Source organism: Halobacillus litoralis (assembly GCF_009856445.1).
GTDB lineage: Bacteria > Bacillota > Bacilli > Bacillales > Halobacillaceae > Halobacillus > Halobacillus litoralis.
Genome location: NZ_WMFA01000002.1, coordinates 569,198 through 625,914, shown reverse-complemented (window position 1 = coordinate 625,914; position 56,717 = coordinate 569,198). Strand labels below are relative to the sequence as shown.

The 56,717-nt window shown below is 44.0% G+C and carries 62 protein-coding genes (2 of these 62 running past the window's edge); 16 read left to right on the top strand and 46 right to left on the bottom strand.

What is annotated here, in order from left to right:
• The 13 genes from spoVE to GLW00_RS08360 all read right to left on the bottom strand — a co-directional run.
• Positions 1–901, bottom strand: the 5' portion of a protein-coding gene (gene spoVE, locus GLW00_RS08420) for a stage V sporulation protein E (protein ID WP_160913043.1). The gene continues 194 nt to the left of window position 1, outside the view; only the first 901 of its 1,095 coding nucleotides appear in the window; it begins with the start codon at positions 899–901; its stop codon lies off the left edge, out of view.
• 64 nt (positions 902–965) lie between these two features.
• Positions 966–2,309, bottom strand: a complete 1,344-nt coding sequence (gene murD / locus GLW00_RS08415; protein WP_160913041.1) for a UDP-N-acetylmuramoyl-L-alanine--D-glutamate ligase — start codon at positions 2,307–2,309, stop codon at positions 966–968.
• On the bottom strand, positions 2,306–3,292 hold the full coding sequence (gene mraY, locus GLW00_RS08410) for a phospho-N-acetylmuramoyl-pentapeptide-transferase (protein WP_160913039.1): 987 nt from the start codon (positions 3,290–3,292) through the stop codon (positions 2,306–2,308). The genes murD and mraY overlap by 4 nt, the downstream gene beginning before the upstream one ends.
• A gap of 39 nt (positions 3,293–3,331) precedes the next feature.
• Positions 3,332–4,690, bottom strand: a complete 1,359-nt coding sequence (locus GLW00_RS08405) for a UDP-N-acetylmuramoyl-tripeptide--D-alanyl-D-alanine ligase (protein WP_160913037.1) — start codon at positions 4,688–4,690, stop codon at positions 3,332–3,334.
• Entirely contained in the window at positions 4,687–6,162 is a 1,476-nt protein-coding gene (locus GLW00_RS08400; RefSeq protein WP_160913036.1) for a UDP-N-acetylmuramoyl-L-alanyl-D-glutamate--2,6-diaminopimelate ligase, read from the bottom strand. Before GLW00_RS08400 ends, GLW00_RS08405 begins: the two co-directional genes overlap by 4 nt.
• Before the next feature lie 48 nt (positions 6,163–6,210).
• A complete protein-coding gene (locus GLW00_RS08395) occupies positions 6,211–8,133 on the bottom strand; it encodes a stage V sporulation protein D (RefSeq protein WP_160913034.1) in 1,923 nt (640 codons plus the stop codon).
• An 87-nt stretch (positions 8,134–8,220) separates the two neighbouring features.
• Entirely contained in the window at positions 8,221–10,359 is a 2,139-nt protein-coding gene (locus tag GLW00_RS08390) for a penicillin-binding protein (RefSeq protein WP_160913032.1), read from the bottom strand.
• 17 nt (positions 10,360–10,376) lie between these two features.
• Entirely contained in the window at positions 10,377–10,748 is a 372-nt protein-coding gene (gene ftsL / locus GLW00_RS08385) for a cell division protein FtsL (protein ID WP_146818696.1), read from the bottom strand.
• Complete coding sequence (gene rsmH, locus GLW00_RS08380) at positions 10,745–11,725, bottom strand: 16S rRNA (cytosine(1402)-N(4))-methyltransferase RsmH (protein ID WP_160913030.1); 981 nt, start codon at positions 11,723–11,725, stop codon at positions 10,745–10,747. The genes ftsL and rsmH overlap by 4 nt, the downstream gene beginning before the upstream one ends.
• A gap of 21 nt (positions 11,726–11,746) precedes the next feature.
• Positions 11,747–12,178 carry a division/cell wall cluster transcriptional repressor MraZ gene (gene mraZ / locus GLW00_RS08375; protein ID WP_089652804.1) on the bottom strand — a complete coding sequence of 144 codons (432 nt, stop codon included), beginning with the start codon at positions 12,176–12,178 and terminating at the stop codon, positions 11,747–11,749.
• A gap of 162 nt (positions 12,179–12,340) precedes the next feature.
• Positions 12,341–13,966: a bacillithiol biosynthesis cysteine-adding enzyme BshC gene (gene bshC, locus GLW00_RS08370; RefSeq protein ID WP_160913028.1), complete on the bottom strand. Its 1,626-nt coding sequence runs from the start codon at positions 13,964–13,966 to the stop codon at positions 12,341–12,343.
• Between the two features lie 794 nt (positions 13,967–14,760).
• The gene (locus GLW00_RS08365; RefSeq protein ID WP_160913026.1) at positions 14,761–15,144 is read right to left on the bottom strand and encodes a DUF3397 domain-containing protein; all 384 of its coding nucleotides are present in this window, start codon (positions 15,142–15,144) and stop codon (positions 14,761–14,763) included.
• Positions 15,141–16,022 carry a ketopantoate reductase family protein gene (locus GLW00_RS08360; RefSeq protein ID WP_160913024.1) on the bottom strand — a complete coding sequence of 294 codons (882 nt, stop codon included), beginning with the start codon at positions 16,020–16,022 and terminating at the stop codon, positions 15,141–15,143. The genes GLW00_RS08365 and GLW00_RS08360 overlap by 4 nt, the downstream gene beginning before the upstream one ends.
• A gap of 159 nt (positions 16,023–16,181) precedes the next feature.
• Between GLW00_RS08360 and GLW00_RS08355 the strand changes: the two genes are divergently transcribed.
• Positions 16,182–16,667: an N-acetyltransferase gene (locus GLW00_RS08355; RefSeq protein WP_160913022.1), complete on the top strand. Its 486-nt coding sequence runs from the start codon at positions 16,182–16,184 to the stop codon at positions 16,665–16,667.
• Positions 16,668–16,750: 83 nt separating this feature from the next.
• On the opposite strand, the gene GLW00_RS08350 is transcribed toward GLW00_RS08355, so the two are convergent.
• From GLW00_RS08350 to GLW00_RS08335, 4 genes are all read right to left on the bottom strand, one after another.
• A complete protein-coding gene (locus GLW00_RS08350; RefSeq protein WP_146818688.1) occupies positions 16,751–17,233 on the bottom strand; it encodes an RsfA family transcriptional regulator in 483 nt (160 codons plus the stop codon).
• A gap of 64 nt (positions 17,234–17,297) precedes the next feature.
• Positions 17,298–18,053, bottom strand: coding sequence for an enoyl-CoA hydratase/isomerase family protein (locus GLW00_RS08345; protein ID WP_160913020.1), 756 nt, complete (start codon positions 18,051–18,053; stop codon positions 17,298–17,300).
• A 671-nt stretch (positions 18,054–18,724) separates the two neighbouring features.
• Positions 18,725–18,898: a 50S ribosomal protein L32 gene (gene rpmF / locus GLW00_RS08340; protein WP_035505553.1), complete on the bottom strand. Its 174-nt coding sequence runs from the start codon at positions 18,896–18,898 to the stop codon at positions 18,725–18,727.
• 47 nt (positions 18,899–18,945) lie between these two features.
• Entirely contained in the window at positions 18,946–19,467 is a 522-nt protein-coding gene (locus GLW00_RS08335; protein WP_160913018.1) for a YceD family protein, read from the bottom strand.
• Positions 19,468–19,672: 205 nt separating this feature from the next.
• Here GLW00_RS08335 and GLW00_RS08330 point away from each other — a divergent pair, with 205 nt between their 5' ends.
• Positions 19,673–20,887, top strand: coding sequence for a nucleotidyltransferase (locus GLW00_RS08330; RefSeq protein WP_160913017.1), 1,215 nt, complete (start codon positions 19,673–19,675; stop codon positions 20,885–20,887).
• A 155-nt stretch (positions 20,888–21,042) separates the two neighbouring features.
• Here GLW00_RS08330 and GLW00_RS08325 read toward each other — a convergent pair whose 3' ends face one another.
• Both GLW00_RS08325 and GLW00_RS08320 read right to left on the bottom strand, forming a co-directional pair.
• Positions 21,043–22,074 carry a SepM family pheromone-processing serine protease gene (locus GLW00_RS08325; protein WP_160913015.1) on the bottom strand — a complete coding sequence of 344 codons (1,032 nt, stop codon included), beginning with the start codon at positions 22,072–22,074 and terminating at the stop codon, positions 21,043–21,045.
• The gene (locus tag GLW00_RS08320; RefSeq protein ID WP_160913013.1) at positions 22,071–22,868 is read right to left on the bottom strand and encodes a patatin-like phospholipase family protein; all 798 of its coding nucleotides are present in this window, start codon (positions 22,866–22,868) and stop codon (positions 22,071–22,073) included. Before GLW00_RS08320 ends, GLW00_RS08325 begins: the two co-directional genes overlap by 4 nt.
• A 178-nt stretch (positions 22,869–23,046) precedes the next feature.
• Here GLW00_RS08320 and spoVV point away from each other — a divergent pair, with 178 nt between their 5' ends.
• The gene (spoVV, locus tag GLW00_RS08315; RefSeq protein WP_160913011.1) at positions 23,047–24,228 is read left to right on the top strand and encodes a dipicolinic acid transporter SpoVV; all 1,182 of its coding nucleotides are present in this window, start codon (positions 23,047–23,049) and stop codon (positions 24,226–24,228) included.
• A 25-nt stretch (positions 24,229–24,253) separates the two neighbouring features.
• Here spoVV and coaD read toward each other — a convergent pair whose 3' ends face one another.
• The 3 genes from coaD to GLW00_RS08300 form a co-directional block, all read right to left on the bottom strand.
• Positions 24,254–24,730 carry a pantetheine-phosphate adenylyltransferase gene (gene coaD, locus GLW00_RS08310; RefSeq protein ID WP_160913009.1) on the bottom strand — a complete coding sequence of 159 codons (477 nt, stop codon included), beginning with the start codon at positions 24,728–24,730 and terminating at the stop codon, positions 24,254–24,256.
• A 12-nt stretch (positions 24,731–24,742) separates the two neighbouring features.
• Complete coding sequence (gene rsmD / locus GLW00_RS08305) at positions 24,743–25,291, bottom strand: 16S rRNA (guanine(966)-N(2))-methyltransferase RsmD (protein ID WP_237417479.1); 549 nt, start codon at positions 25,289–25,291, stop codon at positions 24,743–24,745.
• A gap of 552 nt (positions 25,292–25,843) precedes the next feature.
• On the bottom strand, positions 25,844–27,190 hold the full coding sequence (locus GLW00_RS08300) for a hypothetical protein (RefSeq protein ID WP_160913007.1): 1,347 nt from the start codon (positions 27,188–27,190) through the stop codon (positions 25,844–25,846).
• Positions 27,191–27,506: 316 nt separating this feature from the next.
• On the opposite strand from GLW00_RS08300, the gene GLW00_RS08295 reads away from it, so the two are divergent.
• A complete protein-coding gene (locus tag GLW00_RS08295; RefSeq protein WP_160913005.1) occupies positions 27,507–27,896 on the top strand; it encodes a DUF7147 family protein in 390 nt (129 codons plus the stop codon).
• A gap of 71 nt (positions 27,897–27,967) precedes the next feature.
• Here the strand turns inward: GLW00_RS08295 and GLW00_RS08290 are convergent, their stop codons facing one another.
• Complete coding sequence (locus GLW00_RS08290) at positions 27,968–28,246, bottom strand: YlbG family protein (RefSeq protein WP_202412414.1); 279 nt, start codon at positions 28,244–28,246, stop codon at positions 27,968–27,970.
• 87 nt (positions 28,247–28,333) lie between these two features.
• Between GLW00_RS08290 and GLW00_RS08285 the strand changes: the two genes are divergently transcribed.
• The gene (locus tag GLW00_RS08285) at positions 28,334–28,663 is read left to right on the top strand and encodes a hypothetical protein (RefSeq protein ID WP_160913003.1); all 330 of its coding nucleotides are present in this window, start codon (positions 28,334–28,336) and stop codon (positions 28,661–28,663) included.
• On the opposite strand, the gene GLW00_RS08280 is transcribed toward GLW00_RS08285, so the two are convergent.
• The 4 genes from GLW00_RS08280 to GLW00_RS08265 all read right to left on the bottom strand — a co-directional run bounded on the left by GLW00_RS08280 (position 28,660) and on the right by GLW00_RS08265 (position 31,186).
• A complete protein-coding gene (locus GLW00_RS08280) occupies positions 28,660–29,103 on the bottom strand; it encodes a YlbF/YmcA family competence regulator (RefSeq protein ID WP_160913002.1) in 444 nt (147 codons plus the stop codon). The genes GLW00_RS08285 and GLW00_RS08280 overlap by 4 nt on opposite strands.
• An 82-nt stretch (positions 29,104–29,185) precedes the next feature.
• Positions 29,186–29,551, bottom strand: coding sequence for a spore coat protein YlbD (gene ylbD, locus GLW00_RS08275; protein WP_160913001.1), 366 nt, complete (start codon positions 29,549–29,551; stop codon positions 29,186–29,188).
• A gap of 59 nt (positions 29,552–29,610) precedes the next feature.
• A complete protein-coding gene (locus GLW00_RS08270) occupies positions 29,611–30,627 on the bottom strand; it encodes a CAP domain-containing protein (RefSeq protein WP_160913000.1) in 1,017 nt (338 codons plus the stop codon).
• Between the two features lie 130 nt (positions 30,628–30,757).
• Positions 30,758–31,186, bottom strand: coding sequence for a CBS domain-containing protein (locus GLW00_RS08265; protein ID WP_160912999.1), 429 nt, complete (start codon positions 31,184–31,186; stop codon positions 30,758–30,760).
• Between the two features lie 208 nt (positions 31,187–31,394).
• Between GLW00_RS08265 and GLW00_RS08260 the strand changes: the two genes are divergently transcribed.
• Complete coding sequence (locus tag GLW00_RS08260) at positions 31,395–31,874, top strand: YugN family protein (RefSeq protein ID WP_160912998.1); 480 nt, start codon at positions 31,395–31,397, stop codon at positions 31,872–31,874.
• Positions 31,875–31,998: 124 nt separating this feature from the next.
• Positions 31,999–33,057 carry a sporulation integral membrane protein YtvI gene (gene ytvI / locus GLW00_RS08255; RefSeq protein ID WP_160912996.1) on the top strand — a complete coding sequence of 353 codons (1,059 nt, stop codon included), beginning with the start codon at positions 31,999–32,001 and terminating at the stop codon, positions 33,055–33,057.
• 34 nt (positions 33,058–33,091) lie between these two features.
• On the opposite strand, the gene GLW00_RS08250 is transcribed toward ytvI, so the two are convergent.
• The 8 genes from GLW00_RS08250 to cyoE form a co-directional block, all read right to left on the bottom strand.
• On the bottom strand, positions 33,092–33,631 hold the full coding sequence (locus tag GLW00_RS08250) for a GNAT family N-acetyltransferase (RefSeq protein WP_160912994.1): 540 nt from the start codon (positions 33,629–33,631) through the stop codon (positions 33,092–33,094).
• 121 nt (positions 33,632–33,752) lie between these two features.
• A complete protein-coding gene (locus tag GLW00_RS08245) occupies positions 33,753–34,208 on the bottom strand; it encodes a DUF420 domain-containing protein (protein WP_160912992.1) in 456 nt (151 codons plus the stop codon).
• A 29-nt stretch (positions 34,209–34,237) separates the two neighbouring features.
• Positions 34,238–35,137, bottom strand: coding sequence for a cytochrome c oxidase assembly factor CtaG (gene ctaG, locus GLW00_RS08240; protein ID WP_160912990.1), 900 nt, complete (start codon positions 35,135–35,137; stop codon positions 34,238–34,240).
• A gap of 171 nt (positions 35,138–35,308) precedes the next feature.
• Complete coding sequence (gene ctaF, locus GLW00_RS08235; protein WP_160912988.1) at positions 35,309–35,635, bottom strand: cytochrome c oxidase subunit IVB; 327 nt, start codon at positions 35,633–35,635, stop codon at positions 35,309–35,311.
• A 3-nt stretch (positions 35,636–35,638) separates the two neighbouring features.
• On the bottom strand, positions 35,639–36,262 hold the full coding sequence (locus GLW00_RS08230) for a cytochrome (ubi)quinol oxidase subunit III (RefSeq protein ID WP_160912986.1): 624 nt from the start codon (positions 36,260–36,262) through the stop codon (positions 35,639–35,641).
• The gene (gene ctaD, locus GLW00_RS08225; protein ID WP_160912984.1) at positions 36,262–38,133 is read right to left on the bottom strand and encodes a cytochrome c oxidase subunit I; all 1,872 of its coding nucleotides are present in this window, start codon (positions 38,131–38,133) and stop codon (positions 36,262–36,264) included. Before ctaD ends, GLW00_RS08230 begins: the two co-directional genes overlap by 1 nt.
• A 36-nt stretch (positions 38,134–38,169) precedes the next feature.
• Entirely contained in the window at positions 38,170–39,225 is a 1,056-nt protein-coding gene (coxB, locus tag GLW00_RS08220) for a cytochrome c oxidase subunit II (RefSeq protein ID WP_160912982.1), read from the bottom strand.
• Positions 39,226–39,297: 72 nt separating this feature from the next.
• Entirely contained in the window at positions 39,298–40,233 is a 936-nt protein-coding gene (gene cyoE, locus GLW00_RS08215; RefSeq protein ID WP_160912980.1) for a heme o synthase, read from the bottom strand.
• Positions 40,234–40,650: 417 nt separating this feature from the next.
• On the opposite strand from cyoE, the gene GLW00_RS08210 reads away from it, so the two are divergent.
• On the top strand, positions 40,651–41,571 hold the full coding sequence (locus GLW00_RS08210) for a COX15/CtaA family protein (RefSeq protein WP_160912978.1): 921 nt from the start codon (positions 40,651–40,653) through the stop codon (positions 41,569–41,571).
• A 116-nt stretch (positions 41,572–41,687) separates the two neighbouring features.
• Here GLW00_RS08210 and pyc read toward each other — a convergent pair whose 3' ends face one another.
• The 3 genes from pyc to glsA all read right to left on the bottom strand — a co-directional run bounded on the left by pyc (position 41,688) and on the right by glsA (position 46,631).
• Positions 41,688–45,131, bottom strand: a complete 3,444-nt coding sequence (gene pyc / locus GLW00_RS08205; protein ID WP_160912976.1) for a pyruvate carboxylase — start codon at positions 45,129–45,131, stop codon at positions 41,688–41,690.
• Positions 45,132–45,338: 207 nt separating this feature from the next.
• Positions 45,339–45,620, bottom strand: a complete 282-nt coding sequence (locus tag GLW00_RS08200; RefSeq protein ID WP_075036512.1) for an Fpa/YlaN family protein — start codon at positions 45,618–45,620, stop codon at positions 45,339–45,341.
• Between the two features lie 81 nt (positions 45,621–45,701).
• On the bottom strand, positions 45,702–46,631 hold the full coding sequence (gene glsA / locus GLW00_RS08195; RefSeq protein ID WP_160912974.1) for a glutaminase A: 930 nt from the start codon (positions 46,629–46,631) through the stop codon (positions 45,702–45,704).
• A 90-nt stretch (positions 46,632–46,721) separates the two neighbouring features.
• Here glsA and GLW00_RS08190 point away from each other — a divergent pair, with 90 nt between their 5' ends.
• Both GLW00_RS08190 and GLW00_RS08185 read left to right on the top strand, forming a co-directional pair.
• Complete coding sequence (locus GLW00_RS08190) at positions 46,722–47,216, top strand: hypothetical protein (RefSeq protein WP_160912972.1); 495 nt, start codon at positions 46,722–46,724, stop codon at positions 47,214–47,216.
• A gap of 84 nt (positions 47,217–47,300) precedes the next feature.
• The gene (locus GLW00_RS08185; protein ID WP_160912970.1) at positions 47,301–47,879 is read left to right on the top strand and encodes a YhcN/YlaJ family sporulation lipoprotein; all 579 of its coding nucleotides are present in this window, start codon (positions 47,301–47,303) and stop codon (positions 47,877–47,879) included.
• Between the two features lie 33 nt (positions 47,880–47,912).
• Here GLW00_RS08185 and GLW00_RS08180 read toward each other — a convergent pair whose 3' ends face one another.
• Entirely contained in the window at positions 47,913–48,206 is a 294-nt protein-coding gene (locus GLW00_RS08180; RefSeq protein WP_335808455.1) for a YbyB family protein, read from the bottom strand.
• 128 nt (positions 48,207–48,334) lie between these two features.
• Here GLW00_RS08180 and GLW00_RS08175 point away from each other — a divergent pair, with 128 nt between their 5' ends.
• Complete coding sequence (locus GLW00_RS08175) at positions 48,335–48,538, top strand: YlaI family protein (RefSeq protein ID WP_160912966.1); 204 nt, start codon at positions 48,335–48,337, stop codon at positions 48,536–48,538.
• A gap of 435 nt (positions 48,539–48,973) precedes the next feature.
• Here GLW00_RS08175 and GLW00_RS08170 read toward each other — a convergent pair whose 3' ends face one another.
• Positions 48,974–49,354 carry a YlaH-like family protein gene (locus tag GLW00_RS08170; protein ID WP_160912964.1) on the bottom strand — a complete coding sequence of 127 codons (381 nt, stop codon included), beginning with the start codon at positions 49,352–49,354 and terminating at the stop codon, positions 48,974–48,976.
• Between the two features lie 121 nt (positions 49,355–49,475).
• Between GLW00_RS08170 and GLW00_RS08165 the strand changes: the two genes are divergently transcribed.
• Positions 49,476–49,664: a hypothetical protein gene (locus GLW00_RS08165; RefSeq protein ID WP_335808454.1), complete on the top strand. Its 189-nt coding sequence runs from the start codon at positions 49,476–49,478 to the stop codon at positions 49,662–49,664.
• A gap of 38 nt (positions 49,665–49,702) precedes the next feature.
• On the opposite strand, the gene GLW00_RS08160 is transcribed toward GLW00_RS08165, so the two are convergent.
• Together GLW00_RS08160 and GLW00_RS08155 are read right to left on the bottom strand one after the other, a co-directional pair.
• Positions 49,703–50,512, bottom strand: a complete 810-nt coding sequence (locus GLW00_RS08160; RefSeq protein ID WP_160912960.1) for an inositol monophosphatase family protein — start codon at positions 50,510–50,512, stop codon at positions 49,703–49,705.
• A 279-nt stretch (positions 50,513–50,791) separates the two neighbouring features.
• Complete coding sequence (locus GLW00_RS08155; protein WP_160912958.1) at positions 50,792–50,980, bottom strand: YkzI domain-containing protein; 189 nt, start codon at positions 50,978–50,980, stop codon at positions 50,792–50,794.
• Between the two features lie 178 nt (positions 50,981–51,158).
• Between GLW00_RS08155 and GLW00_RS08150 the strand changes: the two genes are divergently transcribed.
• Positions 51,159–51,797, top strand: coding sequence for a YktB family protein (locus tag GLW00_RS08150; RefSeq protein ID WP_160912956.1), 639 nt, complete (start codon positions 51,159–51,161; stop codon positions 51,795–51,797).
• Positions 51,798–51,836: 39 nt separating this feature from the next.
• Here GLW00_RS08150 and GLW00_RS08145 read toward each other — a convergent pair whose 3' ends face one another.
• Both GLW00_RS08145 and GLW00_RS08140 read right to left on the bottom strand, forming a co-directional pair.
• Positions 51,837–52,109, bottom strand: coding sequence for a UPF0223 family protein (locus GLW00_RS08145; RefSeq protein WP_160912955.1), 273 nt, complete (start codon positions 52,107–52,109; stop codon positions 51,837–51,839).
• Positions 52,110–52,120: 11 nt separating this feature from the next.
• Entirely contained in the window at positions 52,121–53,080 is a 960-nt protein-coding gene (locus tag GLW00_RS08140; protein ID WP_160912953.1) for an NAD(P)H-dependent flavin oxidoreductase, read from the bottom strand.
• 125 nt (positions 53,081–53,205) lie between these two features.
• On the opposite strand from GLW00_RS08140, the gene GLW00_RS08135 reads away from it, so the two are divergent.
• Positions 53,206–54,675, top strand: coding sequence for an aminotransferase class I/II-fold pyridoxal phosphate-dependent enzyme (locus GLW00_RS08135; protein WP_160912951.1), 1,470 nt, complete (start codon positions 53,206–53,208; stop codon positions 54,673–54,675).
• 26 nt (positions 54,676–54,701) lie between these two features.
• Complete coding sequence (locus tag GLW00_RS08130; protein ID WP_160912949.1) at positions 54,702–54,908, top strand: hypothetical protein; 207 nt, start codon at positions 54,702–54,704, stop codon at positions 54,906–54,908.
• Positions 54,909–54,973: 65 nt separating this feature from the next.
• Here the strand turns inward: GLW00_RS08130 and GLW00_RS08125 are convergent, their stop codons facing one another.
• A complete protein-coding gene (locus GLW00_RS08125) occupies positions 54,974–55,087 on the bottom strand; it encodes a GapA-binding peptide SR1P (protein ID WP_089652758.1) in 114 nt (37 codons plus the stop codon).
• A gap of 191 nt (positions 55,088–55,278) precedes the next feature.
• Positions 55,279–56,139 carry a polysaccharide deacetylase family protein gene (locus GLW00_RS08120; protein ID WP_160912947.1) on the bottom strand — a complete coding sequence of 287 codons (861 nt, stop codon included), beginning with the start codon at positions 56,137–56,139 and terminating at the stop codon, positions 55,279–55,281.
• Positions 56,140–56,277: 138 nt separating this feature from the next.
• On the opposite strand from GLW00_RS08120, the gene GLW00_RS08115 reads away from it, so the two are divergent.
• A protein-coding gene (locus GLW00_RS08115) for an FUSC family protein (RefSeq protein WP_160912945.1) crosses the window boundary here: on the top strand, positions 56,278–56,717 show its 5' end (the start). Its footprint extends 637 nt past the window's final position; 440 of the gene's 1,077 nt are visible here — the first part of the coding sequence; its start codon is at positions 56,278–56,280; the stop codon falls past the right edge of the window.

Below are 56,717 nucleotides of genomic sequence, written 5' to 3'. Positions count from 1 at the left end.
AAAGGTCCGGAGCAAGAAGGCTTGCCCTGATCCCCCGCCATAAAAGGATAAAGAAAAGACCAAGGACGAGTAAGCCTCCAAGGAACCCCAGTTCTTCAGCAAGAACTGCAAAAATAAAGTCCGTCTGAGGTTCAGGCAGGTAGAAAAACTTCTGCATACTGTTTCCGAGTCCTAACCCCATTAGACCGCCGGGACCGATGGCATATAAAGACTGTATGATCTGAAACCCTGCCCCTAAAGGGTCTTCCCATGGATGCAGGAATGCGGTGATCCTTTTAATACGGTAAGGAGCAGAAGCGATCAATCCGACCATTCCTGCTGCTCCTGCGCCCGCTATCCACATGAAATGATTGATCCTTGCCCCTGCTGTAAACAACATGACAAGGCATGTCCCGACCATGACAACACCTGTCCCTAAGTCAGGCTGAAGCATGATGAGTGCGAACGGGACCAAAATCAAGGCGAGAGCTGGCAGGAAACCTTGTTGGAAAGAGTTCATGAGTTTCTGACGTTCGGATAAAAAGCGCGCAAGGAAAAGGATCAAACCAAGTTTCATGAATTCTGATGGCTGGATGCTGAACATCCCCACCCCGATCCAACTTCGCGCCCCGCCGCGGACCATACCCACTCCTGGAATGAGTACGAGTATGAGAAATACAAGACACACGATCATAATGATCTTTGAATGTCCATGCCATACATAGTAAGGAATTCTTGATAATACAACCATGGCAATCAAACCGGCAGCAGCAAAAAGAATCTGCCTCTTTGCGTAAAACCAAGGATCGTCAAACTTATATTCGGACCAGATGCTCGATGAGCTGTAAACCATCACCACCCCGATGATTAAAATTCCGAGTATGGCAGCCACCAACCATAAATCCGGCTTTTTTTCTTCCATAAAAAAAGCCCTACCTCCCATCTAAGTGGAAAACAGGGCTTAAGCTTGTCGCACAAAGCCCTTATTAGAGCTTATGCACAGCTTGGATAAACATGTTGCCTCTTTCTTCAAAAGTACGATACTGATCCCAGCTCGCACAAGCAGGTGAAAGCAGGATGACATCGTCCTCTGCTGAGTATTGATACGCCTGCTCGACAGCTTCCTGCATCGTTTCAACTCTCGTAAATTCCTCAATACCAGCTTTCTTAGCCGTTTCGATTAATTGGTCAGCCGTTTCTCCAAACACGACCATGGCTTTGATCCCTTTCATGTGTGGAATCAAAGATTCGAAGCTTGTCCCCCTGTCAAGGCCGCCCGCAAGCAGGATGACAGGATTCTCAAATGATTTTAAGGCATAAGAGGTCGCTAGAATATTCGTCGCTTTCGAATCATTGTAAAACAAACGATCATTTTTTTTCGTTACAAACTGCAGGCGGTGTTCCACACCCGCAAAGGTTGTCAATACCTTGACAATCGCTTCGTTGCGTATTCCATTCACTTTGACTGCTGCCACGGCAGCGAGGATGTTCTGCAGGTTTTGTTCCCCTACTAAAACGATATCCTGTTTTTTCATTATCGGTTCATCTTCAAAGTAAATGAAAGTATCATCAGCCCAGGCACCTTCCCCTTCATTTCTAATAGAGAAAGGTACACGTTTCGCTTTCACATCGGGTAAGAAACCAGCGATACGTTCATCATCCGCATTGTAAACCAACGTGTCTTCAGCCGTTTGATTCGCAGTTATCTTCGCCTTTGCCTGATGATAATTTTCTAACGTATGGTGATAATCCAGATGTGCTTCATAAAGGTTGAGCCACACAGCAATTTCAGGATGAAATTTTTCAGTCCCAAGTAATTGGAACGATGAAAGTTCGGTGACCATCGTTTCATCCGTCTCTGTACTTCTGGCCACTTCACAAGAAACATGACCGATATTGCCTGCAAGCGAAACCTTTTGTTGATCTGCCTGAATCATTTCGTAGATCAATGTTGTGGTCGTCGTCTTCCCATTGGAACCGGTAACGGCTACAAAAGGACCCTCATGGAGGAAGCTTGCCAACTCAACTTCGGTAACCACCGGGATCTTCCGCTTCTCCGCTTCCGCGATGATCGGATTCTCATAAGGGATACCAGGATTCTTGACGAGGTAATCCACGTCGTCCAATACGGACAGCGGGTGCCCCCCTGTGATGACTTCGGCTCCTTTTTCGATTAGCGTACGCACGGCCGGGTCATTTTCGTCAGCCTTTAAATCATTGATTCGCACTTGGATGCTGCTATCCAGGAATAACTCAGCTGCTGCTGTACCACTTTTCGCAAGCCCGAGGACCAGGACCTGCTGATAGGGAAAGTTTTTTAATATTTTCATCCGAACATCACCTCTATATAAATGCCGATTACTGCAAAGACAAGTCCAACCGCCCAGAACGTCGTCACGACACGCCATTCTGACCAGCCCTTCAATTCATAATGGTGATGAAGCGGACTCATTTTGAACACACGTTTCCCTGTCGTTTTAAAAGAGATGACCTGAATGATGACAGACAGGGTCTCAAGAACGAACACACCGCCGATAATGACAAGAATGAGTTCAAGTTTCGTTAAGATGGCGATGATCGCAATCGCTCCTCCTAAAGCAAGCGATCCAGTATCTCCCATAAATACTTTTGCAGGATGAGCATTAAAGACAAGGAAACCAAGCAATGCTCCGACTATAGCAAGTGAGAAGATGGTGATTTCAACATTCATCTGACCTGCCCACGCCAAAATTGCGAAAGCACCAAAGGCGATCGCCGCCGTCCCAGCGAGCAGTCCATCAAGACCATCTGTCAGGTTCACAGCATTCGAAGCACCTACGAGCATAAACAGGATCAGTAAAGCGTAACCCCAGCCAAGATCTACTTCAAAAGTTGTGCCGGGAATACTAATATACGTCGGGAAGTCCGAGTTTCTAAGAATGAAATAAACAACCAGAGCAATGACGATCTGTCCGAGCATTTTCTGCTTCGATGTAAGACCCAGGTTCCTTTTCATCGCCACTTTTATATAATCATCCAGGAACCCAAGCAGCCCATACCCGACTAAAACAAATAACACAAGGAACATTTGTGTGTTCCCCGTGTCCGGGGTAAACCAAAAGGATGCAAGAATGGTAGTGATGACCACAGCTAATATGATCATCACCCCTCCCATCGTGGGGGTTCCCGATTTTTTCTGGTGGGACTCTGGACCCTCATCCCTAATAGCCTGACCGAACTTCAACCTTCTCAAAAAAGGGATGATCATCGGCGAGATCACAACAGTGATTGCGAATGAAATAGCCATAGTGATTAGTAGTATGTATTCGTTCATGTTTAGTTCTCCTCCTTTTCCATCATCATCGCCTATCGATCAATCCACGAGATTCTCTAGTAATTCTTCCAGCTTCATTCCTCTGGAAGCTTTGATGAGTACGACTGTGTCCGCGGTTAACTCTTGACGGACGTGATGACTTAAAGTTTGTTTGTTTGTAAAATGTTGCGTTTGAATGGAAGGGTGGTTTCTATTGACGGCATCGGTTATAGCCTTGGAATCCTGACCAATCGTATAGACCGCATGGATCTTCTCATCGATGGCATCGGCTACGCTTCTATGAAGCGTTTCTGATTGTTCCCCTAACTCGAACATATCACCTAATATTAACACTTTCCTGCTTTTAGATGTCAATTGACTGACAACTTCAATAATAGCTTTCATGGAAGTCGGAGAAGCATTGTACGCATCATTGATGATCAAGGATCCTTTATGTCCCTCATGTTTTTCAAAACGCATGGCAGACATTTGCAACTGCCGGAACCCCTGCTGGATCTCTTCCGGAGATAACCCTAAGCGTTCCGCAAGAGCGATGACATATGTAGCATTTTTCACATTATGTTTCCCAGCCATAGGCAATTCATAAGACTGCCCACCGACTTTAAACGTACTGTTTTCATCTGTCAATTGAAGAACCTCAGCCTGATAGTCAAGCTGGGCATCAAAACCGCAGGTAACCGTCCATTTTTCAGATCTTTGTTCCTGCAGTAAAGGCTCATCTCCATCGAGAATTAAGGCACCTTCTTTGGAAAGACCTTCTGTAATCTCGAGCTTCGCCCCTGCAATTCCTTCTCTGGAACCAAGATTCTCAATATGAGACTCACCGATGTTCGTTATGATGGCATATCCAGGTTCAGCAAGTTTGGATAAAACGGAAATTTCCCCTGCACGATCCATTCCCATTTCCAGAACGACAGCTTCTGTTTCTGGATCCATGGCAAGGATCGTGAGAGGAAGACCGATATGATTATTGAAGTTACCAGCGGTCTTATGTGTTTTGTATTTGACTTGAAGGACAGATGCAGCCAGATCTTTCGTTGTAGTCTTTCCATTCGAACCGGTAACACCTACCACAACAGGATCTATCTTTTTCAAATAATAAGAGGCCAGTTGCTGGAGAGCCTTTGTTGTGTCTTCCACGAAAAAGACCGGGAAGTCTGTAGGTGTCAGCTTCGGCAAAGGTTGATCCTCCTGCCAAAGTGTGGCAACTGCTCCTTGTTTGATGGCATCTCCAAGAAAATGGTGCGCATCGAAATTCTCTCCCACAATCGGTACGAACAAGCTTTGTTTCGCCGTTTTGCGGCTGTCTGTCATTACAGATGCAAGCTGAATCTGATCCGATGCTGCTCCTTGTTTTTTTGGAAAAAGTTTTGCGAGTTCATTGACTTGTAAAATCATGATGGATGCTCCTTCATTTCTCTTAATATTATACGGGCTACCTCGCAATCATCGAAATGATGACGGATGCCTTTGATTTCCTGGTACGTTTCATGGCCTTTACCTGCAATTAAAACAACATCTCCCGTTTTCGCATGATGCAGCGCATATTTTATGGCCTCTTTTCGATCATCGATCTGTTTATAACGCCCTTTCACATGGGCGGTCATATCACGGAAGATCTGTTTAGGATCCTCTGTACGGGGATTATCGTTGGTGAAAATAACCCGATCCGCATAATCGACACTTACTTTTGCCATCTCAGGACGCTTGCTGCGGTCACGGTCCCCTCCACACCCAACAACAACGGTGATGGTTCCTTTACATAGGTCCCTAAGCGTCTGCAACACGTTCTTCAAGGAATCTGGAGTATGGGCATAGTCTACGACAACACCGAACCCCTGCCCTTCTCTAACAGGTTCGAACCTCCCTCTGACACCTTTGGTCTCTTGAAAGGAATGCTGAATGGTTTCTAGGGGGACCCCTGATAGAATCGCGGCACTCGCTGCAGCTAACATATTATAAATACTGAACAGCCCCATCAGTGGACTCTTAATGGAGACCGATCCGATGGGAGTGGTCATAATGAAGGCAGTACCCGTTTCTGTCATCGTGTACTCCTCTGCTTTTACATCCGCCTGTTCGTAAATACCATAAGTTAACAATCCTTGTGAGGTAGAGCGGATAAATTTCCTTGCCTGAGGAGAGTCGTTATTGATGACAGCAAATTTCTCACGTTCCTTATTATACCCATTCCCTAATTGCGCGAACAATAGGGACTTTGCACGAAGATAATCATCGAAATTTTCATGATAATCCAGATGATCCTGCGTTAAATTCGTAAACACGGCAATATCAAAATCACAGCCGTACACCCTCCCTTGATCAAGGGCGTGGGAAGACACTTCCATGATTGCATGATCAACGTCTGCCACATGCATTTTATGAAAATAACGCTGCAAGGTAAGTGCGTCCGGTGTCGTGTTTTTCACCGGGAACGTTTCTCCAGCAATATTCACCTGAATCGTTCCGATGATCCCCGTTTTCTTTTTATGCTGCTGAAAGATTTCTTCAAGTAAATAAGTAATGGTCGTCTTGCCATTCGTGCCGGTCACTCCGATGACATGGAGAGACTCTGAAGGGCAGCCGTAAAAAGCAGCGGACGCCATAGCAAGGGCTCTTGACGTATCGTTTACAAGCACAATCGGAACAGGGACATCCACCTCTTCTTCAGCAATGACAGCCACGGCCCCGCGTTGCACTGCACCTTTCGCAAACCGGTGTCCATCCACATCCACCCCGCGGAGACAGACAAACACATCTCCCTGCTCTGTCGTCCTTGAATCCATAGAGAGGCCTTTGATGTGGAGGTCTGCCACTGATTTCGTCACTTTATAAAAAGGAATGTACCGCAAGAGTTTCTTCATTTTCATATGTGTCACCCTTACCTGCTCACAAGTTTTATTATACCAAACGTAGGTTTAATTCCCCAGATACACACGAATGGTCGAACCACTTGGCACTTTGACACCCGCTTCAGGCGCCTGTGTAATCACTTTGGACCCGCTTCCACTGACTTCCACTTCTAAGTTCAAAAGCATTTGATTTAACTCTTTTTTATCCATCCCTGTAACATCAGGAATTTCCACTAACGGCTCATCCGGCCAGGAATATTCTTTTTCCAACCCATCTTTCCTAGGTTCAACCCCTAAGGCGCGTAAACTGTCGCCCATGATGTTCCCTACGATCGGAGCAGCGACGACACCGCCGAACTGAACGGTATTCTTCGGGTTGTCGATCGCTAGATAAACCACCAGTTCAGGGTCATCTGCTGGAGCGAAACCGATGAAGGATACAATGTGGTTATTTTCCATGTATCTGCCGTCTGGCCCGACTTTCTGAGCGGTACCGGTTTTTCCGCCGACACGATATCCTTCCACATAGGCACCTCTCCCTGTCCCTTTAGCGACAACACTTTCGAGAGCACGGCGGATTTCAGCGGACGTTTCTTCAGAAATGATTCTCTCTTTCAGTTCAGGTTCATTTTTTTCTAACGTTTCACCAGTGGTTGGATCGAGCCACGCTTCCTGGATATAAGGCTCGTAATAATAACCCCCATTCACTGCTGCTGCGACAGCCATGACCTGTTGGATCGGTGTGACGGATACCCCTTGTCCGAAAGCTGTTGTCGCCTGCTCTACAGGACCAACATTCTCCGGCTTGAACAAAATCCCCTTTCCTTCCCCTTCAAGGTCAATGCCGGTCTTTTTACCGAATCCGAAGCGATCAATGTATTCAAAAAGCTTCTCTGTGCCCAGCCGCTGCCCGAGGGTGACAAAACCAGGGTTACAGGAGTTTTGAACGACTTCCAAGTACGTTTGATCGCCGTGCCCGCCTCGCTTCCAGCATCGGAGAGTGGCTCCATCCACTTTGATCGAACCGGAGTCATGGAAATGTTCATCATCAAGATCAACGAGGTCTTCTTCCAACGCAGCGGCAAGCGTGATAATTTTAAAAGTGGAACCAGGCTCATACGTACTCCATACGGGTAGGTTCCTATTGTAGACCTCCGGCTTCACTTCCTGATAGTTGGCTGGGTCGAAATTAGGACGAGTCGCCATCCCCACCACTTTCCCTGTATCAGGATCCACCGCTAACGCCACTGCTCCATCAGGGTTGTATCTAGCCTGAGCGATATCAAGCTCGCGTTCCATAATCGATTGAACCTTGTAATCAATTGTCAATTGCAGGTCTTTTCCATCTTCGGGCGGCTTGTAAATATCTGCCATATCCGGCATCCTCTTTCCTTTGGCATCAGAGAAAAAAGACAACGCCCCTTTTTCACCCCTCAATTCATCATCATAGTACGCTTCTAAGCCAAGCAGCCCCTGATTATCTATGCCACTGAAACCAAGCACATGCGAAAGGAAAGAGCCGTGAGGATAATATCTCTTCGAGTCTTCGGCAATGTACACACCAGGCATCTGCAATGATTGGATGGCCTCCGCCTGTTCCTCACTTATTTTACGTCCCTCTGGGTGGATTCTTTCAATCGAGGTCACTTTCGTCACGTGCGAATAAGCCTTCTCTTCACTCATGTCCAAAATCTGAGCGAGGCTTTTTGCTGTCTGCTCTGCATTTTTGATTTGTCTCGGGACCACCATAACGGTCGGAGCTGATTGATTACCGACGAGCACTTCACCATTCGAATCGAGAATCTTCCCCCGCTCCGGTTCGAAAGTAATATCCCGGCTCCATGATTCCTCCGCCTTTGAAATGAGGAAGTCACTTAAGAAGAACTGGACGTATCCAAGCCTCCCTGCGATGACAAAAAAAATAACCATTCCAACAAGAAAGACAGCGACTAATCGTTTCTTTACGACCACTTGTGATACTCGTCTCATCTTAATAACTCCTTTTTGAAGTCAATAGAGTCAGCTTGTATCACTATATGCAATCTAGAAACGATTAGAACACTGCCTGGAATGGTGTTACTCCTCTCTTGGAGGAGCTAATTCTACGACTAAATAGCCGCCTTCTTTTATGCTGGATCCTTCAGGGATGCTTTGCTTTTCAACAAAACCGTTCCCCATCGTCTCGATATTCAGGTTGAAATGCTTCACAATTCTGTGTACATCACGAGCTGAATATCCTGTCAAATCAGGCATGGTCGGTTTATCTGTAATGACCATAACTCTTTGATTTTCCACTGCTTTAGAGCCCGTTTCTGGAAGGACGGCGGTTACCTCACCACCGTTTCCAATCACTTCTACATGGGAGAACATTTTTTCCAGTTCATCCTTTGCCTTAGACGTGCCTTTCCCGACTACATCCGGAATGGTCAATGGGGATACCGATTCATCCACCTCTTTATCCGGTTGGATATCCATGTAATGGAGACTGTTTTCAAGCACAGTCCTCGTAATGTAAGAAACAGGTTCAGAACCTAACTCCGTAACTTCCAGGTCCGGTTGCTGAACAGCAACGTACATAAGTAGTTCCGGATCCTCTTTCGGGGCCATGCCCATGAAGGAAAAGATATAGTTGTTCCGGCCAGTCAAATAACTTCCGTTCTCAATCATCTGAGCCGTACCCGTTTTCCCTGCAAGGGTGTAGTCATCCAGTTTGAACGACTGAGCGGTTCCTTGTTCAGACGTGACGACGGTACCCATAAGCTCACGCATTTGTTTCGCTGTGCTTTCTGAAATAGGTTGTCCGATTTCTTCCGGCTTGTTTTCCTTCAATACTTCTCCTGTTTCACTTGAAGTGATCTTCGACAACATATACGGGCGCATCATCTGGCCATCATTCGCAACAGATGTCGCAGCCGTCATCAATTGGATCGCTGTGAAAGTAGACCCTTGTCCAAACGAAGTCGTTGCCTGTTCAGAAGCCTTGTTGTAAACAAAACGTCCGTTCTTCTCATTCGGAAGGTCGATGCCTGTCTTTTCATCAAAATTAAAATCGCTCAAGTATTTTCGTAGTTTCGTAGGACCAAGAACCTCCAGGGCGATTTTTGAGGAAGCGACATTAGAAGATCGTTGAAACCCTTCATCAAAAGTAATAGAACCCCAGCCTTGATCATTGTTATGATCCCCGATGGTATGGCCGGGAACTTTATACGTACCTGACTCGTACATATCGCTCCCCTTATAAACGCCTTCTTCCATAGCAGCAGCCCATGTGAATATTTTCATTGTTGACCCGGGCTCAAAGGTGTAGGAAACAAGGTCGTTATACCAGTTATCAACCTCACCAATATCGTTCGGATTATAACTCGGACGGTTACTCATCGCTAAGATCTCACCTGTATCCGGATCCATGACCGCAGCCATGATTTTTTCCGGACTATACTGCTCATCCACCTGTGACAAAGCATCTTCTAAAAACGTTTGTATTTTTTGATCGATGGTCAAATGCACATCGTTTCCGTTTTTAGGTTCTGTCATTACTTCATTCGGATCTAACAGTTTCGTTCCGTACTTGTCCCGTTCATAACTGATCTTACCCTTTTCTTCCTGCAGGTGCTTCTCCATCTGCTTCTCCACCCCTGTCACCCCGTTGATGTTTCCATCCTGGCTGCGGGCGAAGCCGATGACATGCGACGCGAATTTACCATTAGGGTAATACCGCTTCGACTCTTGCTTGAAGGCAATACCGTTCAACTCAAGCTCTTCAATTTCATCTTTCGTCTCTTGGGAGATAGAACGTCCACTGGAGCCGAATTCGACTTGGAAACGTTCATTATCCTGCCCTTCCTCGATCGTGTTTCTAATTTCACTGGCTTCCATATCAAGCAGTGGAGCCAGTTTCTCCGCTGTCTCACCTGCATCCGTAACGTGTCTCGGTGGATCGAGGTTAACGGAATATTCCGGGTCTACGATGGCATAAATTCTATAAGTGGGACGGTCATATGCCAGCACCATACCGTTTTTATCAAAGATTTTACCTCTGTCAGCATCGATTTCATAAGAGCTTGTCCGAATGTCTTCCGCCCATTTTTGCAAGTCGACACCTTCCACCGTCTCTGCTGTCTCAATATAAATGAAACGCCCCGCAATGATGAAAAATACAATCGCAAAGGCAATCATCAATAATGCGGAGCTTTTATTACTGTTCTGTTTTTTCATGAGGAAATCACCAGCCGTTACTCGTTATTGATTTTACCGGCTTGCTTTACTTGGGCATTCTGAATGTTCAGCCCATTTTCCTTAGCAATGCTCAAAATCCGATCCGGGTTACTAAGTTCTTTCACCTGATAAGCAAGATTTTCATTGAGAGACTCCTGTTGCTGGATCTCTTGTTCTAAACCGCGAATATCACGGTTGATGGTATCTGTTTGTGCAGATGTCTGGACTAAAAACACCGATGCTGCAAGCACGGCAGTCGTGGCAAACGAATAGAGGAACTTCTCCCCTGTACTAATCCACTTCTTCTTTTTATGTACCTTTACTTTGGCCTGTTTTTGTCTCTCAGGCTGCTGTAAAGGCTGCTGTTTTCTAATCTGTTCAGCACTCATGTTTGTTTCCACCCTTCGTTAAATTCAAATTCCTTATTCCAAGGTTTGACTTTCTCGACAATCCTCAGTTTCGCAGAACGTGAACGACGATTCTCCTCAAGCTCTGACTCATCGGCTACAATAGGCTTTCGGCTGACCAATTGAAAAGGTGGCTGTTTATCTTCCGGGATCATCGGGATGTTTTTCGGCAAGGGAGGGTTTGTACTCCACTTTTTGAACGCCTGCTTGCACAATCGATCCTCGAGGGAGTGGAAAGTGATAACAGCAATGCGTCCACCGACCCCAACCACTCTAGCCGCCTGATGAAGGCTGTCCTGAAAAGCTCCAAGCTCATCGTTGACGGCAATACGGATCGCCTGGAACACTCTTTTACCAGGGTGGCCGCCTTTCCTTCGTGCGGGAGCAGGAATCCCTTCCTTGATGAGTTCAACCAGTTCTCCTGTCGTTTCAATGGTTTTCTCTTCTCTTGCTGCTTCGATCTTTCTTGCGATTTGTTTCGAAAATTTCTCTTCCCCGTATTTGAAGAAAATGCGGACAAGATCCTCATAGGGCCACTCATTGACCACTTCTTTCGCACTGAGTTCTGCTTCCTGGTTCATCCGCATATCAAGCGGAGCATCCTGATGGTAGCTGAACCCTCGCTCTTCGACATCCAATTGGGGACTGGAAACGCCAAGGTCATAAATAATACCATCGACATCCGTTACCTCAAGCTCTGCTAATTTCTCTTCCAATTGACGGAAGTTCGCATGGACGAAAATAATACGGTCCTCGTAATCTTTCAGTCGATCTTTTGCAGCTTTCAAGGCAATCTCATCCTGATCGAAAGATATTAATCGACCTTTCCCTTTCAAGGCTTTAGCAATCGCTTCGGAATGCCCGCCACCTCCTAAGGTACAGTCGACATAAGTACCTTCTGGGTCCAAATCTAAATGTTGTATAGTTTCACTTTTTAGTACACTGTAATGTTCAAACATGGTTTCACTCGTTTCTATCGATCAGATATCAAAATCCAACATATTTTCTGCTATTTCTGAGAAGGACTCTTCTGATGCCTCGAAATAACTTTCCCATTCATCATGACTCCAAAACTCAATCCGATTGGATACGCCAATGACGACACATTCTTTTTCCAGTGATGCGTACTTCCTGAGAGGTTGTGGAATGTTGATTCTTCCTTGCTTGTCCACTTCACATTCAACAGCTCCAGAAAAGAAAAACCGGGTAAAAGCGCGGGCATCTTTTTTTGTTAAGGGGAGTTTTTTCAGCTTCTCTTCAAGCAGCTTCCACTCGTTCATAGGATAAGCAAACAAACACTGATCTAAACCTCTTGTGAGGACAAAGCTGTCACCAAGGTCCGGGCGGAATTTCGAGGGTACGATGATCCGTCCTTTTGTATCAATGTTGTGTTGAAATTCACCCATGAACATAGAGTTTCCCCACCTTCTAATTTCACCTTACCACATCGCCCCACTTTTCTCCACTTACTTTTTTATCATTCTCTTTACATGAAAAAAATCCTGCCCGTGAAGGCAAGATTTTAAAGGGTTTCATCACATTTTTTTGTGGTGGGGGATGGTGGAGGACCTTCCCTACAAATATACGACATAATGATCGTTTCTAAAGCTCAGATGGTGTCTGTTCATCTGCTGAAACACCGTCTCTCCGTACTTGTTCACCCATGGGACGATGCTCCACATCCTCTCCTGCAGGCCACCACCAGGATGAAGGGTCCATTCCATGTTCTCAAATTGATCCATTTCATGTTGATGCTGTGATTCCATCGATTGGTGGAGACGTTTTTCCAGGAAGTCAATGTTTTCCAAAATGTATTCCAGATTCTTCTCTGCCAGTTGACCGAGATCTGCACCAAGTGCCGCAGATTTTTCCCGAAGGGGCGCATGGACGGTGTCGATTTCCTTCTTCACCTGTTCAGTTAGAAGATGAATTTGAGGGGTGCTTTGAGAAGCAATCCAATTCATCTTCTTCTCTCTCACTCCAGAGCGGATAGCTTCGTCCGCAGGGATCTGAAATTTCTCCAACTGCTGACCTGTCTTCCTGTCAATCATTGTAAAAGATAAACGTGGAAGAACAGGCGGCATACACAACCCTGCCGCTTCAAAAGCTGGCTTTAGAACTGACCAGTAATTGATTTCTCCCGGGCCTCCGATAAACGCGAGGACTGGAAAAAGAGCCTCCTGCATCAACGGCCTTGTGACTACATTATTACTGAGAAGCTCAGGCGTTTCTTCTGCGATCTTCAAGAGTTCTTCTTCTGATAGGACAACTTCATTGTTTTTCCCTCTATAATAGCCTTCCTCATCACGTACCAGGAGCACCCTTTCCCCTTCAAAACTGTAGAACAAGTGGGCATCACCCATCTCACTATCCAGAAGGGTCTCATATCCTTCCTGACGGTTCTTCTGCAATACTGCATACACACCATTGGCTATTTCTCTATTCTTTTCAATCATTGTTGTGAAATAAGTAGTCTCCATCCGGCGCACTTCAGGGGCATGTGCATCAATTAAGACGAGTCCTTCATCAGGGAAAAGCTGATAAACAACTTTAGCAAAAAAGTCGCTGTAGGTGTCCGATTCTTTCAACAGCCTTTCCATTTCTTTGTAGAAGTCCTGCGTGTGTTCTGTTTCCTTAACCATTGCAAAGACATCCTTCAACCAAGCGGAAGCTTTTTGTTGATCAATGGTTATCTCCGAAACGGAAGCTTTAGTCTCTGGAGTATGGTCGATGGTTACCTTTTCCATTCCATTTCCCTGTTTCATCATGATATGGTGAATCTCATCAAAATCATGATCTTCTCCAGCAATCCAAAAGACAGGGATTACTGGTTTACCCAGGTCTCTTTCCTTTTCTTTCGCAAGTTGCAGAACTGAAATGATTTTATGCACAGAATAGAGCGGTCCAGTCAGCAAGCCGGCCTGTTGACCGGCAATGACGACGACACTCTCATCATCTTTTAACTTTTCAATATTATCAAAGGTTTCTTCAGGAGCCTCCCACCGTTTATTCATACGATTCAGCACATTTGAAAGCTCAGTCCTTTGATACGTTTGATTCCTTAATTCAGATAACCGACGCTCCCAGGTAGATTCTTCAAAGGGGTGGTGGTTAAACCGATCAGCTATTCTTTCATAATCATTTTTATAGTCACGAAACAGCGTTTGTTTCGGTGCAAGTTCAATCGGTTCGATACGCATCTTTATACGACTCCTTTATAGGCAATAGTTACATGATAAAATTATGTATCCTATTGTATTGTACAAAAAACCACCACAGACTTCACATTATCTGTTTGAAACCTCTTAATTCCGCAATAGCTCCCTTTAGTTGAAGACTCAGTCAGTTTCGAGACAATTAAGTGATTCTAGGGGCTCCGGGGAAAGGTTCTCGAAACCACTTCTGTAATAAACACCCCTTCCAGCTTGATGGAAGGGTGAGGGTTAAACTCTCAAGCCATGTATTTGAGTCCTACAAGCTTTCCAGAAACTCCTGACACTCCACCAAGGCAACGAATCCCTAAATCACAGTGGAAATTTTCCCCCTTTTCAACTGTTAGAGATACTAAAAGATCGGAATCAAGCTATTAAGCTCTCTGGAGAAGTCTATAATATCCACTTCCCTCGAACATTCAAGCTGATTTTTGAATTGGTCTCGAGAAAACGCCAAAGCAATGCGGCAGAGTGGAAGGGCGAGCCTACAGCGGGCGGGGAAAAAGTGCTTGGTAAGCCCGATAGAATGAAGTCCGTAGAGAATTGTGACCACGCGGAAAGTCGAGCTATTCCCCGCAGCCCCCCCTTCCACTCAACAAAAGTATTGAAAATGGATTTTAAAGAAAACTGCTATATACTTTAATCACTAGTGATAACATTCATTTATTGATAGGTGACTTTCACATGGGTAAGCACAGCCTTTTAATTTGGGCTGTGCTTTTTTTATCTTTTATTATTTTATGTCGGACTGAAAAATTCATGTAAAAGCCTTTCCTCTTGCTCTAGCTGAAAAAGACTCTTGTTACAAGACCAAACGTACTTAATCCCATGTAGAATAGCATGAATAATAGAAAACTTACGCGCCAGAACCCTTTGAGTGCTCGGAAGAGACGGACTTCTTCGTTCATTTTGTATTGCGCGACCATTGAAATGCCCAAGAGGATCAAAAGGAAGACAATGATGAAGGGTAGAAAGCTGCGATCAAACAAGACGACAAGTAGGACATGGACCGACATGATAAAAATAGGGGCGGTATAGTTCGCCGTGCGGTGCAGAGCCTTTAACTTATGCTTGCTCCATTTTCTGGCGCATAGATAGAAAACCACTAGGAAAGGAAGAGGCAGGGTAAGCAGAAACGCAATCGTGTACACAATCAGATCACTCATCGTTTTCGAACCCCCCTTTCATATTCGAGTGCATGGATCGCATGCACGACGAAGTGATGGTAAGGAAGTGGTTTTTTTCCATGATCGAGGATGTAGCCACTGATGCTGTCCACTTCTGTTAACCTGCGTTCGGTGATGTCCCTCAGCATCGATGAATGATTTTCTCCTGTTGTTTCAGCGATGGTCTTCACTCTTTCCCATTCATCAAAAAAGGACAGGCCTAGGACGGAGCAAGCTTCTTCACACAACAAACGGGCCAGTTCATGTATGGATGGATTCGTGAGGATGGAGTGATTCGGTTGAGAGAATAATGCAGTGAGTGGATTAATCACCGTATTTATGATTAATTTACTCTTTAACATAGGCTCATAATCGGCTTTAAAAAAGACTGGAAAATGTGCAGTATGTAATTCTTTTGAAAGGGCTTGTCCATGATCGTGATCCATTCTCCTATAGACAGCTATTTGTATATTTCCCTTCCCTTTATGAACAACTTCGTTCGGCCCTTTGGCCAGTGCGCCGTGTTCCACGACACCAACACAACTTCTCAAACCGGATTGTGCTAGTTTCTCCAGATGTCCCATCCCGTTCTGAAGAAATACATAGGGCGCGTCAGAAGGAAGGTCCTGTGCAAGAAAACCATCCATCGCATGTTGTTTAATAGTTACCAACCATAAGTCGTATCCTTCTATCATTTCTGTAACCAGATGCGCATAAACGGGTACAGGGCAGGGGAATTCCCCACAGGTAATTCCTTCCGCTGCAAGGGCTGATCTTTGTTCTTCACTTTTTACAAACATATGGACTTCGTGATGCTCGCCTAAATAGGCCCCTGCCAATAAGCCTATAGACCCTGCCCCTATAATGCCTATTTTCATGTTTCTCTCCTCATTTCGTACTAATCTGCTTCACTATTGTAGCAGATTCAGAAACGATATTGCAGTCGATTCTTGTCCAATGTATTATTATTCATTTCATTCTGAAAATTTTTATATTATAATATGGGTATAGACAGATATTTGAAAGGGGATTCTTTCATGATGACAAAAACAAGAGTTCAACCTTTATTGGTCAATTATAAGACACTTGAGGAATTTAAGCGGTTCAAAGAATATGGGAACCAGGAACTTGCGATGCTCGAGGATCTAGAGAGCAATATTGTGGAAAACGACAGTGAGTCGCCGTTTTATGGAGTATATTATGGAAGCGCTTTAGTTGCCCGTATGAGTTTGTACAGAGTCAAAGCGAAGTATGACCATTATTTTGATCCTTCCCAGGACTACCTGGAACTGTGGAAGCTTGAGGTTCTTCCAGACTATCGCGGGCTGGGCTACGGAAAAGCGCTCGTGGAATTTGCTAAAAGCTTTGATTTGCCGATTAAAACGAATCCTAGAATCAATTCACATGGATTTTGGGAGAAGATGGGCTTTCAAAAAGCGAATTATGATGTAGAACGTGACCTTGGTGAAAACCCTCTGATTTGGATGCCTTCAGGCGTGGAAGAAAGAGACATAAACGCATAAAATATGAATGAGGCCGCTACATAATATTGTAGGGGCCTTTGTTTATGATGGGAAATGATATGAATGGCTGGTGAAAAGATCGTTCAAACACCACTCTCACTTTTTCGTTTTTCTCTTACCCAATGAACAAGTTTATCCATTTCATTCCACGCCGCTTCCCACTGTTTTAATTCTTCTCTAAGCTTCTCATTATCTTCGTTGAGTTTTTTCAGCTGGGTTTCTAAATTTTCTTTCCCATAATCTTCAAACTGCTTTGATCTCATTTCTTTCAAAAATGAGATGGCGGCATCCAAAGACATGGGTGCGTCGTCCGAAGACTTAGAGGATGAATAAATCGTTCGTGTGGCTTTCCGGCTGTTTTTCGCTTCCTGGATCTCTTTTTGATATTCTTTCCTTACAGTCGCATTCCATCTGAACCCACATGCAGCAGGCGTCCTGTGCAATTGTTCAGCCACTTCCTGGAAGGCTTCCAACTGGGTCTTCCCTTCACGAATGTGTTTCAGTACCGTCGTTGCCAGTAATAGATCTTCCTCGTCCTTCCAGGCATCTTGTCTTGGGGCATCCATAGCATCCCTCCTCTATCGTTTGCTTATAGTTATGCAGGAGGAATGATTGATAGAATCGCATTTCTCATCTTTTTCTCTTAGCTTCAAAGTTCCGAACTGCTTCTTTATGCTCATCGGATTCCCATAATAAGGAGCATTGCCTGACCTCCCCATCCATACGTTCAGACAGTGTTTGGAAATCCATGTGATCCATGTACTGCCTTTTAAAAATTTTCATTTGTTCCGGGGTTTTGTTGATAAATGAGGCGAAAATCTCTTCGCTCCAGTTTACCGTAATCATCTTATGTAACCATCCGATTCGATAGACTTGCTTTGCTGTGTACATGTCAGCATCCATTAGCCAATGGGCCGCTACGTCATTGTTTACCCGCTGATATAAAAGTGTTCCTCCTCCCCAGCCAGGGATGATGCCTAAATTAGCTTGGACAAAGCCAAAGGAAGCACCCTCTGTTCCATATCTGAAATCACATGCCGTCGCAATCTCACACCCTCCTCCTCTAGCTTGTCCGTTTAATACGGCAATCGTAGGGACAGGAAAGGTAGCCAGTTCATACAGAACTTCTTTCATCGGATGCAGCGTTGCGTATGCTTGTTCAGCATTCATTTCGCCATGCAGTTCACGCAAGTCTCCCCCTGCACAAAAAGCGCGATCCCCGGCACCTGTTACGACCAAAAATTTCAGCTTTTCTTCTTTCAACTCTTTAATTGCCTGATAAAACTCTTTCGTCATTTGTTTCGAAATGGCATTCATCTTGTCCGGTCGGTTCAAAGTTAAAACCGCATACCCCTCTTTTTTCTCTACCAAAATTAATTGTGACACTTTCTCCACTCCTTCCAATACTAATGTACCAAAAATTTATAGAATTTGTTCAGCTATATGGCAGGATTGTGGAAGACTCAGTTGCGGGATGTTTTTTGAGTGGATGGGGCTACGGGGAATAACTCGCTTTCCGCGGGAGCGCGGTGAGCCTCCTCAGGCTGACGCCTCCCGGGGTCTCACCTAGCACTCTTTTCCCGCAGGAGTCTCGCCATTCCCCTTCGCCCCTTAACCAAGTATGGTTCTCGAAACCACTACTTAAAAATCGGCTTGTATGGTTTTGGGAAAAGGATAATATTAAATCTGCCCAGTGGGCATTCAGTAAGTGAAAGCTTGATACAGAAGCTTATACCCACTCTAAATGGGAGAATGTTGAACACTCCATCTCGGTATAGGGGGTTCGTTTCTCCCTCATATGAATGGGGGGGTTGGGAAGCTGCGAGACTCCAGTGGGAAAAAGGAGATCGGCGAGATCCCGCAGGACGTAGTCCGAGGAAGCTCGCCACTCCCCCACAGGAAAGCGAGTTGCTTCCCAGCCACCCCTAACGCTTAACCAGGCAACGAACCCCTAATCATCTCGAAACTGAGTATTCAACTAAAGAGAGCGTTAGTGGAAGAGGTGGATATAAAAAAAGACCTGACTGATGTCAGGCCTTTCTTTGATGAACTCAAAATTAGTCGTTCACCACTTGTTTTCCATTATATTGTCCACAAGATTTGCAAACATGGTGTGGTTTTGAGTACTCGCCACAGTTATCACACTGAACCATTCCTGGTGCGTGAAGTTTCTTGTGAGTACGACGTTGGTTTTTGACTTTCTTAGACGTTTTACGCTTAGGTACTGCCATGTTGTACACCTCCTTTAAGGGATTTCTGAGAACCATAACATATTGTTTTACTCGTTCTCTTCTTCATTTAATAATGATTGCAGTTTAGCCATTCGAGGATCCACTTTCTTTTCCTCTGGTTCCTCTGTAACCACCTGCCAGCCCTTCCCTTCCTGGGGGGCTGCTTCATGAGCCTCATCATCATTGGAAAAAACGCGAGTCGGAATCTCCAACTGTACATTTTCCTTGATATAAGGCGTTAAGTCAAGCACTTCTCCATTCACGGAATGAACTTCAGAGTCATCTTCTTCTGTATGGTAAGGTGACAGATTAAATGCCTCCAGAGCATCAATGTGAAATGGATAAGTCACATCAACTAACGTTCGGGCACAAGGCAACACCATTTCTCCATCAATTGAAAAAGTTACCGTTATATCATTTCCTCGAGTCATTGCTTGACCTTTGACATGAACAGGGGAAATCCTGCGAATGTCATTGTTCAGTTGTGCTAATTCGCGAATATCTACGTCATCCTCAAAGTAGAACGGCTCATCACCTGTCTGCTTGAGTTTTTGTAGAGGAAATTTCATAGTTATCACCTCATGGCAACAAGAGTTATTGTAAAAGGATTTCGCTGATTTGTCAATATTTTTTCTTTACAGCATATCCTTATTCTCGTGCGGTTTTTATAAGTTTCTCATAATTCACGGTCAGGAATGCGAAATTTCCATAGTATCATGATAAAATAAACCAAACACTTGTTCAATAGTAAAGAATCAGATGGGAGGATCTTTTGTGAAATCATGCGGAGTTGTTGTTGAATATAATCCTTTTCATAATGGACATCTTTATCATTTGGAAGAATCGAAAAAACATGCAGAAGCGGATTGCATGATCGCTATCATGAGCGGGAACTTTTTACAGCGAGGAGAGCCTGCTATCATCGATAAATGGCATCGGACAAAAGCCGCCCTTCGTGGTGGTGCAGACCTTGTACTTGAGCTTCCTTTCCTTTATGCGGTTCAACACAGCGATTATTTCAGCCAGGGGGCTATCCAGACACTTGCAGAAGTCGGAGTGGACAGCGTTTGTTTCGGGAGTGAAAACGGCAGGATCGCTGCATTCACAGAGGCCTTTGAGCATATGAACAAACACCAGGAAGAGTATGATGTGACCGTGAGAAGATATTTGAATGAAGGGTATGCCTATCCAGAGGCATCACGACTTGGGTATGAATCCATTGCTTTTCCCTCCGGTTCCATTGACCTGACTCAACCGAACAACATTCTTGGTTATAGTTACGTGAAACAACTTCTCACTTATGCACCTGATGTGGAACCACTAACCGTTTTACGGAAGAACAATCACTACCACGATGAAGAAATTCAAGGAAAAATTGCAAGCGCCACAAGTATTCGGAAAGAATTATTCAAAGAAAGAGACATGACAGAGAAGGCTGAAAGTTCCCTTCCCCCCTCAACGGTCGATGTTTTACATCAATATAAGAACAACCTCGGACGCTGGCACAACTGGGAAGCTTACTTTCACCTGCTTCAATACAAAATCATGACCATGGAGGAAAGTACCCTCCGCTGTTTCCACGGTGTGGATGAAGGTTTGGAATATCGATTGAAAAGGACCGTCAAGGAGGCGGCAACGTTCCATCAGTTTATATCTTCTTTAAAGACAAAGAGGTACACGTGGACAAGACTTCAGCGAACCCTTGCCCATATCCTTGTAGGAACGGACAAACAAGAGGCTCGTGTTCTTTTAAGAGAGACCCCCCCTCCTTATGCAAGAATTCTCGGCATGTCGGATACCGGAAAAAAATATTTACGCAAGGTGAAAAAAGAAACCTCTATTCCACTCATCACCCAGCCCCAGCAGTTGGATCATGAAATGTTGGACTTGGAATCAAGAGCTGCTGCTGCCTATTACAGTGTTTTAACTCCTGAACGCAGAGTGGAGCAACTGAACAGGGAATACGGTCCTCCTGTCATCCACGCTTAAACGAAGCTTCATTCGTCTGCCTCTGTCATCACATAGGATTGGAACTTCCAGAAGTTGAAAGATGAAGTCGAAGTACAGGACGGTTGACTCTTTTTTATACTTCTCCATAGAATAATAAAAAAACAGCCGCTCCTCCATGGGAACGGCTGTTTTCTTTATGCTTCCTTCTTCGGTTCTAAGTTTTGGAGATAATCTATAGCATCCTGGAATGTATCCACTGGGACAACTTTCATATCTGTATCTATTTGCTCCGCTGTTTCTTTGGCGATCTGATAATTCGACCCTTCTCTTCCCTCTTCATTTGGAGCAAAGAAAACTTCAGCCCCATGATCAGAAGCGGCGACCACTTTTTTATCAATGCCCCCGATTCTGCCTACCTGGCCTTCATAGTTGATTTCTCCGGTACCTGCTATTTCATAACCTTTGGTGATATCAAGTTCTGTCAATTGATCGTAAATTTCCAGGGAGAACATCAGCCCTGCACTTGGACCACCGATTTCACCACTTTTGACCTTGACTTCTGGTTTCACATCCACCGTTCGATCGGTCACAAGTGAAATACCGACACCGACTTTATCAGGATTGTCAGGGAAAGGGGCAAGTTCAAGCTCCCGATCGATTGTTTCCTCATCTCTCACAATGGTGAGCATTACAGACTCCCCTTCGCCCTTGTTGCTCACATAGTCGATCAGGTCGCTCGTTTCTTGAATGTCCTCGCCGTCGACCTTCACAATCTGGTCGCCGGTTTCTAAAATCTCTTCAGCCGGCATCCCTTCGATTACATTCATGACATAAACCCCTTCGTAGTTGATGTCAATTTCTTTGCCGGCTGCTTGATAGGCGACGACTTTGGAAGCTTCCTGAGAAGATTCCATCATTTGCAGTTGCGCATGAAAGTACTCTTCCTCCGACACCCCTTCCGGACGAATGTCTTCTAACGGGTAAATTTGATGGAATGGACGGACCTTTGCAAGGACCCATTGAACAGGTGTCGCTTGTCCACCACGAACGGTGACAAGGTGCATGTCCCCTTCACTGTCGAAGCCGCCATCGACTTTGACAATGTCATTCAGCGCATCCGCTGTTCCCGGCTTATAAATATAATAAGGGAGGCGGAAGGCCCCCAGGAATGCCACGATAAGTACGGTTATGATTCCGGTGATAATCAGTTTACGATTTGCTTTCATTCGTCATTTGGCTCCTTCCACGCAGCGAGCTTCTTCTTTATTTCTTCTATGACTTCTTCCGCTGCTTTCTCCCCCGCCTCTACGATTTCCTGGATTTTGGTGAAAGCCCGGGAGCTGAACTTGGATACATCCGGTTTAATCATCACATCAGCATCAGAGGATACGCCGATCGCTGTGACTAATTCATCCTGCATAATATCAATACTCTGCGTGATGACATCATAGATGGAATTGATGTTTGGATCGGAATCAAAATGCGCACAATCCACAGCAATAATAAATGCTGCCCCCATATCTTTCACTACAGAGACAGGAACACGGTCAATGACCCCTCCATCAATATAAAGACGATCATTAATTTTTTCAGGGACAAAAATCCCCGGAATCGCAATGCTGGCTCTGACCGCTTCACTGGCAGGACCTGTCGTAAAGATTTTTTTCTCTCCGGCATACAAGTCCGTTGCGACTATGGACATCGGTGTTTGAAAATCCTCGATGTTCTTACCGAATGTGAAAAGTCTGATGTATTCTTTAATTCTTTTCCCTGCCACAAATCCCATTTTGGGAACGGTGAAATCCAAATAATACTTTCGTTTGAACGTAAAGGCGAGTTTATACATATCTTCAATTCTTTGTCCGGCAGCAAAAAAAGAGCCGACGAGCGCCCCCATACTGCTTCCTGCGATGAAATCAACGGGAATATCATGTTCACGAAGGACCTTTAGAACACCCAAGTGGGCAAAACCCCGCGCCCCTCCAGAACCTAAAGCCAATCCGATCTTTGGTCTCGCCACTCGTCATTCCTCCTTCATACATGTGGTTTATTTTATGGAATAAACCATTCCCTTATGAGCGTACACATGGAATAAGACAACCTGTGATTACGCGTCGAAATCTATACCCATTCTACTATTCCTATGATGAGAAGTACAGAAAACAGCCATCTCTAAGGAGGCGTTCTCGATTTCCAAATTGAAAACCGTCGCATTGACGCTCCTCGCTACAGCGCTTGCGATTTCCTTGATTCTATATCCACGTGATGCCTTATCCGCCAGTCTGCGGGGCCTTGATCTTTGGTGGGAAATTGTCTTCCCTTCTCTCTTACCTTTTTTTATCACGGCAGAATTTTTAATCGGATTCGGTGTGGTCCATGGGCTCGGGGCTCTTAGTGAACGGTTTATGAGACCCTTGTTTAATGTACCCGGATGTGGTGGATTCGTCTGGGTAATGGGAATGGCAAGCGGCTATCCGTCTGGAGCGAAATGGACAGCAGACCTGCGAAAAAAAGGACAAGTGACCCGCGCTGAAGCTGAAAGACTTGTTGCATTCACAAACGCTTCCAGTCCGCTTTTCATTTTCGGGGCGATTGCTGTAGGATTCTTCCACGATGCCAGCCTAGGTGTCATCATTGCCATCGCCCATTATGGAGGGAATTTTTTAGTGGGCATCGGCATGCGTTATTATAAAAGAAATGATCAGGAAAGAAGCATGGACCGGGCTTCTGCTTCATGGAAAGATGCCTTCAGTAAGATGCACCAATCCCGCTTAGAGGATGGCCGAACACTGGGGAAATTGATGGGGGATGCGGTCACTCGATCTGTAGACACGCTTCTAATGGTTGGTGGATTTATCATGCTTTTTTCCGTACTCACGGAATTGTTAAAACAAACAGGAGCTATTCATATATTTTCGCACCTGCTCTTCTATACAGGATTGCCGGAAACCTTCCATGTTCCTTTTACAGCTGGCATGTTGGAATTAACAACCGGCATTGGCGCGATTACCGAAACACATGAACCATTGCTCGCCCAGCTTTTGATCGTAAGCTTCATTCTCGGTTTTCATGGATTTTCAATCCAGGCTCAAATCGCAAGCATTCTCGCAGAAACCGATATTCGCTTCAAACCCTATGCATTAGCAAGGATTGCTCATGGGATTGTTGCCGCTGGGCTGATTTATGTGCTGTATTTCATCTACCGTCCCTTTCAGCAACAAAGCATGCCGATCTGGAACCCGAACGAGAACTTCACCACACCCATTCTCGAATTTTTCAATCATTATGGACCACCGATCACACTGCTCATGATCATGCTGATGATCGCAGTAAAATGGAATAGTGAGCGGAAAACCAAAAAACGATCCCTACGTGTGTAATCCGTAGAGATCGTTTTACTTCTTCTTAAAATTTCTCTGATAGAGCCTTTTCTACAGGCGGTGGAACTAGGTCACTGATATTGGCCCGGTATTTGGCTACCTCTTTGACGATGCTTGAACTCAAGAAAGAGTACTGATTGTTCGTCATCACGAAAAACGTTTCAATATCCTCATTCAGCTTCCTGTTCATGGACGTGATCTGCATTTCATATTCAAAATCACTCACAGCTCTCAAACCTCGAATGATGGCATGAGCCCCTTTTTCCTCAGCATAATCCATCAGGAGCCCACTGCAGGCATCCACGGAAACATTGTCCATGTCTTTTGTTACTTCTTCCAATAATTTCGTACGTTCGTTCACATCAAATAGAGGAGCTTTACTCTGATTGTTAAAGACCGCTACGATGACGTGATCGAAGACTTTGGCCCCTCTTCGGATAATATCCAAATGTCCATATGTAACGGGATCAAAACTTCCCGGGCAAATCGCAATACGTGTCATACCCTTCTCTCCTTACTCAAAAATCGATACACCGATATTACTCCCATAATGATCAGTTTTCATACGCTTCATACGCCCTACTTCTTCTGGGATTACTTCTGAAGCATCGTGTTCACAAACGATGATCGCCTGTTCTCCCACCAAGTCAAATTCTAAAAGCGCTTCCATTAAGTCCTTATATGAGAACTTCTTATAGGGTGGATCCAGGAAAATATAATCAAATGTCAATCCCCGTTTCCCAGCTGCCTTGATGGCTCGCATAGCATCGGTTTTGAAAACTTCTGTCCGCTCATTGATATCAAGCGTTTTTATATTTTCATAAATGGTCTGAATCGCTTTTTGCTGTTGATCGACGAACACACACGATTCCACACCACGACTTAAAGCTTCGATTCCAAGCCCACCGCTTCCAGCAAACAGATCCAGCGCTTTACCGCCCTCGAAAAAAGGTCCAATTCCATGAAAAACCGCTTCCTTCACCTTATCTGTCGTCGGTCTGGTTTTATGCGTAGGGACAGATTTCAATGGACGTCCCTTAAATTCACCAGCAATCACTCGCATCCTGTACACCTCACTTGTCATCATTCCCCATAATCCTACCACAAAACAAACACTGCAGGGAAGTATAGGGTGTCGCGAAGGTCTGCCCCTCGGAACCGGATTGTCTAAAGCGGAAGTGCCTTGGGCAGCCCCGACAAGCTTAAGACCTCGAGGGGGGCTAGGCACTGGAGCTGGATGGGATAGGGTGTGGAAGTGCCCCGGTAGACACGACAAGCATAAGCAAAGCTGCGTAGTGGGGCTCTTTCCCACAGAGCAGAATTGCTTATGTCTCGAGTGTCTGGGCACTGGAACCGGATTGAAAGGGTGTGGAAATGCGCTTGCAGAACACGCCAACCTGGTTTCTCGAACATTTTTTTTAATTCAATGAATAAGGTGGTTCAGCAACGTACATACTAGCACTTGAAGCGGATGATACTGCTTCTGAAAACGGAGAAGGCTTACATCCCCATAAGCTCTTCCTCCGGTTTCTCCTCTCCCTTTACTTTTTTGTTTCATCTCTGATGATACAGAAAAGCAGGGTCGCCCGTGATGGGCGACCCTATTTTTTTGCGATTATTTCCTACGGGTCGTGAGGTTCATATCAAATAACTCCTGAAGGTCCTGCCATTTTATATATGGAGTATTTTCTACCATGATTAATAAATCCTCCCCCATCCCGAAGCTCTCTTTATTGACGACAAACGTCGGTTGACCGACATAAAATACATACTCTTTTCCGGGAACTTCTACACGATAAACCGATCTTTGTTCTATTTCCGTAAGTTCAAAACCCATACTACGACTGATATCAGTTAACGAAAGATATGGTGAGCCATGATAATGAATGAAGTGGTCAGTGACTAACTGATCCTCCTCAAAGACACGCTGTGCTTCTGCGTAGTGCAGTTTATCTTTTGTAGGCGCCTTATAGTTTTGGAAATAGGAGATATCTGTTCCAAATACAACGGATAGTTCTTCATCAAGAAATACTCCTAAATCATCTATATTTTCAGCTTGAAGCAGCCGTATTTCCCACTCCTCCAGCTCTTCATCCGACAGCGATGCGTCTATTTCCTTCGCCATTTTTGTTTTCTTTTTTGTAAATACATCTTTTAGAATCTTTATCTCCCAAGGATTTTCCTCTGCGTTGACTTTTCTCAAATGTTCCAATACGTATTCCATTCGCATCCCCTTAACATCTCTTCCTTCAACCTCCATAAGTTTCTCGGATACTTTAGTAGCGGACTGATCAAGCTGAATTAAAATGGGTCCAGTCAACGCCAGAAAATTTCGCAACTCCTGTTTGACTTCGGCAGAAAGCTCTGTCCCTGTTTTATATGTAACTATACTGTCTTCTTCCTTCCATGAGGAGACTCCAGCTTTTCTTGTGAGAGGCAATGATTCGTCCATGGAAGAGAACTTGAAATAGCGAAGGTTCTCAATCTGAATATCACTTTTCTTTTCGGCAGGTACAAGCCATGTTTTTTTCATGGCATCAAAATCCTGAATGGTCAATGAAAAGGGAAGCTGCCTCACACGGCCCTCTTTTTTCAAAACTAACATCCAGTCGTTGATAACCTCATTCTCAGGCATCGGCATTGTATAACCAACAAGAACTCTCCCTTCCTCCTCTAAGATCATTTCTGGATTTTCTTGGTTCGTAATACGGCATGTGCCTCCTTGTTGCGAACACGCAATTGCTGTTGCTTTTTCCGGTGTCTCGAGCGTGTAGATCCCTGCCTTTAAATGTTCATATGTATAGCCAAACTGAAGCTTATTCTCCTTGACTGTCATGGTAACGTCCAAATTTGATGGTCTATTGCCGTCTTTGTTACCCGCTTCTGCTCGGTCCCAATGATAAAGGAGCATGAGGGTGGACACACTGAGAAGTAAAGTAAGCGGAATCCATAAGAGCTTCACCCTTCTCCCCTCCTTTTCCAATTTACATGCACAAGCTTTCGTGCTACCTTTAATTTGATTGTTTAATAGACTACTCTCTTATATCTCAATGTTTATTGCAGATAAGCTCCCAATTGTAGAAGACTCAGTTTCGATACTTTTGTTGAGTGGAGTGGGGGCTGCGGGGAATAGCTCGCTTTCCAACCACCTCTTACGCCCAATACAGCAACGAACCCCGAAAAACATCTCGAAACTGAGTCTTCAACGCTCCTGTCATATACTTGAATAACTAGTAATCAATGAATATCACAACTGATTAGAAAGGATGTACATATCTATGATACAAAAATTTATTGAACTTGGCGAAGGCTATGCGGATATTTATGAACTCATCGACCTTGGGACGCGAATGCCTGAACGGATCCAGCATGCCATCGCTTTTTACAGTGAAAAAAACGGCGAACCGGTCGCTTCCTTATCTTTAGTGATGAAACCTGCGCATCATGATAAATTCCAGCCGATTTATATTTGCAGGGAAGGCATCCCCAACCCGCACGAAAAGCCGAATCAACGCTTTGAGATGTATAAAGATATGGTCGAGCAGGCAGGAAAGGAAATCGCAGAATTCACTATTAAACCTTCCAACCTTTTTCCTGAGACCGAACTTTTTTATCAGCATTTAATTGGAATTCTACGAATGAATAAATTCATTGCACCACTAAGCTAAAACAGGTTCTCCCTGTACTTTACACAATCAAAAAAAGCGTCCGCTTTAGAGCGGACGCTTTTTTTGTGAAGTCAGATACCCATCTTATAATCGTACTGTTTGGCTTTGTCCGGCTTCGCTCCTTCATATTCTGTGCGAACATCCGGTTTATAGGAAGGCACAACACGGGAAACGAAAGGTAAGCGTTCAAGTTTTTCCATTTTAAACTCGATATCTTCCTGATTCACATACAATAAGGCATACTTCATTTTTTTAGATGCGTGAATCAAATGTCCATGTTTCTTAATCTGTCGGATGTTTTTCATATGTTGAAAATATACGATTAGTCCTTGTCGTTTAGTTCGGATCATTGTTTGACTCTACTCCCCATCGAACATAATAGATTAACGTCAGTTTACCAAATATCCCCGCTTACGGCAATGAGGAGGTTGGTGTTCATGCTCACAGACCATGAACGGGCATCCCTTGTTTTTGAAGAGCTCTTACAAAAATCGGATAAAATCAATGGGGTGGTTTTAAAAAAGGTCGCGGGAATCCCTTTCGTCTATCTTCAACCGGAAGAAGGGACGACAAAAAAAGATATAGAAGAGATTTTAAAGTGGTGTGCATCTAAAGCGATGAAAGGAAAACGCCTGACCCTTGCGATGAGCTATGTACGCAAGAATCAGGCGCTCTATGTTTATCGCGTCCGCTTTTTAGTTCCCCAGCGTAAAATGTTCTGCTGCGGGAACTTATGCGACGACTGTATTCGTTTTACTGATCCTTAAGATGCGCAACCACAGCTGCCGCCACTTCCGCATCCGCCACTGCAACCTGTGTCGGTAAGGGCCATGCCATTTTTCGGCACTTTGATTTGCTCACTTACACTGAAAGCTACACTTTCGCTGATTTCATCCAGCAGTTTCTGGATATTGCGTTCAGCTTTTTTAAAGTGAGCTACCGTTTCATGCATGTCCATCTCTCTTTTTACGGAGCGGACTTTCTTCATGATGGTATTGTAATCGGGATGATAACGTCCGAAACGCTGCACATCCTCATAGTGTTCTTTCATATCTGCAAAGCTTTTAATGAGCCTTTGCGCCTCTTTATCATTCTCAAGAGCTGATTTAGCGTCCTGGTATTCTTGCATGGTCTCTGAATGCATGACCATCTGCCCAATCGATTCCGAGTGGTCCAGCAGATCGACAATCTCCATTGTAGCTAGCATAGTACATGTCCACCTCCATCTTCTATCTTATCAAATAGGAAAGCAGATGGAAATGAAAGATCTTTTCCACCTGCCCTGTTTTTTAGTAATAAGGGTACTCCATTTCCTTCTGATTCTTCCCTGACTCTTTTTTGACGTTGGTGATCAGCTGTTGAAATTGGCCGATTGCTCCATTCAGTTCATCAATTTGTCTTGAAACCTCTTCCCAATTGATGTCTTCCATGAGACCACCCAGCTGTTTGATCCAGTCCATCTTTGCTGTCGAGTTTTCCTTTTTCGCAGATGGAAGGGAATCCCAGAAAGGGTCATCTTCGCCGAGGATCATATACTTCTCGTAATAACTTTGGATCAATTTATGATTTTTCCTCAACTGTCCCTTTACTTTCGGGTGTTTGTTGACAAAGGCTTTGAACTGCTGGACGCTCGGGTGCAATTCATTTGTACTCATCCCTTTTACACCTCACTGTAAGAACTACAGTATAGCCTATGCAGAAAAGAAACGGGCGTTCATGGGACAGTCAAGAAATTCTGTGTATAATACCGCCCGTGAACGCCGACACCAAGGTGTGTGTAATGAGGATCAAGAAGAGCTTTTCTGTGCCCTGGACTGTTCAGCCACCCATGGACCGCTGCGGTTGCGTCTACGTATTGAGAGGCAATGTTCTCACCCGCTCGCACATATAAGATTGCACCCAACCGTTCCTTCAGACCATCTCCATTTTTCGAATAATGAGAAAAGTAGTTATTCTGATCCATATCCCGACTATGTCCATAAGCAACGAAGGAGGCTTCTTCATGTTCTAACAGTGGACTGGCATCATGGATAGCACGGACGCCATTCGTAATCAATAGGATTTGTGCTTCCATGCCATCTTCAATTCTGCTCCATGCTTTCTTGTCCAACACCTCTTGTAAAGGAAGAGTGCCTCGATAGACGATTTTGTAAGGTTGATGTTTGAGAAGAACATCATTTCTCAACATCCGTATCGCAAAGATGTCTTTAGTTACGTTGTCGAAGTATAACTGAGCTGACCAGCGATCGCCTAAAGAAATCACAGGTCTTTCTGCGATATCCTTTTCTGTCAGCTCCAAGGTATAAGCTCCTTCACTATCCAGACGATAGGAAGATTCAAAGGGATAAGACTCAGCGACCTCTTCATAAGAATCATGGACACGAACGGGCCCCGCATCCTTCTTAAATAAAATCCCTGTCACCACTTCTCTGTCCTGAATACCGAACTGCATTTCGACCTCTTCATCCGAGCCATATACCCACCAGTCATATCCGTATTCACTGGGATCCTTCCTCAGCGGTTCTCCCATTTCCTCCAGTAAAGCACTGGAGGATAAACCACGAAACGAGAAAAATCCCGCTTCATTACCGGACTCGGGCTGACCGACCGTTTCTATGGCAGGTTTTGAAAACTCTTTGACCACTTGTTTTTCTATAGGAGGATTCAACAGGAGGAACAAACCAACAGAAAAAAGGATAACCAAACATAAGAATACGGATTTTTTTATCATATCGGACACCTCGTTAAAGACCCATTTGTTTTATGTATAAGCGGCTCGATTGGGGGCTATGATTAGAAAGAGATGATTCATTCCATTCATTAGAAAAAAAGCCTGCTCCCAATGAAGCAGGCCCTTGTAATTAGTGAAGCTCTGGACGTTCAGAGATATCCTGCAATGCAACACCCGCAGCATGGTCGGACATTTCTTCTGTCGATAAGTCACCTAGAGAAAGGATACCGGACAGTTTCCCGTTTTCTACTACAGGTAGACGACGTACCTGGTGCTCAGCCATGATTCTGCTCGCCTCTTCTAATGAACAATCCGGTGTACAGCTGTACATGCGATCACTCATCACTTGTTGAATCGGTGTGGAATCAGGTTTTTTCGCTGCATATCCACGAATAACCAAGTCACGGTCCGTTACCATACCCATCAGGTTTCCTTGATCATCACAGACAGGAATAGCTCCGACATTCTTTTCTTTCATCATAGAAGCTGCGTCACTCAACTGGTCATTCGTATGACAGATGGAGACATCGCTTGTCATGATATCTTTTACACTTTTCATGAAAGATCCTCCTCATTAATCATGATCAATGTTTATTGTCCCCTTTTTACCGAATTTATTACATGCATCCGGTTTCCTTTTATAGTATAATGAGAACGTAATCACAGATATTAAACGTATGGCAGGACATTTGTCATGTCAAAATTGCAAGCATTACCTTTTCATACTAAAATGAGGTAAGTTACATAACAATTGCGAGGTGGAACAAATGAAATTAGAAGGTACTGGGATTGAAGGTCTGGTTGTAGACTATAAGCCATTGACAGAAATCATGGAAAGTAATGGATTCATCCTCGGAGGATCGTGGGATTATGAGCGCGTCACATACGATTATAAAATACCCGCTCCAGAAAAAAATATCACTTATTATATCCGTATTCAGGGATTTGCCCTTGAAGGGGATATAGATAAGGGAGATGCTGTTGTCCGTTTGATGAAACCGCTTCTAGGCCGCCACTACTACCCACACGGTGTGGAATATGGTCATCAGGAAGGGTTTACCGACAGTATCATTTCCAAAGCAAAATCATTGGTTTCCAAAGTAAGCGAACCTGCGAAAAAATACCACAGTCAAGTGCCTGAACATGTGGTCCTGGACAAGCTGAAAAAATGGGCGGAAGAAAACGAAAACGAGGAAGTTCTTAAGAAAGTCGAAGAACTGTCCACGGATTCCGATCGCCGTATATAATTAATCATCCACGCTTACCGGATGAACAACAGTCGCACATCATTGTATGGTGAGCGACTTTTTTAAAAGGAAGTAAAGACTGCATTTAGGATTGGCCTATGGGGAAAGGAGACGCGTACATAAATTGTTCCGATATCTATCAAAAAAACAGTGGATTTTAATTTTAATCTCCGCTTTACTCATCATTGCAGGGTATTTCATCTTACCTGTCTCTATTCCATTGATATTAGCTTTTGTTACAGCACTATTTTTAAATCCGGCGGTAAGGTTCTTTCAGTTCAAGTTCCGTATCAATCGGAAAATGTCCGTTACGATTGTATTCCTATTGTTCCTTGTCTTTCTTGGACTCTTAGGAACATTCGCTGTAACCCGTGCCGTCACTCAAATCGTGCAATTGGCAGATAATGCGCCCCAGTACATCAATCAAATCAATAATGTGCTGTTGGATTGGGAAAAACACATGGCTAGTTTTTCCCAATCCATGCCTAAAGAATTCGTAGATAAAGTGACAACAGAAATGATGAATGCGATCGACAGGACGACCACGGCCATTTCTGAAAAGCTGCAGCTGTCCAACATAGCCGCTGCAGCTGCTAAAATACCAGAACTGCTCGTAAGTTTTCTCGTGTATTTAATCGCCTTATTTCTGTTCATGCTTGAACTACCACGTCTGAGGGATAAGATGCACGATCAGTTCACAGAAGCGACTTCGGAAAAAGTGAAATTCATGAACGCACGTCTTTCCTATGTCGTGTTCGGGTTTTTAAAAGCACAATTTCTTGTCAGTATTGTTATATTCGTCGTATCATTGATCGGTTTATTATGGATCGCTCCCGATGTCGCCTTAATCATGTCGTTGATCATATGGGCGATTGACTTCATACCTATTATTGGTTCCATTGTCATCCTTGGTCCATGGTCTGTGTATATGCTTATTGTCGGTGATATTGCGATTGGTACAAAACTTGGTTTGCTGGCCATTGTCCTTCTTGCTATCCGAAGGACCGTCGAACCGAAGGTCATGGGAAGACATATCGGGTTATCACCACTTGCTACATTGATTGCCATGTATTTAGGTTTACAATTAATCGGACTCCTCGGATTCATCCTAGGTCCGCTCGTTGTCATTGCTTTTAATTCCGCTAAGGAAGCGGGCATCATTCGTTGGAATTACAAACTATAAAGAAGAAAAAAACCTGAAGCGACGCTTCAGGTTTTTAAAATTCTTTATTCATCGTATTTTCTTTTTGATGAATCTTTTTCTCTTTCTTAAACACGAGGATATCCATACTTCTTCCCGTATGATTAAATCCGTTATTAATCAACACTTTCTGTGAAGGAATATTATCTTTATCACACTGCGCTTCAATTCCCTCGACCTCTGGATGGTTAAAAGCCCATTCACAAAGAGTTTGAACGGCTTCAGAAGCATAACCGTAATTTCTTTCTGAAGCAACCACATGGTACCCAATCTCTACGTTGCCTTCAGGATCTGGTCTCCCTTTGAATCCAATATCTCCGATCACATGCTCGCCTGCCGAGTCAATCATGACCCATGGACCAAACCCCAATTCATCCGAGTCGTTCTCCAAGCGTTCGGCATACATGGGCATCAGCGCCTTCAAGCCGTCATGGGGCCAGTTTTTATTCCAGGGCAGCTGGAACTTATAATAAAAAGCGAGCGAATTTTTCATGAGTGTCTGTGCAAGGTCTAAAGTAATCGGGAATAGCTGTAATCTCTCTGTTTTCAATTCCATAGTGGGTCATCCCTTTCCTGTTTTTATGTATATGGAAATTTATGCATCCATACACTCTTTCCCTTTACCAACCCAAGATAAACCAAAAACAACGGATCGCTATTCAACGATCCGTTGTTTTTTATGTCCCTAATATCGCTTTGATCATACTTGTTGTCGTTCCACCATCATAGATGATGTACAACAGCAGATAAACGGCGACTCCCGTCACTGCTGTACAAAACCAAATGATACTCGTAACAGGACCGATTTTACGATGTTTCTTAATCTTACGTTTGAAAGCGAATGTCAAAGTCACTATTCCGAAAACAGCGCCGACTGTGGCCAGTAAGATATGAAAAATCAAGAAGATTGTATAATAGATCTTCACATCATCGGGTCCCCCGAAGCTTGTGTTCCCCACAAAAATCGTGCGGCTTAAATAAATAATGAAAAAAGTTAGAGCACTGATAGCAGCTGCGATCATCACTTTACGATGCGAGCTTCTCTTGTTTTTTACAATCAGTACCCAACCGATAGCGACGAGTACAGCACTTAATACAATGAAGAATGTACTCAGCGTCGGCAATAACGGCATACTTCCACCTCTTCCCCTCTAACAACTCTCTAAGATTCTGTCTGTACTTGACTTGGTAGTGGATCAATCGTATCTCTTTCCCTATTAAACCAACTGAAGAAAATATAAGCGATGATTGCACCGAAAATTATCTCCTGCGCAATCTTCATGATGATTCCACCTAACTGCTGATCCTCAATTAGTGGCATAGGTGTAAAATAGTTCGGCCCACTCAAGTTCGATGAAAGACCGTTCAGAACGTCCGCAGGTACGCATAAACTCATCGCCTGCATCCATGCACCTGCTTCTGAGTAGGTTTCATAAAGCGGTGCTCCAGCAAAAATGATGAGGCCACAAGCCGGAGTAATCAGCACACCATTGGCGAAAATGAAACCGATTTTTAAAATCGGGCTTAACCTGTCCAAACGCTCGAGTGGAGGAAAGACAGCAATCCACATACAAAATGCGACGAACAAAATAATCGTTGTAATGACTGTGTGCGCCAGGTCGCTGGATTTTGCGTAATCAAAAACGCCAGGCATGTGATACATAGAAAACAGGCCATTGAAAAGCAGCAAGGATATCAATGGTCTCGTAAGAAGATGCAGCACAGATTTCAAGCCTTTAACTGCAAAAACTTTTTCCCATATCCATATAGGAATCCCTTTGATGACAAGAATCGGAAACAGCAAATAGTAGATGGCCATTTGCGTCATGTGGGCGGTGAACATGATATGCCCAAGCAAGTCTACAGGAGATCCTTTGACGATGTATAAAAGCAGCATTCCGCTATAGAACATAACTTGCTGAAATGCACTCGGACGGTCCGTTCCTTTTTTACGTCCTGGTCCTGTTATGTAGAAATACAAGGCGGATAATAACAGAACGAATACGAAATAATACGGGCTCCATAAAGCACGGAAGCCAAATATTTGAAGTTCTAACCACATTGGTGTCTCACCCCAGATTGTTTTACTTGTACTTCTCCATTTTACCTAATTATCGCCAAAAAAACGAGCATACATAAGGAATTCATGTATTGTTCATAATTTAGTCATAGATCTCTAGCGATATAAAGAAAAAAGACCGGAGACCGGTCTTTTTTCTTGGATCATATAATCTTACCACCAAATAATCGATGTGAACGTAATGATGGTCAATGCAGCAACAGCCGCGCCACCATACATCATCACAGCAACCATATCATGGCCTTTATTCTTCATGTGCATAAAGTAATAAAGCTGAAAGGCTACCTGAACAACAGCAAGGATAATCAATGTCGGAATGATGAAGTAAGAATTCACTTCCATAATAACCATCCCGAAAGCAACCAACGTAAACAAAATCATCAAAGCAAAAGTAAGAACCTGCTGCTTCATTTCTTCACGGTGTTGCTTTTTCTCATATTCCCGGTGATGAATGGGTTTGGAATGTGATTGATCTGCCATGGATTAACCCACCTTTCCCATAAGATATACAACTGTAAAGATGAATACCCATACAACGTCGATGAAGTGCCAGTAAAGGCTTGCAATATAAAACTTCGGCGCGTTGTAAAGGTTCAAACCACGCTTCTGGTTTCGGATCATAAGCGCTGTAATCCAGCTTAATCCAAAGAGGACGTGTCCTCCGTGGAAACCAACAAGCGTGTAGAAAGCTGATCCAAATGCGGAGGATCGGAACGTGAATCCGTATTCATGGATGTAGTGATAAAACTCATAAATCTCCATGCCTAAGAATCCGAGTCCAAGTAGGACCGTAACTCCCAACCACATTTGCATTTTTTTAAAGTCATGATTCTTCATGTGGTACATCGCATAAACACTTGTCAATGAGCTTGTCAGAAGGAGCATCGTCATAATAAATACGAGTTCCAGGCCGAACAAATGCTCAGGCGTGTTCTCCCCTTGCGTTGAACCATTCAAAGCAAGGTACGTACCGAATAGACTGGCGAACAATACGGTTTCTCCACCAAGGAAAAACCAGAAGCCGATAAATTTATTCTTTCCTTCAAGGGTGGCTTTTTCCGGATCGTGCGGCATACGTTTTGGATTGAGTACATCTTCAGAACTCATTATTTGCCAGCCCCCTTCTTAATATCTTCTTCAAGCTCTTCTTTATGAATATGATGACCCAGGTCATCTTTAACGGATCTGATCAACATAGAACCAAGGGTGATTCCCATACCTACGAACACAGGGATCAACCACATTGGATCATCAATTTGGTAGATAAATCCGAAACCGGCGATGAACAATCCTAAGGACATCGTGAACGGCAGGATCGATGCATTAGGCATATGAATGTCACCAAGCGGCTCTGCAGGTGTCATGCCTTCTTTTCCATCCATCTTCTCTACCCATAGTGGATCAAGCCCACGTACAAGCGGTGTCTGTACAAAGTTGTAGTGCGGAGGTGGAGATGGAATGGCCCACTCAAGAGTACGTCCATGTTCCCAAGGATCTGCATCTGCCTTCTTCTCTTTTACTGATGTGTACACGACATTAATTAGGAAAATAATCGTACCGATAGCCATTAAGAATGCCCCAATTGTACTGATTAAGTTTCCTGTAGCAAGTCCCTGTCCTTCAAGGAAGACCCAGTAACGACGAGGCATCCCCATAAGTCCCAGGAAGTGCTGGATAAAGAAAGTCAAGTGGAAACCGATAAAGAAAGGCCAGAATGCCAGTTTACCCAGCTTCTCATTCAAAACTTTACCGAACATTTTCGGCCACCAGTAGTGTAGAGCTGCAAATATTCCAAAGGCAACTCCGCCCACGATAACGTAGTGGAAGTGTCCGACTACAAAATACGTATCATGATACTGGAAGTCAGCTGCGGCGGCAGCCAGCATAACCCCGGTCATTCCACCGATAGTGAATGAAGGGATAAACGCGATCGACCATAGCATCGCAGCGGTCATACGAATTTGTCCGCCCCACATCGTAAATAACCAGTTGAAGATCTTGATTCCTGTAGGTACGGCAATCGCCATTGTCGCAACTGCGAAAATGGAGTTAGCAATCGGCCCCATACCAACCGTGAACATGTGGTGGGCCCAAACCATGAACCCTAAGAAACCGATTAGGACAGTCGCAAATACCATCGCTGAATAACCGAAAAGACGTTTCTTAGAGAATGTTGAGAAGATATCACTGAAAGCTCCGAACAACGGAAGAATCAATATGTATACTTCCGGGTGACCGAAGATCCAGAATAAGTGCTCCCAGATGATGGCATTACCACCAAGACCTACATCAAAGAATGCGGATCCGAACATACGGTCAAACATCATAAGGAATAGTCCAACTGTCAAAGCTGGGAAAGCGAATAGAATCAACGTACTTGTGACGAATACAGACCATGTGAACAATGGCATACGCATGTACGTCATGCCTGGTGCTCTCATGTTTACAATCGTTACAAGGAAGTTAATTCCACCTATTAATGTTCCGGCACCGGATATCTGTAGACCCATGACGTAATAGTCTACCCCGTGCCCGGGTGAAGTCGTCGATAATGGTGCATAGTTGGTCCAACCGGCATCCGGTGCACCACCTGTAAACCAGGAAACGTTCAGTAAAAGTCCTCCAAATAAGAACAACCAGAATCCTAAGGAGTTCAAAAATGGAAAGGCAACGTCCCTTGCCCCGATCTGTAAAGGAACAACAGCGTTCATAAGGGCAAAGATGAGCGGCATCGCCGCTAAGAAAATCATCGTTGTACCGTGCATTGTGATCATTTCATTGTAAAGTCCAGCAGAAATGAAATCATTGTCTGGTTTCATCAACTGGATACGAATTATCATGGCTTCGAGCCCACCGATTAGGAAAAACAGCCCCCCAGAGACCAAATAAAGATGCGCGATCTTCTTGTGGTCTACTGTTGTCAGGTAATCCCAAATCACAGCGCCGAGCCCACGTTTTTGTGCTACTGCAGTACTCACGCTTTAACCTCCCTTTTCAACCTTACTCATAAATACTTACTCTTCGACGCTTTGCATTTCAAGATCTTTTCCGACATCCGAGTGATCCAACTCTAGAAGATAATCAGCGATTTTCTCTGCTTCTCCTGGTTCGACAAGCTGTGCTGGCATTTGGTTGCCAGGCTTAACTTCATCTGGATGAAGAATCCAATCGACAAGGTTATCTTTCGATGGCTGAAGGACTCCTGCAATTTTCTCGCGATTTGCAAAGTTCCCTAAGTTCGGCCCTACACCAGCTGACGCGCCACCAATTGCGTGACAACTCATGCAGTTGTCGTTGAACAACTGTTTACCTTCACTTGCAGATGCTGTCTCTTCAGGATCGATATTCTGCATGTCTTCTACCCATTGATCAAACTTATCAGGGCTGACAGCGATTACTTTGAAGTACATCAAGGAGTGGGAAGGTCCGCAAAGTTCAGCACAAAATCCTTCATAAACCCCTTCTTCATAAGCTTCTAAGTACATAGTGTTCATGTTTTCACCAGGGATGGTATCCATCTTACCCGAAATAGCAGGTACCCAGAAGGAGTGGATCACGTCACTGGCTTTCATGTTTAAGTATACCCTTTCATTTGTAGGGATGTAGATTTCCTGACTAGTAGAGATCTCTTGATCCGCATAGTCAAACTGCCACCAATATTGGTTTCCTGTAACATCGACCGTTAAAACGCCTTCATCTCCTTGCGTCGATTGATCAGCGAGGTCGAAAGTCGCCTGTACAGTAGGGATGGCAAGCACCAGCAGCAAAATAATTGGAATGACTGTCCAAATCACTTCCAAAGCTTTGTTCCCTTCTGTTTGTTTCGGAACGATGTGTTCCTGCCCCTTCTTCTCACGATAACGGAGAAGAACGAAAGCATAAATGGCCATAACGATTACGAAAACGAAAATCATTATCGCAATACTGATCAACATAAGATCAAATAATAATTCCGAGCCATACCCTTTTGGCTTCAGTGCACTGATGTTTTCAATACCACATCCGGTAAGGAGCATGGTTAGCGCACCAAATAAGAATAATGAACGGAATCTTCCCATCCAACCTCTCATGCGTCATACCTCTCTTTCTCTTGTAATGCTTTTTTTATTTAGAAACTGACCTCCTGGTAGGAGGTCAGTTCTTTAAAATGGGAATGGCAAAGTGACGATGACCATCATAAAGAACATGATCGTCAGATAGTTCAAGGAAAAAATGAACATCCATGTCGCCCACTTGTAGTCGTCTTTCATGAAGAAGCCTGCGATCCCTAAAGCCAACCAGCCGATAGAGAGCACGTAGGCCGTAATGAGAAAGACCGTGCCGAGAGAAGCTAAATAAATCGGTAATGGGAGCAGACAAGCAACATAAACGACGATTTGACGTTTTGTCATCTCGAATCCGTGCACAACAGGGAGCATCGGAATTCCAGCTGCTTTGTATTCATCCTTCTTCTTCATGGCGAGTGCCAGGAAGTGAGGCGTCTGCCAAATAAACATAATGAGAAACAGAATCAATGCTTCCAATTGCAATCCTGGATCAACAGCAGCCCAACCGATCAATGGTGGTACAGCTCCTGAGAAGCTTCCAACCACTGTATTAATCGTGTACTTTCTCTTTGTCCACATCGTGTATAGGACGACGTAGACGAACCAGCCAAATGCGCCCCACAAGGCCGCTTGCCATGTTGTGAGGAGCAATGTGACAAATCCGAGAATGGATACGCTGATCCCCAATGTTTTTATCAATGATAAAGACATCGTTCCTGTCACTGTCGGACGATTGTTCGTCCGTGACATGATCGGGTCAATGTCTCTGTCATACCAATTGTTAAGAATACATCCGCCGGCAATTACGAAAGCGGTTCCGAGCATCGTCAGCAGGAAAGTGACCCACTGATCAAAAAATAGTGTACCAGTATAATGGAGAGCCAGCCAAAATCCTGCGAATGTAGTAATCAAATTAGAATTAATGATACCGACTTTGATCAAGCTCTTTATATCAGCTAACAAAGAATGGTCATTGGTTTTTGTTTGGATCATTTCTGTAGAAGCAGATTCGACTGTTCTTGGATTGTCCATCGTATTATCTTCCTCCTTCTACCACCCTCTTAAGAAGAAAACCTGTGAGTCATTATTTATCAATGATTTCACCGAGGGCTATTTCCATTCTTACATCCTTAAGGATGACAAGAAACATCAAAATAATTGTATCATGTAATCGTAGTTCTATCTATTTAAACTCAACAATTTTATTTTTTTGTGACAACTTTGTGAAACGCCACTCACTCTTAGTATCTACCATTCTCAACGATTTTAACGCTGTGTGTGGGAATACCTGAGAAAGTGAGGATGTGGCTATATCAAACACACCCTTTTATTTCTAGCAAAACCTGACTCATATTGCAAGTTTTTTTCAAGACTTTAGTGATTTTAGAGAGGTTAAATGGTATGATATCCTCCGTGTTCTTTTGACCGGAATGGAGGTGGCTTCATGCCATGCGATTATTGAAGTTGTTGTCTGTACTTGCGACATTAGGTATGCTGCTCGTTTTATTAGGCGGAGCTCTCGTCACTAAAACTGACTCAGGTATGGGGTGTGGAAACAGCTGGCCCTTATGTCATGGTGAATGGATCCCATCGAACATTGACCTTGCTTTAATCATAGAATTGAGCCACCGCCTTGTATCAGGCGGCGTTGGTTTACTGGTACTGGGACTTTCTATACTGGCCTGGGTGAAAATCGGTCATATACGTGAGGTGAAATTCCTCTCTTTTCTCGCTTTCTTTTTCCTGCTCGCCCAAGGTTTGATCGGAGCTGCTGCCGTAAAGTGGGGACAGTCTGATTTTGTACTGGCTATCCACTTCGGCATTTCCCTTGTGTCCTTTGCTGCTGTTCTCTTACTGATGTTGATCATATTTGAAATCGATCGGAAATTCGATGCACGGTCTTTATACATCCGAAAAGACTTCAGGTTTCATATTTATACTTTAACAGCCTATACATTAATCGTTGTTTACACAGGGGCTCTCGTCCGTCACACCTACTCATCAATGGCTTGCCTGGACTGGCCGATGTGTGCGAATGCATCCCCTTTCGACTTTTCATCCTACGGAACAGCTCAATGGATTCAAATGGGACATCGCGCCCTGGCAGGAGGCGTTCTGATATGGACGGTCCTACTTACCTTGAAAGCTTTGAAAGATTACAAGAACAGCCCCATCATGAAAAAAGGCTGGATGTTCGCTTCCATTCTTATGGTAGCTCAAGTACTCGTAGGTGCATTCGTCATTATAACCTATGTTCATTTAGGTCTGGCTCTGCTGCATGCGCTGATTATTTCTCTTTACATCGGCGTTTTATCCTACTTTCTGTTACTGTCTTCCAGAAGTTCCAAATATGAACGTTCCATGAAATAATTCAGATGAAAAACCTCAGATCCCATGTTTCTGAGGTTTTTAACTTTCCATCAATGCCTTCAAGAAATTCACCGTAAAAAAAAGAGAGGAAGGTTCTGGTACCCTTCCTCTCTTTTTTATTCAAATTCGATTAGTAAATCTCCAACATGGATGGCTTCGTTGTTTTCTACATAAATATCCTTGATGACTCCATCAAAAGGAGCTTGGACAGTCGTTTCCATTTTCATCGCTTCCGTTATCATCAGGTGATCGCCTTTCTTCACTTCCTCACCTTTATTGGATAACACTTTAATGACCGTCCCCGGCATCGTTGCTCCAATATGTTTACTGTTCGCTTTGTCTGCTTTCGGACGCTGCTGAACAGCCGCTTTCACGTTTTCATCCTTCACAACGACTTCCCGGGGCTGCCCATTCAATTCGAAGTATAGGGTACGGGTCCCATCGATCTGTGGCTCACCGACGGAGACAAGCTTCACGATCAAGGTCTTCCCTTGTTCAATATCTACTTCAATTTCTTCACCAAGTCTCATGCCATAGAAAAAGGTCGGAGTATCGAGAACGGACATATCTCCGTACTGCTCCCTGAACTTATGATGATCCATGAACACTTTTGGATAAAGAGCATAGCTGATCATATCAAAACTTGTGACTTGACGATCAAGAGAATGGAACAGGGTTTCTTTCAAGTTGTTGAAGTCGACTGGTTCTAAAAGCTCCCCTGGTCTTACCGTGATTGGCTCCCTGCCTTTTAAAATGATCCGTTGAAGTTCAGCCGGGAACCCACCGTAAGGCTGCCCGAGATAGCCGTGGAAAAATTCAACGACACTATCAGGGAAATCAAGAGAATCGCCTTTTTCATAAATATCATCTTCATTCAATTCATTCTGAACCATATAAAGGGCCATATCACCGACGATTTTGGAAGAAGGAGTCACTTTCACGATATCTCCGAACATATCATTCACACGGCGGTACATAGACTTAACTTCATCCCAGCGGTGTCCTAAACCGACCGCTTTTGCCTGCTGCTGTAAATTGCTGTATTGGCCTCCCGGCATTTCGTGTTCATACACTTCTGTATGCGGGGCCATCATACCACTTTCGAAATCCTGGTAGTATTTCCTCGTGTCTTCCCAGTAATGGCCGAGCTCTTCGTAAGCAGAGATATTCACATTCGGTTTCCGCTTACTACCTTCAAGGGCATAATAAAGACTGTTGGCACTTGGCTGAGAGGTCAATCCTGCCATTGAACCCGTTGCCACATCTACAACATCAACACCGGCTTCAATCGCTTTGGCATACGTGAACAACCCATTCCCGCTGGTGTCGTGTGTATGAAGATGGATTGGGATGTAGACAGTTTCCTTCAATGTATGGATCAACTGATAAGCCGCTTCCGGTTTGAGGAGGCCGGCCATATCTTTAATGCCCAGGATATGTGCTCCTGCATCCTGAAGCTCAAGCGCCAGCTTTTTATAGTAGGCGAGATCATATTTCGGTCGGCTGCTATCAAGAATGTCCCCTGTATAACACATAGCCGCTTCAGCCACTTTTCCACTCTCCCTCACAGAGTGGATAGCAGGCTTCATACCTTCCACCCAGTTCAGGCTGTCGAAAATACGGAAGACATCAATGCCGGCGGAGGCACTTTTTTCAACAAATTCGCGAATGAGATTGTCGGGGTAGTTTTTATATCCGACTGCATTGGAAGCTCTTAAGAGCATTTGGAAAAGTACATTCGGTGCTTTTGCTCTCAATTTCAACAAACGCTCCCATGGATCTTCATTCAAGAAACGATACGAGACATCGAACGTTGCTCCTCCCCACATTTCTAATGAAAACAAATCAGGTAAAAGTCGGGCGGTCGGTTCCGCAATATTCTCAAGATCCTTCGTCCGTACACGGGTAGCGAGCAGCGACTGGTGGGCATCACGGAACGTTGTATCTGTGAGCAGCACTTCATTCCGTTCTTTCAACCACGTGGCAAGACCTTCAGCACCTCGTTCATTAAGTATTTGTTTCGTTCCACCCGGGATCGGTTCCGAATGCTTAATGATTGGAATTCTCGGTTTGGAATAGCTCGGTTTCCTGCGATTTCCATATCCTTCGAAACCATTGATGGTTCGGTCAGCAATATACGACAACATTTTCGTCCCGCGGTCTTTTCGCTTTGGAAAAACAAAGAGCTCTGGAGATCGATCAATAAACGTTGTATCATATTCTCCCGAAAGGAACTGCTTATGTTGAACCACATTTTCTAAGAACGGAATGTTGGTTTTAATCCCCCGGATACGGAATTCTTTCAAGTTTCTGACCATCTTATGAGCGGCTTGGTCAAAGCTGAGTGCCCACGTAGAAAGTTTAACCAGTAAAGAATCATAGTAAGGAGAGATGACCGCACCCTGGAATCCGTTTCCGGCATCAAGCCTTACTCCAAAACCGCCTCCTGAACGATAGGCCATGATTTTTCCTGTGTCAGGCATGAAATTGTTCAGAGGATCCTCTGTCGTCACACGGGATTGTATGGCATAGCCGTGTGTGACAATGTCCTCTTGTTTCGGGATGGAAATACGGTCACCATGCAGGTCATACCCTTCCGCAACAAGAATTTGTGTCTGTACAATATCAACGCCGGTAATCATCTCTGTGATCGTATGCTCGACCTGCACACGAGGGTTGACTTCTATAAAATAAAAATCATCACCGGTCACTAAAAATTCCACGGTTCCTGCGTTGATATATTTCACGTTATCCATGAGCTTGACGGCAGCATTGCAAATAGCCTCTCTTACTTCATCTTTCAAGCTGACACTTGGGGCAATTTCCACCACTTTCTGGTGCCTACGCTGAACAGAGCAGTCCCTTTCATAAAGATGGACAATGTTCCCTTCACGGTCTCCAATGATTTGAACTTCGATGTGTTTCGGTTGTTCGATCAGCTTTTCGACGTAAACTTCATCACTACCGAATGCTGCTCGTGCTTCCGATCGGGCACGGTCATAAGATTCTTCCAAAGTTGTAGCACTTCTGACGACACGCATTCCCCGGCCACCGCCGCCCATCGCAGCTTTAATCATCAAAGGGTAGCCATGCTTCTCCCCGAATGCACGAATCTCTTCCAGACCACTGACGGGACCATCACTTCCTGGAATAACGGGGATTTCCGCTTGGACGGCTTGATGTCTCGCTTTCACCTTGTCTCCAAACATATTCAAATGTTCACTGGTCGGCCCGATGAATGTAAGACCTTCTTCTTCACATCTTCTAGCAAACTCAATGTTTTCAGATAAAAATCCGTATCCTGGGTGTATGGCATCTACCCCTACGCTCTTAGCGATTTCAATAATTCCTTCAATATCCAAATACGCATCAATCGGCTTTTTTCCTTCACCAATCAAATAAGCCTCATCGGCCTTGTAACGGTGATAAGAACCCGTATCTTCCTGTGAATAAATGGCGACCGTACGAATATTTAATTCTGTACACGCCCGAAAGACTCGGATAGCGATCTCTCCACGGTTAGCGACTAGTACTTTATTGATTTTCTTCGTATTTGCCATGATTCCACTCCCTGTTTGTCTATGTTTAGGAATTTGTACGTTCTGTTACTTAACTTTCTACTCAAGGATCGAAAATTCCTTCAAATCTGACAATTTTCGTAATAAACCATACAGGGGAACCGTCCCTCTTAACCAAAGAAATATGTATTAAGCTGAAAATAAAAAAAACTCAAATCACAACATACCGTCGCAATTTGAGTTCTTATCTTATGACTTCTGTGCAGCCTCATGCAAAACGTTCAACTGTTTTTCAAGGTTATCCAAAAGTGCTTTTCCTTCTTCGTCGCTGATTAAATTCAAGCGAACCGCAAAATGAATTTCGCGGGATAATCCAAACATTTGTGTATCTAAAACTTCTTCGTAGAGTGGACACTGAGGCATCGTCAAGTTGTCCATCTGTACTTTTATTAACCTTAATATTTTATCAGCGTCAGCTTTTAGAAGGGCATAGGCTTTTTCTCGATGATCCACAGCCACATCAGACAACATCAAAATCCCCTCCAATGTACAAGTCTTTCTTCTTTTTATCTTATCGTTTAACACAATAAAATGCAACATTGGAATGAACAATTAGAAGATCGATAAATCGTACCGATTGGACAAAATTTCTAAAAGTCTCAAGCCGACAACGCTGTTCCCTTTTTCATCAAGGCTTGGTCCATAAACCGCGATTCCACCAAAATCGTTCAATGAGGCAAGGACAGAACCTGAGACACCACTTTTTGCGGGTATCCCTACTTTAATAGCAAAAGATCCTGAAGCATCATACATGCCGCATGTAACCATAAAGGTTTTACATATTCTTGCAAGATGCTTCGGAATAATTCTGCGACCAGAATGGATGTCCTTTCCACCATTCGCAAGCAGCGCTCCAATCCGGGCCAGTTGACAGACATTTACTTCAATCGCACATTGTTTCGTATAGGCATCAAGTGTTTCCTCGACGCTTCCTGTAACAATTTGATGCTGCTTCATGTAGAAAAGCAAAGACCTGTTCAGAAAAGCAGATTCAAATTCTGATGTAGCTACTTCTTCGTTGTAACCAATGGAATGATCATCGGTCAAGTCATGAATAAAACTCAACAAGCGTCCGACTTTTTCATCAGGCGTATCTCCGTGAATCATATTGGTCACCGCAAGAGCGCCGGCATTGATCATCGGATTGAGCGGTTTCGAGGGAATTTGTTCCAGACGGTAAATTGAGTGAAACGGATCCCCCGTCGGTTCCATACCTACACGGTCGAACACATAACTTTCCCCGTTATCCATTAGAGCCAAAGCGAGTGAGATGACTTTCGATATGCTTTGAAGCGTAAACCTCACTTCCGTTTCTCCAGCCTCCACTGCATTTCCATCTATATAATGGATGGCGACAGCTAGATCTTCCGGATTGCTGCGGGATAACGCTGGGATATAGTTGGCCACCTGTCCGTCGTATGCATAAGGGCGAACGTTGTCTAACCAATCTTCCAAAACGCTTTCTGTAATATCTTTAATCAATGGATCATGCCTCCTTTAATGAAATCGAATTCATTTTTTGCTATGATTTTGGATGGATGACTTTTTATTAATCGAAAGGTGGCCACAGCCATGATTGTTCAAATAGCAGGAAATGTTAAATTCCCAATTACACTCGACCCGACCGTCTGGATCTTCGATGATCGAAAACAGACGTTCTCAGAAGTATTTGAAGGGGAAGAAAACCCAACAGAAGCAACGGAAGAAGACGAGTTGAAGCGCCAGTCTACTCGTTTTGACAGAGAAGTCTATCAACAAAAAATCAACCCGCCAGTCAACAAAAGCATCAATCGTTATGAAAAACAAAGAATTTTAAAAGGCACGTTTCTCATGCCGTTGAAGCCTTTTCTACATACCAGTGAACCAGCAGCCGATGTAAAAAAAGCGGCACTGGTTACGGATGAAGGCGAAGAAGTGATCGATGCAGATGTTTTATCCGAATCGCTTTTACTGTTCGCTGAAAATGGAAAGCCTTTGCAAGAGCATGGCCCCGTACACCTTTATTTCAAAGACGGATCCAACCGATCTGAGCCAATCAAAGGAATTAAAAAAATCGTATTGCAGTAAAGGATGGGGCAGCTTTTTAAGCTGTCCTTTTTGTATATTATCTGCAAGCTGACACAGGCTATAAATAAAAAAGTGGTGATTCCCTTGAAAAAATTAATTTGGTTAGCAGCCCTTTTGGCCTTAGTTGCGTGTCAGCAAAACGGCGGTGAAGAGTCACTGCTTCAAGAACGACAAAACGATCCTGAGTTGAAGTATGTCACGGATTCAGATCCTGTGGAAAAGAAAAACATGACGAGTCAGCAGGCGGCCAGGCACCTGGCTAAGCTTGCCGTCCAAGTCCCGGATGTTCATGATGCAACGGCCCTCGTCCTCGGCAACTATGTAGTCGTAGGAATAGATGTGGACAAAGACCTGGACCGCTCTCGCGTCGGCGTTATCAAATATTCTGTAGCCGAAGCATTAAAACATGACCCTTACGGCAAACAGGCGGCTGTCATCGCAGACGCAGACGGAGTGGAACGAATCAGAGGCCTTGGGCAAAAAATGGCTGAAGGCCACCCTGTTGAAGCGGTCACCGATGAACTGAGTAAAATTGTTGGTCGTTATATGCCAAGTGGTTCTGTTGAAGAAAAACCACAGTCTAACTCCAATCAAGATTCTGTTCCGGAGAAAGAACAAAAACAGCTCGATCAAATTGAAAAAGAACAATCAAAACAAAACTAAACGAACAGAAAAACAGCTAAATCCTCGCGGGATTTAGCTGTTGCTTTTCTCAAGGATTTCTCTTTCTTTTTCAGTCAATTCATTATAGTATTGGACTCCGAATTGAGATCCTTCTGCCACCATGTCTGAGTTATCGAGAGATGCTGTTTCAGGTTTCCCAGCTTCTTCAACCGGCAGATCCTCTGTTTTTCCGAGGTTGCTCTGAATCGTTTTTGCTTTGTCCTTGACTTGCTGACGGTTGTCCTCATCTTTCAAGAAATACGCAAGTGTTCCTCCTAGAGTGGCACCGATTGCTGTAAAAATCCAACGTTTTCTCAAACAAATCATCCTTTCCTCTACTTCTATAATTACATTTCCCATTCAATATTGAAGTCAAACGTGGAAATCTCATCTATTTATAAAAAACTTATTATGTTAAACTATATGTAATCGAATGGAAAATAGAGGTGAAAAAGATGCGTGTACAATGCGTCATTTGCGATGAAATTGAGAAAATTGACAGCTACTGCCTACAAGCAAAACGACTTCGGAATCGCCGGATTCACACGTACATGTGTCAATCCTGCCACGATCGTATAGAAGATAACACAAAAAAACGTTTAGCTACCGGTAATTTCCGTTTCAACAGAGAGCGAAAAAAAGAAAAGCATTTAAGCTAGTTACTGAAAGAGAGAGGTTTTCCTCTCTCTTTTTTTATTAGTTAAACATAAGCTCCCGTTTGTGGAAGACTCAGTTTCGAGATGATTGTATGATTCTAGTGGCTCCGGGAAAAGGTTCGTCTAGCTCCATCGTCCAGACACTCGCGTCATAAGCAGAACAGCAAAGGAATAAAAAACACATTCCGTTGCTGTTCTGCTTATGCCAGTCGTGTCTACCAGGACGATTCCGCATTTGAACACTTTCCATGGGGCGGGCGGTGAGCCTCCCGCGGAAAGCGAGTTATTCACCGCAGCCCCCATCCACTCAAAAAACATCACGAAACTGAGTCTTCGAGAAACTTGCCATATACTTTAAGAACTCACTAGAACCAGCTTTCTGCACATGAATGCTAAACAAAAAACCCCCTTTCCTTACTAAGGAAAGGGGATTTTGGGTCAGGATGATTCGTTTTGCTGACGGGCTCCGCGTTCTCTATGAAGCCGGATCCGGTAAATACCAAGAATTAAGGCTGCGACCACCAAACTTTCTGGGAGCGGTAAATTCAATCCAAGGATCAAAGTTAAAACGAACGTACCTATGATAAGAACGGAATAAACAACAATCGTTTTCATCAAGGGTAGTTTTCTGGCAAATCCTAGCTTGAATGTAAGGATGGCAAGTATAACAGTCGTTAAGTATAGAAGCATGAAAGATCGAAAGAGCATGGTCACTTCGCTTTCATCATTTAAATTCACTTCACTTCCAAATCCGCGGAAAAAGAAGTCGGCCACAGGCCATAGATCCGTCGGCACAGGTAGTGTGGACATATCGTTCATGATGTTCCTCCTCATGGATACCCTATTCTGTTATCTATCATACTAGAAAGCCTTGCTGGATGCTACCCGTGAAACCATTTTCATTATATCGACAAATCCTATATAATAGACGTGAATAGAGGTGAGCCTTTTGAAGAACTTTCATATGAACACAGCACTATTAGCCAGTTTAGTTATTCTATCATTTGTCGCCGTTGGTTTTGCTATCGGACAGGAAATCTTCTGGCTTGCAGCCGTCCTTTTCTTTTCTGGATTTGCTCTTATGAGTATAGGTTTGAAAAGAAAAAGAAAACATCAGCAAACATCGTGAATCATGCAGAAAGCGACCTCGAACGAGGTCGCTTTCTTTTATTTTTTCAAACGAACGTAATCCTTTGATATTTCTTCATGGATATTCGACCGGCTCGCAAGGACTGTTGTTTTGTTCAGCAAGTCCAACTCTTCGCGATCGGCACGGGTAACGATTCCACCGACTTCACGAACGATGATACTTCCAGCAGCATAATCCCAAGGCATCAACGTCATCGTCAAGTATCCATCCAGGAGCCCTTCAGCAACAAAAGCAAATTCCAAAGCAGCAGAACCATAAGATCTCGTACTACGTAATTTTTTCACTAAATCTTCCATACCTTTATGATCCACGTGAGGATTTTCAGGTATTAACCAGGTAGTATTCAGTGCGAGTATCGATTGATTTAATGGACGCTTTTCATCAAGTTGCGGTAACTTTTGTTCGTTCTTATAAGCGCCTTCACCTCGTTTAGCTGTATATAAAACCCCGTCCATGACATTGTAAATCAAACCAATTTCACCGACTCCGTCATAATACACCCCAACAGAAATGGCGAAATTCCTTTTCTGATGAACAAAGTTCATTGTACCGTCAATGGGATCTACAATCCATACGGTTCCTCCGAGGTCTTCTATTTCATCACCGAAGCCCTCTTCTCCTAACAAGTAATGATCTGGATACGTATCATTGATTTTTTTCGCGAAAAATTGTTCTGTTTCCTGATCCATTTCTGTGACCAGGTCGTTCGGGTTGGATTTCGTTTCAATGGATCGAGGCGAATCAATGTTGGCTTTGATTCGTTCACCAGCTTCCAAGACCCAAGCTTTTGCGTTTTCAAAAATCTCGTTCTTTTTCTGTTGATCCATAACATCGTACCCCTTTTATAAGTATCAAGTTTTATCGTACCAAATCCGTCCAAACATTGCATCAAATCCGATCCCCTTGTCCAACTAAAGCTCCCTTTTCTTGAAGACTCAGTTTCGGGACTTCTGTTGGGGGCTGCGGGGAATAGCCCGCTTGCCCTGCAGCCCCATCCACTCCACAAACGTCTCGAAACTGAGTCTTCAACTATCCCGCCATATTATTCAGTAAGCTTCGTGTTTTAAGGCAATAAAAAAGACGAGCAACTTTAGTGTTGCTCGCTCTTATAAGGACCATTCAATCAATTGCTTACGAAGTTCAGAGAGTCTTCTCTTTGTTTTTTTTATTTGTTCGACATCTCCGGCGATCATGGCATCATGCAAGGTCACCAATTCGTAATCAATCTCCATACGGATTACCGGGAGCTTCTCTTCAGCTTCTCTTTTACGCAATGCTTCCATGACATGTTTCACTGCTAACCCCTCCCTTTCAAATCCTTACTATATATATATGTGACTTTTGCGACAGAAGTTTCAATTAGATTACTTATATGTAACCCATTTTTACAGAATTCAAACCAAGGGAACACATCACTTAGTAAGCGTGGTCTATTGTGGTAAAATAAGGGCGAGAAATGAAGGAGTTGATCGAATGACGACATTTAGTGGATTTACACAAGAGGATTTTGATGTTTTTTCCATTCCAGGATTGGAAAATAGAATGGAAGCATTGAAAGATCGTATTTCTCCAAAGCTTGAGGCTATAGCGACAGAGCTCGCTGCAGATGTCACAGCAATGACGGGTGACGAAATGTTCGTTCACGTAGCGAAACACGCCCGACGTAAAACGAATCCGCCGAACGATACTTGGGCAGCTCTTGCTTCAAATAAACGCGGATACAAGAAACTTCCCCACTTCCAAATTGGCTTGTGGGAGTCTCATGTGTTCATTTGGTTTGCTGTAATCTACGAAAGTCCCATTAAACAGGACTTTGCTTATAAATTGGAGCAAAACAAGGATGAAGTTCTTCAACATATCCCGAAGGATTATGTGTGGTCCATCGATCATACGAAACCGGACAGCATTCCTCAGTCTGATGTTAATGAAGACAAGTTCTTGAGCATGACCGAGCGTCTAAAGACTGTGAAAAAAGCTGAGATCCTGTGCGGCAGGAACATTGAACGCGGAGATGACCGTCTGAAAGATCCAGATGCTTTCCTTAAGCTTTGTAAAGAAACATTCCAAACCCTTGAACCTTTATACCGTTACACAAAAAAACTCGATCAGTAAACAAAAAAGGCGCCCTGTGAGGGAGCGCCTTTTTTTTGTTTACATTTTTAATTTGTCGCCTTTACTAAGGCCTTTCGCCTGTTTCACAGCTCTGTAACAAGAATAGCCGGATTCTTTTTCAAATTGTCCGCAAAGCGTTTTTTCTTCACTTTTAGATGGAACGATTTGTTTAAAACGTGTATAAGCGAGCATCAGCTCATCACGGTCGACTCCTTTTTCATAGGCCTGTTCTACCATACTGTAAAAATTAACGACATCGATAATTTCTTCTTTTGACCAATACACTTCATCGATTGGATACGTATAACTCACTTTTCTCCTCCTTACCTGCTCCACCGGTTGCGGATTTCTTCCGCTTCCGTGACCATCCGTTTAACCAGCTCATCGACCGATGGAACGTCATGGATCCTTGAAGCGACTTGACCGGCCCAGCCAAATCCGCTGGCTTGTTTTCCCTCATATATGAAGGTTTTATTCGCTTCACCGTTAATGTAAGATTTTAAGCCTTCGTAACCAGCTTGTTCCTCTTCCAATTCCAAGATACGCGCTGTCCACTCATTTTTCAAGGCACGAGCCGGGGCCTTCAAACTTCTTTTTATGATAGTGGTGGAGGTCTCGTCCGCTTGAATCAAAGCTTCCAGATAAGCGGGATGGGCATGGACACATTCTTTAGTTGCAATAAACCGTGTCCCCATCTCTACTCCTTCCGCTCCTAAAGCAAGAGCAGCCATCAATCCCCTGCCGTCTCCTACTCCTCCTGAAGCAATAACAGGGATATCAACAGCGTCTACGACTTGCGGCGTCAGGACGAATGTACCAACATCATCACGTCCAAGGTGTCCCCCGCCTTCATGACCGACGACCATAACCGCATCAGCACCCAGCTCCTCCGCTTTAACTGCCTGCCGTCTTGCCGCTACAAGAACGAGGGTTTTAATTCCAGTACCTTTCACTAACTCGAGCACTGGCGCAGGATTTCCACCTGTCACCGATATGACCGGCACCTTTTCTTCTACAGCGACTTGAACCATCTCTTGGAAAGGACGACCATGCTGGCCGATTGCGAAGTTCACACCAAACGGTCGGTCTGTCTTTTCTCTTACTGCAGCAATTTCCATCCTTAGTTGATCGGTACCTTCCATACTCATCGCCGTCAATTGACCAAGTCCTCCAGCGTCTGAAACCGCTGCAGCCAATTCAGAATAAGCGAGGTGAGCAAGCCCTCCCTGGATTATCGGGTATGTAATGCCTAAAGCTTCTGTCACGCGAGTTTTCCATTCCACATGAACCCCTCCCCTTTGTTTCATTTTAGCATGATTGGAAAAAGGATACACAAAAAGACTAGCAAGCGAACGTATAACCTGCTATAATTCATTTGCTTTTCTATATTAAAGAGGTGGAAACACAAATGAACCAACATGAAACTCCCTTGTTTACAGGATTAAAAAAACATAGGGACCGCAAGCCGGTCCAATTTCATATTCCAGGTCATAAGGGCGGAAAAGGAATGGATGAAGAGTTCCGGACCTTTATGGGAGGTCAAGCACTTTCGATCGATCTTATCAACATTGAACCGCTCGATGACCTGCACCACCCGCAAGGCATGATTAAACAGGCCCAAGACCTAGCCGCAGAAGCCTTCGGTGCAGATTATACATTTTTCTCCGTCCAGGGCACTTCCGGTGCGATCATGACAATGATTATGAGCGTCTGCCATCCTGGTGATAAAATCATTGTGCCAAGGAACGTCCATAAATCTGTAACAACAGCGATTATTTTTTCAGGAGCGAAACCCGTCTTTATCCACCCGGAACTGGACGAGCGCTTCGGTATCTCTCACGGAATCACTTCAGAGGCTGTGCAGAAGGCATGTGAAGCACACCCGGATGCAAAAGGACTGCTCGTCATCAACCCGACTTATTTCGGAGTATCTGCCGATTTGAATAAAATTGTCAACATTGCACACAGCTTTGATATCCCTGTGCTTGTCGATGAAGCACATGGGGTCCACATCCACTTCCATGAGCGCCTCCCTCTTTCTGCGATGCAGGCAGGTGCTGATATGGCAGCGACAAGTGTGCATAAGCTGGGTGGTTCATTAACCCAAAGTTCCGTACTGAATTTACGTGAAGGACTCGTTTCCCATGAAAGAGTGCAGTCGATTTTATCCATGCTGCACACGACGTCAACTTCCTATCTTTTACTCGCAAGTCTGGATGCAGCACGAAGACATCTCGCTGTTAACGGCCGGGAGCTGATGGAACAAACCCTTCGCCTGGCGGACAATGCCCGAAGAAAATTAAATGAAATTCCAGGTATTTATTGTCCGGGTAGTGAAATCTTGACGAGCGATGCTACAGTAGACTTTGACCCTACGAAATTAATCATCTCTGTTAAAAAGCTCGGGTTATCCGGCTATGACGTTGAAGTCTGGCTTAGAGAAAAAGCCAATATTGAAGTGGAACTGTCCGATTTGTACAACATTTTATGTATCGTGACTCCTGGTGATCGAGAGGAAGATATCGACGAGCTCATAACAGCTCTAGAAAACCTTTCTAACGAGCACTCGGACAAAGAGGAAACAGAAAACATCCAGGTGAAGGTCCCCGACATCCCTGTGCTCGCTCTTTCTCCAAGAGAAGCCTTCTACTCGTCTACAGAAACCATATTGCTAAAAGAAGCTGTTGGAAGGATCAGTGCGGAATTCGTAATGGTCTATCCTCCTGGCATTCCCATTTTCATTCCAGGTGAAATTATTACACGCGAAAACATTGACTACATTCATGATAATGTTGAAGCCGGCCTACCGGTACAAGGCCCTGAAGATGATACTCTTGAAACCATTCAAGTCATTCGTGAACAACGAGCATTCAAATAAAAGAAGCCCGATATGGGCTTCTTTTTTTGTACTTCCTGCTCTTTGGCGCGATTCTCCTGCTCTTTGGCGCGATTCTCCTGCTCTTTGGCGCGATTCTCCTGCTCTTTGGCGCGATTCTCCTGCTCTTTGGCGCGATTCTCCTGCTCTTTGGCGCGATTCTCCTGCTCTTTGGCGCGAAGGGATTTCCTCTCATCGGAAATCCTTCGCGCACTAAAAAAAGAACCAGGCCGTAGACCTGATTCTTCCCTTTTATGCTTCCTTCACAGAAAGGATGCCCCCGTTTAATAGTACATACTTTTTATTTGTCTTCTGGTTTGTTGCAAGTTGGACAGGTGCTGTAAAGAGTAGAAACCTTCTCATTTTCGTAGTGCTCAATTACCTTCTGACAGTCTTGACATACGATTGTACCCATTCACATCCACTCCCCATATTTGTAATCGTTTTCAACGTAATTTCATTCTAATATGGCACAATCGAAAAATCAAGCCCAAAAGTATAACTTTTTTAAAAATGTGTCATACTAATAATTTCCTACCTACTAGTATATGAGGAAGGTTCATTTTTAAGACTAAAAAAAGACCACTCCAATGAGTGATCTTTTGATTAAGGCGTTTGTATAAGTGCTGGATCTAACAGCTCATAGCCTTTCTCACGCAGACCATCCGCAATAGAACCCAACGCTTTGTTTGTCCAATCCCTGTCGTGCATCAGCAAGTTCGCACCGTTGTTCAAAAGTGGGGTGTTGACCATAATGTCAGCAAGAGCTTGATCATCCTGATAGTCACTTTCCCAATCGTACCCATAAGTCCAGTTCATGACGAGCATTCCTTCATCTTCCGCCAACTGCTTAGAGAAATCGGTATTCTGACCAAAAGGTGCACGGAAAAAGACGGGACGTTCACCGATGATTTCTTCAATCTTATCATTCAATCCAACAATTTCCTCTCGTTGTTCTTCTTCACTAAGGTCAGGCAGGCTCGCATGTGAAGCCGTATGATTCCCGATTGCAAAGCCCATCTCATGAATCTGTTTTAATTTTTCTTTTTCTTCTGGCGTATCAATAAAGTGTCCGTTTACGAAAAAGATCGCAGGTGCATCTTTTTCTTTCAACGTTTCAGCCATTTCCACTGCGTGGGTATCTGGTGCATCATCAATCGTAAGAAGAGCGACTTTTGGATTCGCGTCTCCGATCGGCTTGAACGACCAGTTACCTGTCAATTCATATTGTGGTTCTGCATTCTTCATTACTTCCTCATCTTCTTCTGCTGTTTCTTTCGTTTCTATTTCTTCATTTGTTTCTTCTGCTGTTTCTCCGTCCGCCTTTTCATCCTCTACTACTTCTTCTTTCGGCTCTTTCTCTACAGCTTCTTCTTCTTCTTGTTTCTTAGCTTCCTCACCATTTGCTCCAGAGCAGGCAGAAAGCAGAAAAATTAGTACGATCCACAGACTTGTCCATTTTTTCATAGGTGTTCCCTCCACTGTTATGTATTTCCACTTCCTTCATTATAAAAGAAAATTCAACAATATATCTATCGTTTTCGGGTAAAATATTATATAATGTTTTATCGTGGTCTCATGACTTCTTACATATGGGTGATTAAAATGCTACATTCATTGAAAAAATTCAAATTTTTAGGAAGCCGAACGTTAAAAACGGGGATTTCTGTCTTTTTGACTGCATTGATTTGCGGTTTTTTTAATTTACCCATTATATTTGCTGTCATCACAGCTATCGTCACGATTGAACACACAGCTGCAGATTCGATAAAAAAAGCCGCGGTACGATTTCCTGCATCGGCCATTGGCGCATTGCTTGCTACCACGTTCTACGGACTGTTAGGAAAAGGTGCGTTGACATTCGCTCTTGTAGCTATGGTGACGATCGCCGTCTGTCACAAATTGAAACTGGATGATGGAATCCTGGTCGCTACCATCACAGCGACAGCGATGATTCCTGACTTCCAAGATCAATATGTGGTTTCATTTTTTACGAGATTGGGTACAACCTCCATTGGAATCATCATCTCGACTTTTGTGAATTT

What these genes read in the sequence shown, in the direction of transcription:
- rsmH (WP_160913030.1), bottom strand. Translation starts at nt 11,725, where the DNA reads ATGTTTGAACATTACAGTGTACTAAAAAGTGAAACTATACAACATTTA.
- mraZ (WP_089652804.1), bottom strand. Translation starts at nt 12,178, where the DNA reads ATGTTCATGGGTGAATTTCAACACAACATTGATACAAAAGGACGGATC.
- rsmD (WP_237417479.1), bottom strand. Translation starts at nt 25,291, where the DNA reads ATGCGAGTGATTGCTGGTGAATTTAAGGGACGTCCATTGAAATCTGTC.
- GLW00_RS08350 (WP_146818688.1), bottom strand. Translation starts at nt 17,233, where the DNA reads ATGGATGCCCCAAGACAAGATGCCTGGAAGGACGAGGAAGATCTATTA.
- GLW00_RS08125 (WP_089652758.1), bottom strand. Translation starts at nt 55,087, where the DNA reads ATGGGTACAATCGTATGTCAAGACTGTCAGAAGGTAATTGAGCACTAC.
- GLW00_RS08200 (WP_075036512.1), bottom strand. Translation starts at nt 45,620, where the DNA reads ATGTTGTCTGATGTGGCTGTGGATCATCGAGAAAAAGCCTATGCCCTT.
- GLW00_RS08230 (WP_160912986.1), bottom strand. Translation starts at nt 36,262, where the DNA reads ATGAGTTCTGAAGATGTACTCAATCCAAAACGTATGCCGCACGATCCG.
- murD (WP_160913041.1), bottom strand. Translation starts at nt 2,309, where the DNA reads ATGAAAATATTAAAAAACTTTCCCTATCAGCAGGTCCTGGTCCTCGGG.
- GLW00_RS08285 (WP_160913003.1), top strand. Translation starts at nt 28,334, where the DNA reads ATGCTCACAGACCATGAACGGGCATCCCTTGTTTTTGAAGAGCTCTTA.
- GLW00_RS08260 (WP_160912998.1), top strand. Translation starts at nt 31,395, where the DNA reads ATGAAATTAGAAGGTACTGGGATTGAAGGTCTGGTTGTAGACTATAAG.
- GLW00_RS08245 (WP_160912992.1), bottom strand. Translation starts at nt 34,208, where the DNA reads ATGCCGTTATTGCCGACGCTGAGTACATTCTTCATTGTATTAAGTGCT.
- GLW00_RS08250 (WP_160912994.1), bottom strand. Translation starts at nt 33,631, where the DNA reads ATGGAATTGAAAACAGAGAGATTACAGCTATTCCCGATTACTTTAGAC.
- GLW00_RS08360 (WP_160913024.1), bottom strand. Translation starts at nt 16,022, where the DNA reads ATGAAAATAGGCATTATAGGGGCAGGGTCTATAGGCTTATTGGCAGGG.
- GLW00_RS08120 (WP_160912947.1), bottom strand. Translation starts at nt 56,139, where the DNA reads ATGAAAAAATGGACAAGTCTGTGGATCGTACTAATTTTTCTGCTTTCT.
- GLW00_RS08405 (WP_160913037.1), bottom strand. Translation starts at nt 4,690, where the DNA reads ATGATTTTACAAGTCAATGAACTCGCAAAACTTTTTCCAAAAAAACAA.
- GLW00_RS08160 (WP_160912960.1), bottom strand. Translation starts at nt 50,512, where the DNA reads ATGGATCAACAGAAAAAGAACGAGATTTTTGAAAACGCAAAAGCTTGG.
- ctaF (WP_160912988.1), bottom strand. Translation starts at nt 35,635, where the DNA reads ATGGCAGATCAATCACATTCCAAACCCATTCATCACCGGGAATATGAG.
- ylbD (WP_160913001.1), bottom strand. Translation starts at nt 29,551, where the DNA reads ATGAGTACAAATGAATTGCACCCGAGCGTCCAGCAGTTCAAAGCCTTT.
- GLW00_RS08175 (WP_160912966.1), top strand. Translation starts at nt 48,335, where the DNA reads ATGCGTGTACAATGCGTCATTTGCGATGAAATTGAGAAAATTGACAGC.
- GLW00_RS08150 (WP_160912956.1), top strand. Translation starts at nt 51,159, where the DNA reads ATGACGACATTTAGTGGATTTACACAAGAGGATTTTGATGTTTTTTCC.
- GLW00_RS08400 (WP_160913036.1), bottom strand. Translation starts at nt 6,162, where the DNA reads ATGAAAATGAAGAAACTCTTGCGGTACATTCCTTTTTATAAAGTGACG.
- GLW00_RS08190 (WP_160912972.1), top strand. Translation starts at nt 46,722, where the DNA reads ATGATTGTTCAAATAGCAGGAAATGTTAAATTCCCAATTACACTCGAC.
- GLW00_RS08180 (WP_335808455.1), bottom strand. Translation starts at nt 48,206, where the DNA reads ATGATTTGTTTGAGAAAACGTTGGATTTTTACAGCAATCGGTGCCACT.
- GLW00_RS08280 (WP_160913002.1), bottom strand. Translation starts at nt 29,103, where the DNA reads ATGCTAGCTACAATGGAGATTGTCGATCTGCTGGACCACTCGGAATCG.
- mraY (WP_160913039.1), bottom strand. Translation starts at nt 3,292, where the DNA reads ATGAACGAATACATACTACTAATCACTATGGCTATTTCATTCGCAATC.
- GLW00_RS08265 (WP_160912999.1), bottom strand. Translation starts at nt 31,186, where the DNA reads ATGAAAAGTGTAAAAGATATCATGACAAGCGATGTCTCCATCTGTCAT.
- GLW00_RS08365 (WP_160913026.1), bottom strand. Translation starts at nt 15,144, where the DNA reads ATGAGTGATCTGATTGTGTACACGATTGCGTTTCTGCTTACCCTGCCT.
- GLW00_RS08395 (WP_160913034.1), bottom strand. Translation starts at nt 8,133, where the DNA reads ATGAGACGAGTATCACAAGTGGTCGTAAAGAAACGATTAGTCGCTGTC.
- GLW00_RS08270 (WP_160913000.1), bottom strand. Translation starts at nt 30,627, where the DNA reads ATGATAAAAAAATCCGTATTCTTATGTTTGGTTATCCTTTTTTCTGTT.
- ftsL (WP_146818696.1), bottom strand. Translation starts at nt 10,748, where the DNA reads ATGAGTGCTGAACAGATTAGAAAACAGCAGCCTTTACAGCAGCCTGAG.
- pyc (WP_160912976.1), bottom strand. Translation starts at nt 45,131, where the DNA reads ATGGCAAATACGAAGAAAATCAATAAAGTACTAGTCGCTAACCGTGGA.
- GLW00_RS08355 (WP_160913022.1), top strand. Translation starts at nt 16,182, where the DNA reads ATGATGACAAAAACAAGAGTTCAACCTTTATTGGTCAATTATAAGACA.
- coxB (WP_160912982.1), bottom strand. Translation starts at nt 39,225, where the DNA reads ATGAGAGGTTGGATGGGAAGATTCCGTTCATTATTCTTATTTGGTGCG.
- bshC (WP_160913028.1), bottom strand. Translation starts at nt 13,966, where the DNA reads ATGCGTATCGAACCGATTGAACTTGCACCGAAACAAACGCTGTTTCGT.
- rpmF (WP_035505553.1), bottom strand. Translation starts at nt 18,898, where the DNA reads ATGGCAGTACCTAAGCGTAAAACGTCTAAGAAAGTCAAAAACCAACGT.
- GLW00_RS08325 (WP_160913015.1), bottom strand. Translation starts at nt 22,074, where the DNA reads ATGAAAGCAAATCGTAAACTGATTATCACCGGAATCATAACCGTACTT.
- ctaG (WP_160912990.1), bottom strand. Translation starts at nt 35,137, where the DNA reads ATGTGGTTAGAACTTCAAATATTTGGCTTCCGTGCTTTATGGAGCCCG.
- coaD (WP_160913009.1), bottom strand. Translation starts at nt 24,730, where the DNA reads ATGACACGTATTGCGATTTGCCCGGGAAGTTTTGATCCCGTTACATAT.
- GLW00_RS08295 (WP_160913005.1), top strand. Translation starts at nt 27,507, where the DNA reads ATGATACAAAAATTTATTGAACTTGGCGAAGGCTATGCGGATATTTAT.
- GLW00_RS08135 (WP_160912951.1), top strand. Translation starts at nt 53,206, where the DNA reads ATGAACCAACATGAAACTCCCTTGTTTACAGGATTAAAAAAACATAGG.
- GLW00_RS08170 (WP_160912964.1), bottom strand. Translation starts at nt 49,354, where the DNA reads ATGAACGATATGTCCACACTACCTGTGCCGACGGATCTATGGCCTGTG.
- GLW00_RS08335 (WP_160913018.1), bottom strand. Translation starts at nt 19,467, where the DNA reads ATGAAATTTCCTCTACAAAAACTCAAGCAGACAGGTGATGAGCCGTTC.
- GLW00_RS08390 (WP_160913032.1), bottom strand. Translation starts at nt 10,359, where the DNA reads ATGAAAAAACAGAACAGTAATAAAAGCTCCGCATTATTGATGATTGCC.
- GLW00_RS08210 (WP_160912978.1), top strand. Translation starts at nt 40,651, where the DNA reads ATGCGATTATTGAAGTTGTTGTCTGTACTTGCGACATTAGGTATGCTG.
- cyoE (WP_160912980.1), bottom strand. Translation starts at nt 40,233, where the DNA reads ATGGACAATCCAAGAACAGTCGAATCTGCTTCTACAGAAATGATCCAA.
- GLW00_RS08290 (WP_202412414.1), bottom strand. Translation starts at nt 28,246, where the DNA reads ATGATCCGAACTAAACGACAAGGACTAATCGTATATTTTCAACATATG.